Here is a 57,671-nt window from a genome sequence, read left to right as displayed (position 1 = left end):
GACGCAATGGGTTCTGGGGCATGGGCATGACACTAGGCAGTTGAGAAAGGGAGAGGCCGGAGGCGCTGTACGGAAAGTGCCGGAGCCGGGCGGCTTTTCGTACAGACCCCTGGTCCTCTCAATCCCACCGGAGTGGGAAGCTCCATCCCTGGATATGGAAATGTTTTCTCTCGCGCACGGTTCCTCGGGAGCCTGCTTGCGCAGGCCACACCGGGCCGGGCGTCGGGGATGGGGGCATGCTAAGGGGTGAAAAAATAGAAGACTAATGAATGTTATTGCTTGTGTAGTGCAAAAAAAGTGCACTAAAGCACTGGGACCTGGAGATGAATTCCTGATTCTTTCTTCCCTTCCCAGGTGTTGCTCCAGCAACACCTGAGCAGCAAGTTGCCTGCTTAATTCAGGCTTGGCTGTTTGCTGAAATTACTAACTCGTTGATTTATAAATAAAAACAAAACTGGCACGGGTGCTGCTTTATCCCTCTGCAAGCAAGGTCGCGACTGTTCGCGGCGAAACAGCAGTGCAGAGAGCCCCATGTCGCAATCCCCGATTTCCGCCCAGTACCTCATTGGTATCCCCGACGCCCAGATCATTCGCAGCGATGCGCAAGCCATCGAAGTGGCCCATCGCGTTGCAGCCTTCCTGCTCGAGGGCGATGCCGAGCGCGATCGCACTCGCCAGGTTCCGTCAGAAGTCGTGGACGTGTTCTCCAACAGCGGCCTCTGGGGCATTACCGTGCCCAAGGTGTTCGGCGGCGCCGAGGTGAGCTACGCCACGCTGGCCGAGGTGATCGCCATCATCTCGGCCGCCGATGCGTCTCTCGGGCAGATCCCGCAGAACCACTACTGCCTGCTGGAAGACATTCGCCTGCAGGGCACCTATGAACAGAAGCGCCTCTTCTTCGGCCTGGCGTTGAAGGGCAACCGCTTCGCCAATGCCCTGTCGGAAACCGGCGGCAAGAACGTCCAGGACATCCAGACCCGCATCCGCCGTGACGGTGATGCCCATGTCATCAACGGTCGCAAGGGCTACTGCACCGGCTCGCTCTACGCCCACTGGCTGGCGGTGCTGGCCGTGGACGAAGACGACAAGGGCCAGCTGGCTTTCGTCCCGCGTGGCAGCGACGGGCTGGTGATAGTCGACGACTGGTCCAGCATCGGTCAGCGCAACACCTCCAGCGGCACGGTGCTGGCCCAGGACCTGCGGGTGCCGGCGACTAACCTGTTCCCCACCTACCGTTCCTACGAGAGCCCGACGCTGGCCGGCCCGTTCGCCCAGATCACCACCGCTGCCATCGATGCCGGGATCGCCCGTGCGGCCCTGCGCGACACCATCGCCTTCGTCCGTGAGCATGCGCGCCCGTGGATCGATGCCGGTGTGGAGAAGGCCAGCGATGACCCGCTGACCATCATCCAGGTGGGCAACCTGGGGATTCGCCTGGAAGCCGCCGAAGCGCTGCTGGAGCGTGCCGGCAAGGTAATGGATGCCGCTCGCCCGGCACCGGACGAGGACAATGTGGCCGCCGCCTCGGTAGCCGTGGCCAAGGCCAAGGTGCTGACCACCGAAGTCGCCATCGAAGCCTCCAACAAGCTGTTCGAGTTGGGTGGCACTCGATCCACCCTGGCGCGCCACAACCATGATCGCCACTGGCGAAATGCCCGCGTGCATACCCTGCACGACCCGGTGCGCTGGAAGTACCACGTAGTGGGTAACTGGCTGCTCAACGGCGTGAAGCCTCCGCGTCACGACTGGTCCTGAGGCGCGCGACATGAGCAAGCAGATCTGCCTCAACGCCTTTGCCATGAACGCCGTGGGCCACCTTTCCCCCGGCCTCTGGCGCCACCCGCGCGATCAGGCACGGCGCTACACCGATATCCACTACTGGATCGAGCTGGCGCAAACCCTGGAGCGCGGCAAGATCGACGGCCTGTTCCTCGCCGATGTGCTGGGCGTCTACGACGTCTACCAGGGTGGACCGGAGCAGGCGCTGCGCACCGCCGCCCAGGTGCCGGTGAACGACCCGCTGCTGCTGGTGCCGGCAATGGCCGCCGCTACCCGGCACCTGGGTTTCGGCGTGACCGCGTCGGTGTCCTTCGAACACCCGTACCCGTTCGCCCGGCGCATGAGCACGCTGGATCACCTCACCGGCGGTCGTGCCGGCTGGAATATCGTCACCTCCTACCTGGAGAGCGGCGCACGCAACATCGGTCTCAAGCAGCAGCTCAATCATGAGCAGCGTTATGCCCTGGCAGGGGAATACCTGGAGGTCTGCTACAAGCTCTGGGAAGCCAGCTGGGACGAGGACGCAGTGGTCGCCGACGTCGAGCACGGTGTCTATGCCGACCCGACGAAGGTGCATCCGATTGCCCATGAGGGGGCGCACTTCCAGGTGCCCGGCTTCCACCTCAGCGAGCCGTCGCCGCAGCGCACTCCGGTGCTCTACCAGGCCGGCGCTTCCAGTCGGGGCAAGGCCTTCGCCGCCGGTAATGCCGAGTGCGTGTTCGTCGCCGCGCCCACCCGCCACATCCTGCGCAACCAGGTGGCAGACCTGCGCCGCCAGGCCGAAGACGCCGGGCGCAAGGGCAGCGACATCAAGGTGTTCAACCAGCTCACGGTGATCGTCGCGCGGACCGATGCCGAGGCCCAGGCGAAGTGGCGCGAGTACCGCGAGTTCGCCAGCCATGACGGTGCCCTGACGCTGATGTCCGGCTGGACCGGCATCGACTTTGGCCCGTACGCGCCGGACCAGGTGCTGCGCCAGGTCCAGAGCAACGCCATCCAGTCGGCGGTGGATGCCTTCACGGCCGCTGACCCGAGCCGCACCTGGACCACCGCCGAGATCGCCGACTACTGCGCCCTGGGCGGTGACGGCCCGTTGCTGGTGGGTTCGCCGCAGTCCGTGGCCGATGAGCTGCAGGGCTGGGTGGAAGAGACCGACGTGGACGGCTTCAACCTGTCCAGCATCGTCGCGCCGGAAACCTTTGTGGATATCGTCGACCTGCTGGTGCCGGAGCTTCAGGCCCGTGGCCTGTTCAAGCGCGAGTACGAAGACGGCAGCCTGCGCCACAAGCTGTTCGGCCAGGGTGACCGTCTTGTCGAGCCGCATCCGGCCGCGCGATTGCGCAGGAAGGTGGGGCAATGAACGAACTGCTCGCCAACCTCGATTGGGTTGAGATCGGCCAGGCCTGCATCGACACCCTGACCATGCTCGCCCTGGCGCTTGGTTTTACCGTGCTGCTCGGCCTGCCGCTGGGCGTACTGCTCTACCTCACCGGCAAGAAGCAGATGCATGAGAAGCCTGGTTTCTATCGCTTCGCTTCGGCGGTGGTGAACATGCTGCGCTCGCTGCCTTTCATCATCCTGCTGATCGTGATGATCCCGCTGACCACGCTGCTCACCGGCACCTCCCTCGGCGTCGCCGGGGCCATTCCGCCGCTGGTGGCCGGCTGCACGCCGTTCTTCGCGCGGCTGGTGGAAACCGCCCTGCGCGAAGTGGACCGCGGACTGGTGGAGGCTACCCAGGCCATGGGTGCCAGCACCTGGCAGATCATCTGGCACACCTTGCTACCGGAAGCCCGCACCGGGTTGATCGCCGCCGTGACCGTCACCGCCATCGTGCTGGTGGACTACACCGCCATGGCCGGTGTGATCGGTGGCGGTGGGTTGGGCGACCTGGCCATCCGCTTCGGCTACCAGCGATTCCAGACCGACGTAATGGTGGTCACCGTGGCCCTGTTGGTCCTGCTGGTGCAGGCGCTGCAGACGAGCGGCGACCGTCTCGTGATCCGCTACAGCCGCCGTTGAAATCCCGCCGCAGGGCAGCCGGCTTTCGCTGCCCACCCAAGGCCCCACGTTGACCCCACGACGGCCAATCCAAATCTGCCCAGGAGCACTTGCAATGAAAAAGGCTATCGCCATTCTCGCCGCCGTCGTCGCCTTCTCTGCCCAAGCCGGCGAGAAGCTGGTGGTCGGCGCCACCCCGGTCCCCCACGCGGAAATCCTCGAGTTCATCAAACCCACCCTGGCCAAGGAAGGCGTGGACCTGGACATCAAGGTCTTCACCGACTTCATCCAGCCCAACGTGCAATTGGCCGAGAAGAATCTCGACGCCAACTATTACCAGTACCGACCCTTCCTCGATGAGTTCAACAAGAGCCGTCACACCAACCTGGTACCGGTGGTGGGCATTCACATCGAACCCTTCGGCGCGTACTCCACCAGGATCAAGAAACTCGACGAGCTGAAGGACGGCGCGTCAGTGGCCATTCCCAACGACCCCGTGAACACCGGACGCGCACTGGTGCTGCTGCACGAGGCCGGGTTGATCAAGCTCAAGGACCCGAGCAACACCCTGGCCACCCAGCGCGACATCGCCGAAAACCCCAAGAAGCTGAAGATCCGTGAACTGGAAGGCGCACTGCTGGCCCGTTCCGTCAGCCAGGTGGACCTGGCCTTCGTCTTCGCCAACTACGCCCTGGAAGCCGGCATCGACACCAACAGCGCGCTGATCGTCGAGAAGGGCAAGGACCTCTACGCCGAATTCCTCGTCGCCCGTCCGGACAACCTCCAGGACCCCGGCCTGCAGAAGCTGGCCAAGGCCCTGAACTCGCCGGAAGTCCGCCAGTTCATCGTCACCCGCTACAAGGGCCAGATCGCCCCGGCGTTCTGACTCGCGCATTGCCTCCCCTGGCGCAGATACGACCCCCTCTCCCTTTGGGAGAGGGCTGGGGTGAGGGAAACCCGACTCGCTCCATTGCTGAAGGCCATACCGCATGACAAACGAAACCGCCCACAACGCATTTCGTGATGAAGCCCCGTCACTACTCCCGGCGGCGCTGATCGAAAACGATGCACAGGCCCTGCAAGCCGCTCACGAGGTGGCGAGGCAGGCCAGGGAAAATGCCGCACAACGCGACCGCGACCGCCTGCTGCCCTGGCGCGAGCTGGAACTCTTCACCCGCCTGGGACTGGGGGGCATTCGCATTCCACGCCAATACGGCGGGCCCGAGGTGTCCCACGTCACCCTGGCCGAAGTGTTCCGCATCATCTGCGCCGCCGACCCGGCCCTGGGGCAGATTCCGCAGAACCAGTTCGGCCTGCTCAACGTAGTCGAGAACGTCGGCAGCGAAGCGCAAAAGCGCAAGGTCTTCGGCGGCATCCTCGCGGGGCGCCGGCTGGCCAATGCCGGCCCCGAGCGCAATACGAAACACACCCTGGAGATCAAGGCTCGCGTCACCCGTACCGGCGAGGGCCTGAAGGTCAGCGGCGAGAAGTTCTATTCCACTGGCGCGCTGTTCGCCCATTGGGTGGCAGTCAAGGCCATCGACGACAACGGCGTCGGCGTGCTCGGCCTCGTGGAGCGCGGTGTGCCGGGATTGCGCATAGTCGATGACTGGTCCGGATTCGGCCAGCGCACCACTGCCAGCGGCACCGTGTTGCTGGACCAGGCGCCCGTCGCTGACGACCTGGTTTTCCACAACAGCCGACTGGCCGAAGTGCCGAGCATCCAGGGTGCAGTTTCGCAACTGATCCAGGCCGCCATCGACGCCGGCATCGCCGAGGCGGCCATCGACGACACCATCGCCTTCATCCGCGAACGCTCGCGGCCCTGGGTGGATGCCGGCGTCGAACGCGCCAGCGAGGAGCTCTACACCATCGCCGAGGTCGGCCGCCTGAAGACCGAGCTGAATGCTGCCAACGCCCTGCTGGAACGCGCCGGCCAGGTACTCGACGAAGTGGCCGCCGGGCCGATCGATGACGAGGCCGCCGCCCGCGCCTCCATCGCCGTGGCCGAGGCCAAGGTGCTGACGACGGAGATCAGCCTGCTCGCCAGCGAAAAGCTCTTCGAACTGGCCGGCAGCCGCGCCAGCCTCGCCGAGTTCAACCTCGACCGCCATTGGCGCAACGCCCGCGTCCACACACTGCACGACCCGGTGCGCTGGAAGGTCCAGGCCGTCGGAGCCTGGCATCTCAACGGTGCCCGGCCGGCCCGTCATTCCTGGATTTGAGGAGTTCTCCATGACATTGCCGCAACCCGCCCCGGCCTTCAGCGTCGCCATCATTCGCGACGATGCCGAGGCCATCGACGTGGCCCGCCGCATCGCCGCCGAATTCAAGCCCGGCGCCGCCGAGCGTGACCGTGACCGTCGCCTGCCCCATGAGGAACTCGACGCCTTCAGCCGCTCCGGCCTCTGGGGCATCAGCGTACCGCGCGAATTCGGTGGCGCTGGTGTATCGCGGGTGACCCTGGCCCGGGTCATCGCCATCATCAGCGCCGCCGACGCCTCCCTCGGGCAGATCCCGCAGAACCATTTCTACGCCCTGGAAGTCCTCCGCGTGAATGGCAGCAAGGCGCAGCAACGGCGCCTGTTCGCCGCAGCCCTGGCAGGCCAGCGCTTCGGTAACGCTCTGGCGGAAATCGGCACGCGCACCGCCAATGACCGCAATACCCGGCTGATCCGCGAAGGCGCGGGATACCGCATCAATGGCCGCAAGTTCTATTGCACCGGCGCCCTCTATGCCGACCGGGTGCCCACCCTGGTGGTGGCCGAGGACGGGCACCAGTACCTCGCCTTCGTGCCGCGCAACGCGCCCGGCCTGACGGTCATCGATGACTGGTCCGGCTTCGGCCAGCGCACTACCGGCAGTGGTTCGGTGGTGTTCGAGAACGTGCCGGTGCGCACCGAGGACCTGGTGTCCTTCCAGGATGCCTTCGAGCGTCCTACCACCGTCGGCCCCTTCGCGCAGATCCTGCACGCCGCCATCGACGCCGGCATCGCCCGCGCTGCCTATGAGGATGCACTGGAGTTCGTGCGTACCCGCTCGCGACCTTGGATCGACTCGGGGGTGGACAAGGCCAGCGACGATCCGCTGACCATCCAGGAATTCGGCCGCCTGGCGATCCGCCTGCATGCTGCCGAAGCGATCCTCGACCGCGCCGGCCGCCTGCTGGATGCCGCCACCACCCAACCTGACGCCGACAGCGTGGCGGCTGCGTCCATTGGCGTGGCCGAGGCCCGTGCCCTGACTACCGAGGTGTCGCTGGCTGCCGGCAGCAAGTTGTTCGAGCTGTCCGGCACGCGCGCCAGCCTGGCCGAACACAACCTCGACCGCCACTGGCGCAACGCCCGCGTGCACACGCTGCACGACCCGGTGCGCTGGAAGTACCACGCGGTGGGCAACTTCTATCTCAACGAGAAACTGCCACCGCGCCGGGGGACGATCTGATGGCGCGCAAGCAGATTCTCCTCAATGCCTTCAACATGAATTGCGTAGGGCATATCAATCACGGGCTCTGGACACACCCGCGCGACCGTTCGGCCGACTATCGCAAGCTGTCCTACTGGACCGAACTGGCGCAGTTGCTGGAGCGAGGATTGTTCGACGGCCTGTTCCTGGCGGACATCGTCGGCGTCTACGACGTCTACCAGGGCAACGTCGACCTGACCCTCAAGGAAAGCATCCAGCTTCCGGTCAACGATCCGCTGCTGCTGGTCTCGGCCATGGCGGGCGTGACCCGCCACCTCGGCTTCGGCCTGACCGCGAACCTCAGCTACGACGCGCCGTACCTGTTCGCCCGGCGCATGTCGACGCTGGACCACCTCACGGATGGCCGGGTGGGCTGGAACATCGTCACCGGCTACCTGGAGAGCGCCGCCCGAGCCATGGGACTGACGCAGCAGGTGGAGCACGACCGCCGCTATGACCAGGCCGACGAGTACCTGGAGGTCCTCTACAAGCTCTGGCAAGGCAGCTGGGAAGAGGGCGCCGTGCTGAATGACCGGCAGCGGCGCATCTACGCCCAGGCGGACAAGGTGCACAAGGTTCGTCACGAAGGTGAGTTTTTCAACGTCGAGGGCTATCACCTCTGCGAACCCTCGCCGCAACGCACGCCGGTGCTGTTCCAGGCGGGTGCCTCGACTCGCGGGCTGCGTTTTGCCGGTGAGCATGCCGAGTGCGTGTTCATCAGCGGCAACAGCAAGGCCGCCACCCGTGCCCAGGTGGACAAGGTACGCGCCGCGGCCCAGGCCGCCGGCCGTGATCCGCAGTCGGTGAAGGTGTTCATGGGCATCAGCGTGATAGTCGCCGCGACGGAAGCCGAGGCACGCGCCAAGCATGCCGAGTACCTGACCCATGCCAGTGCCGAGGCGGGTGTGGCGCACTTCGCCAGCTCCACGGGCATCGACTTCTCCCGCTTCGGGCTGGATGAGCCGATCCCCTACGTGAAGACCAACGCCATCGAGTCGGCCGCCAGCAAGCTCAAGGACAACAGCCTGACGCGCCGCCAGTTGCTGGAGCAGCACGCCTTGGGTGGGCGCTACATCCTGCTGGTGGGCTCGCCCACACAAGTGGCCGATGAACTGCTCAGTTGGGTGGACGAGACCGGCCTCGACGGTTTCAACCTCACCCGCATCGTCACCCCGGAAAGCTATGCCGACTTCATCGATCTTGTTGTGCCGGAGCTTCAGGCGCGCGGCGCCTACAAGACGGAGTATGCCGAAGGCACGTTGCGCCAGAAGTTGTTTGGTGCGGGTGACCGGCTGCCGGCTGACCACCGCGGCACCGCCTTTTCTGTGGGAGCGAACTCATTCGCGAATCGGTCCCTAGGGCTGACCCCGGATTCCCAGGGAAAGGCTGCGCCTTCCTTCGCGAATGAATTCGCTCCTACACACTGAATTCCACTGTCCAAGGACTACAGACATGCCCAAACACCTCCTCAAGACCCTCACCCTCGGCCTGCTGCTGGCCTCCGGTATCGCCCATGCCGCCGACTCCAAGACACTCAAGGTCGGCACCACCGCCGCCTTCGCCCCGCCGCTGGAAGTGGCGGTGGAAGAGGCCGCGAAGAAAGGCCTGAAAGTGGAGCTGGTGGAGTTCACCGACTGGAACTCGCCGAACATCACCCTCGCCGCGGGCGACATCGACGTGAACTACTTCCAACACACGCCGTTCCTGGAAAACGCCAGGAAGGAGGGCGGCTTCCAGCTCAAGACCTTCGCGCCCGGCGTGATCAACAACGTCGGCCTCTACTCGAAGAAGTACGCGGGCCTAGCTGACCTGCCGGAAGGAGCCAAGGTGGCCATCGCCAACGACCCCATCAACGGCGGTCGTGGCCTGCAACTGCTGCAGAAGGCCGGGCTGCTGAAACTCAAGGAAGGCGTGGGCTACAAGGCGACGCTGGACGACATTGTCGAGAACCCGAAGAAGATCGACATCATCGAACTGGAAGCCGTGCAGTTGGTGCGAGCCCTGGATGACGTCGACCTGGCCCAGGGCTACCCGCACTACATCCGACTTGCCGGCACCATCGATCCCAACAGTGCGCTGCTGTTCGACGGCATCGAAAACAAGGAATACATCATCCAGTTCGTCACCCGGGCCGACTACCAGGACGACGGCCGCCTGGGCGAGTTCGTGGACATCTACCAGCACTCGCCCCAGGTGCGCGCTGCACTGGATAAGGCACACGGCAAGCTCTACCAACCGGGCTGGGAATGAGGCACGGGAACGTCCCCGGAGGCGCCATGCGGCGTTGCGAGAACCGCGAAATCCAATCACATGGATGAACCATGCTCATGAATTTCGCGAACCTCGCGCCTTGCCTGGCACCACCGGGATCGCTCCTGGAGTCCGAGGATGAATCCTTGTAGGGGCGAACTCATTCGCGAATGGAGCGCGAAGCGCTACCGGGCAAGCCCTGATCGCGAATGAATTCGCTCCTACGGAAAGACAGCAGCATCACGAGAGGCCCTATATGGTCAGTTTCAATCTCAACATCAGCCTGGACCTGCCGCATATCCGCCTGCAGGGGTTGGGCAAGGCCTATCAGGGCAGCAAGGGGCCGGTGCAGGCGTTGCAGGGCATCGACCTGGAGATCCGTCGGGGTGAAGTGTTCGGCATCATCGGCCGCAGCGGCGCGGGCAAGTCGTCGTTGATCCGCACCCTCAACCGCCTGGAAAAGCCCACCAGCGGCCAGGTGGTGATCGACCAGGAAGACATCGGCCAGTTCGACGAGAAGCAGCTCGTGCTGCTGCGCCGTCGGGTCGGCATGATCTTCCAGCACTTCAACCTGATGTCGGCCAAGACTGTCTGGCAGAACGTCGCGCTGCCGCTGAAAGTTGCCGGCGTGCCCAAGGCCGATATCGAGCGCAAGGTCAGCGAACTGCTGGAGCTGGTAGGGCTCGCGGACAAGCGCGATGCCTATCCGGCGCAACTCTCCGGGGGGCAGAAGCAGCGCGTTGGCATCGCCCGTGCCCTGGTGCATCAGCCGGAGATCCTGCTTTGCGACGAAGCCACTTCGGCGCTGGACCCGGAAAGCACCCAGGCCATCCTGGCCCTGCTGCGAGATATCAACCAGCGGCTGGGGCTGACCATCGTACTGATCACCCACGAGATGGCGGTGATCCGCGAGATCTGTGACCGCGTGGTGGTGCTGGAGCGCGGCCAGGTGGTGGAGCAGGGCGAGGTCTGGCGGGTGTTCGGTGACCCGCAGCACGATGTCACTCGCACCCTGCTGGGCACCCTGCGTCACGATTTGCCGGACGACTTGCTGGCGCGGCTGGTCAACCAGCCTGGTGATGGCGCGAACGCGCTGCTGCTGGACCTGCACTACACCGGCGCCAGTGGCCGTGAGCCGGACCTGCTGGCCATCGCCCAGGCCCTCGGCACGCGTGTGAGCCTGGTGCACGGCGGTATCGACCGCATCCAGGGGCGCGCCCAGGGCCATCTGCTGCTCAGTGCGGCGCTGGCGGGGCAGGGTGGGCTGGATCTGCTGGAGCGGGCGCGGCCCCTGGCGGACAAGGCGGAGGTGCTCGGCTATGTCGCCCATGCTTGACCGGCTGCTACAGGGCTTCCTCGACACCCTGCTGATGATCGGTGCTTCGTCGCTGGTCGTGTTCCTGGTGGGAATACCGCTAGCCCTGGTGCTGGTCACCACAGGTCCCGGCGGTATCTTCGAAGCCCGCACGCTGAACCGTGCGCTGGGCAGTGTGGTGAACGTGCTGCGTTCGATCCCGTTCCTGATCCTGATGGTGGCGCTGATTCCCTTCACCCGCCTGATCGTCGGCACCAGCTATGGCGTCTGGGCTGCCGTGGTGCCGCTGACCATCGCCGCTACGCCGTTCTTCGCACGCATTGCCGAAGTCAGCTTGCGGGAAGTGGATTTCGGCTTGGTTGAGGCGGCCCAGGCGATGGGTTGCCAACGGCGCCACATCATCTGGAATGTGCTGCTGCCGGAAGCGCGGCCGGGCATCGTAGGTGGCTTCACCATCACCCTGGTGACCATGATCAACTCATCCGCCATGGCGGGTGCCATCGGCGCGGGCGGTCTCGGCGACCTGGCCTACCGCTACGGCTACCAGCGTTTCGATACGCAGATCATGTTGACCGTGATCATTCTGCTGGTGGTGCTGGTGACGATGATCCAGTTCGGCGGGGACCGCCTGGCGCGGTTGCTGAACAAGCGTACTTAGCGCGCCGCAGCCGACTGTTCGCGAATGAACTCGCTCCCAAAGGGAAGTGCCCGGATTGGCCTGGGCGCGGGCGGCTCCCTCTCCCTCTGGGAGAGGGTAGGGGTGAGGGATGGTGGATACCCACAAATGAAAAGCCCGGCATTTGCCGGGCTTTTTGTACGCAGGTAGGTGCGATCAGCTGATGCGCTGGGCCTGAGGCACGCGGTCGGCGCCACCTTCGGCAACGCGCAGGGCGTTGGTGCGGTCGGAGCCGCCTTCAGCTACGCGGAAGCCATGGGTGCGATCCGAACCACCTTCAGCGATGCGGTTGGCGCCGGTGCGGTCGGAACCCCCCTCGGCCACCGGTTCGATGATCTGGATGCTGGAGCTGTCCTTCGATTCACCCAGTACCGGCTGGTAAGCGGCCGGCAGGGCGAAAGCGCTGGTGCTCAGGGCGGCGATGAACAGGACGGCGAAGGCTTGGGTTTTCATGATCGTGGGCTCCTCAACGGGGCTGGAAACCGGGTACGGAGCCAATTTTACGGATGGGGCATTGATTAAAAAGTGATCACTCTCGATAGGGGCCATCGACACTGTTGATAGTGTGTGAGGGGCTTTTTAATCAGAGGGGTAAACAAGCTAGCGGGAATTTTGCGAATGAATTCGCTCCGGGGGGGGCGAATTACCCCTCTCCCTTTCAGGAAGAGGGGCTTGTGGGGGTCAATCCATCACGTCCTGCAGCACTTCATAGATGATCCCTGTGGCCACTGCGACCAGGATCAGGTCGGTGCCGGCGCGGACCCAGTCGTAGCCCTCGTAGTGCGGTAGACGGCTCACCAGTCGGCCGTCGAGTTTCTTGGCGATCCCCGGAGGTAGCGGCTTGCCGCGCGCCAGGTTCTTCTGGATGCCCGGAGGCAAGGCTTGGGTTGGGCCCCAGTAGTCGCGGTTGTCGTCGAGGATGATGCGGATGCCGCCGATATCCACCTGCGGGCCGCCGGACCAGTTGTTGCCTTGGGAACTGGACTGGCCCTTGTCGTGCCCCTTGCCTTTACCCGGGTCCGCGAGCAGGGCCGGTGAGCTGGTGATTAGGGCGATACTGGCAAGGGTGGCGATCAGGGTGCGGGTTCTGGTCATTTCCGTGGCCTCCATGAAGGGCTTTTCCCTTTGCTGATTGACTGCGAATGCAGGGATGAGTGCCGCAACTATTGCAGAAATTCCGCTGCTGCGAGCAGGCCGAAACATGAACCGGTTCAAAGCCCGGAAACCTGGCTGTGAAGGGGACCTCCACTCGTCGTCCGGAGTTGAACCGGCGCATGGTCCCGGAGTCTCACCACATATCGTGAAGAAGCCTGTGGAGGCTCCAAATTGATCAATAAGAAGACCCTGTTGGCCGCGGCCACCTGTGCGATGGTCCTTGCGGCGAGTACCGTGCTGCCAAGCGGCGTATCCCTGGTCGACTCCGCCTATGCCCGCGGCAATGGTGGCGGGAACGGCGGCGGCAATGGTGGTGGTAACGGTGGCGGTCATGGCGGTGGCCATGGCGGCGGCTTCGGTGGCGGCGTTGGTGGCGGTCATGCCGGTAGCCACGACGGCAAGGGCCACGGCTACGGCAAGAGCGCCGATCATGCAGGCAAGGCGACCCGCAATGGCGAGGACAAGGGCAACCGCTACGGCAGCCTGCGCAACGATGACAATGGCCATGGCTATGCAACGTCCGCTGTTGCCCGCGACAAGGACAGCCGCGGCCTGGCCAACGCCCGCGCCGTGTCCGAGACCACGCCGGGCGACCACAACGCCCGCGGCCGTGATCGGGCTGAAGCGTCTTCGAGCAAGAACGACGGCAAGAGCCATCGCTAAACATGAAAGGGGCAACCAATCGGTTGCCCCTTTTTCATCTCAACGTGCCGCCAGCAATACCCCACGGCATTCGCCGAAGCCGATACTGGGGTAGCCCTCCCGCTGGCAACGGGCACGCAGAATCACTTCATCCCCGTCTTCCAGGAAGGTGCGCTGTTCGCCGTTGGGCAGGCTGATGGCCTGTTTGCCGCCGAAGGTGCTCTCCAGCAGGCTGCCGAAGGCCTCGGGTTGCGGACCGGAGAGCGTGCCGGAGCCGAACAGATCGCCGGCTTGCAGCTTGCAGCCGCCTACGCTGTGGTGGGCGACCATCTGCGCCACGGTCCAGTACATGTTCTGGGTGTTGCTCAGCGCCAGTCGGTGAGGCGCCAGGCCCTGCTCGCGCATGGCTGCGGTGAGGATCAGCACTTCCAGCTCGATATCGAACGCGCCCTTGGCCTGGTCCGCTTCGTCCAGCAGGTAGGGCAACGGTTGCGGATCACCTTCCGGCCGCCCCGGCTGGGCTGTGCGGAAGGGCTCCAGGGCTTCAGCTGTGACTACCCACGGCGACACTGTGGTGCCGAAGTTCTTCGCCAGGAAGGGGCCGAGCGGCTGGTATTCCCAGGCCTGCACGTCACGGGCAGACCAGTCGTTGAGCAGGCAGTAGCCGGCGATGTGCTGCTGGGCATCGGCGATGGCGATGGACTCGCCCATCTCGTTGCCCTGGCCGATCCAGATGCCCAGTTCCAGTTCGTAGTCCAGGCGCTTGCTGGGGCCAAAGCTCGGTACTTCCTGGCCCGGCGGCATGGTCTGGCCGACAGGGCGGCGCACCGGGGTACCGGAGACGCACACCGTGGATGCACGGCCGTGGTAGCCGATGGGCACGTACTTGTAGTTGGGCAGCAGCGGGTTGTCCGGGCGGAACAGGCGGCCGACGTTGTTGGCGTGGTGGATGCCCACGTAGAAGTCGGTGTAGTCGCCAACCCTGGCCGGCAGGTGCAGCTGGCACGTGGCGGCGGACGGCAGCAACGCCTGGCCCATGGCTTCCAGGCGCTCGCGGGCACTGCTGCCTTCGGCCAGCAGGTCTTGCAGCTGGGTGCGCAGGGCGCGGCGGGCGGAGGCCCCGAGGGCGAAGAAGGCATTGAGGCTGTCACCGCTGGCGGAGAGCGCGGCTTCAGCCGCTTCACCACTGAACAGGCCGGCATCAGCGGCGACCTTGAGGTCGAAGATGGCGTCGCCGATGGCCACGCCAGCGCGCGGCGAGGCGCCAGCCGGGCTGAAGATACCGAGCGGCAGGTTCTGCAGCGGGAAGTCCGGGTGGCCGTTGGCGGAGGCGATCCAGCTACGGCGGTTGTCTGCTTGGGTCATATCAAATCCTGCCCTTGTCGAAAGTCTTGGCCATGCCGGCCCAGCATGCATCGTAGTCGCTCTGCAATTGCGGGCATTCCAGCGCGTACTGGCTGGGGCGCAGCACGCGGCTGGTCTCGAACATGAAGGCCATGGTGTTGTCGATCTTGTGCGGTTTCAGATCCGCGGCGATGGCACCGGTGGTAGTGGCGTTGTCCGGGCCGTGGGCGCTCATGCAGTTGTGCAGGGAGGCACCGCCTGGGGAGAAGCCTTCGGCTTTCGCGTCGTAGGCGCCCTGGATCAGGCCCATGAATTCGTTCATCAGGTTGCGGTGGAACCACGGCGGACGGAAGGTCTTCTCGGCCACCATCCAGCGCGGCGGGAAGATCACGAAGTCGATGTTGGCCTGGCCGTGGGTGTCACTGGGCGAGGTGAGCACGGTGAAAATCGATGGGTCCGGATGGTCGTAACTCACGGTACCGATGGTGTTGAAGCGGCGCAGGTCGTACTTGTAGGGCACGTTGTTGCCGTGCCAGGCGACCACATCCAGGGGCGAGTGGTCGAGCTCGGTGGCCCAGAGTTCGCCGAGGAACTTCTGCACCAGGGTGACCGGCGTGTCGCTGTCTTCGTAGTGGGCCACCGGGGCGAGGAAGTCGCGCGGGTTGGCCAGGCCGTTGCTGCCGATAGGGCCGAGATCCGGCAAGCGCAGCGCAGCGCCGTGGTTCTCGCTGATATAGCCACGGGCGGTGGCATCCAGCAGTTCGACACGGAACTTCATGCCACGCGGGATTACCGCGATTTCCAGCGGCTCCACGTCCAGCAGGCCCAGCTCGGTGGCGATGCGCAGTCGGCCTTGTTCCGGAACGATCAGCAGCTCGCCATCGGCATTGAAGAACACCCGTTGCATCGAGATGTTGGCGCAGTACAGGTGCACGCTGATGCCCGATGCCTGTTCGGCATCGGCGGTGGCTGCAATGGTCAGCAGGCCGTCGATGAAGTCGGTGGGAACGGCGGGGATGTCCTGCGGATTCCAGCGCAGGCGATTGGGCGTCACCGGACCCAGGCGGTTGCCAGCGATCTGGCGCTCCAGGCGCTGGTACTTCGGATGATTGGCCGAGGGCTTGATGCGGTACATCCAGGTCCGCCGGGCTTCGCTGCGCGGAACGGTAAAGGCGGTTCCGGAAAGCAGTTCGGCATAAAGGCCGTAGGGCACTTTCTGCGGGGAGTTCTGGCCAACGGGCAGGGCGCCAGGCAGCGCTTCGCTGCTGAATTCGTTATCGAAACCGGATTGGTAAGTGAGCTGCGTGGGGGAGACCATGGCGACCTCGACGTTTTTTGTAATGTGATTACGCATAACGTAATTTGAAAGGCAAAAGGGGTCAAGCTATAACAGCGCCCTCCACTCCGACCAAGGCCAGGACATGACGAACGACAACGACAGCGCAGGCGCACCGCGCCGGCAGAAGGTGCAGGCTGCGGAAGTGGGCACCGACATCCTCAAGGGGCTGGCGGAGCTGGCGCCGGCCACCTCGCTGTCGAAACTGGCCGAACACGTCGGGATGCCGGCGAGCAAGGTCCATCGTTACCTGCAAGCGCTGATCGCCAGCGGTTTCGCCGAGCAGGACGCCACCACCAACCACTATGGCCTTGGCCGCGAAGCGCTGCTGGTTGGGCTGGCCGCCATCGGACGGCTGGATGTGGTGAAAGTCTCGATGCCACATCTGGTGGAGTTGCGCGATGCGCTCAACGAAACCTGCTTCCTCGCCGTGTGGGGCAACAAGGGGCCGACCGTGGTCCACGTCGAACAGGCTTTGCGCGCGGTGACCCTGGTCACCCAGGTGGGCTCGGTGCTGCCATTGCTGGGCTCGTCCACCGGCATGGTGTTCAACACCTATCTGCCGGAAGGTGAAACAGCCTTCCTGCGTGACGAGGAAATGTCCCAGCCGGGCGCGCCCGGCAGCGCTGAATTGCAGGAGCAGATGGCACAGATCCGCGCCACCGGGATGCATCCGGTGCACGGTCTGCTGATGCCAGGGGTCAACGCGCTGTCGGCGCCGCTGTTCGCCACTGGCAACAAGCTGGCGGGCGTGATCACCGTGGTCGGCGCCGCCAGCGTGTTCCGTGCCGACACCCAGGGCTCGGCCGCCGAACGACTGCACCAGGCGGCAGAGGCCATCAGCCGGCGCATGGGTGGCCAGCAACCAGAGTAGGGAGGTTCATTGGAGCGGCTGTAGGAGCGAGCTTGCTCGCAAGAACCAGGCGTCCCCCTCGCTCCTACGCGTTCTGTGACGCTTGGCTCAGCAGACCTTGGCGATGGCTGCGGCCAGGTCGGCGATGCGGCTGAAGTCCAGCCCGGCGACGTTGGCCCGTCCGGTGCTCACCATGTACACGCTGAACTCCGCACGCAGACGTGCCACCTGCTCAGGCGAAAGACCGGTGTAGGAGAACATGCCGCGTTGCTCGCCGATGTGCGCGAAGCGTTCTGCGAGGCCATAAGGCTGCAGGGCTTCCACCAGCCCGCGACGCAGGTCGGCAACGCGCGAGCGCATGGCTTCCAGTTCCGTCACCCACTGTGCCTTTAGGGCAGCGTCACCAAGGATGGTGGCGACCACCGCGGCGCCATGGGCGGGCGGGGTGGACCAGAGGTTGCGGGCGAGGAAGGCCAGCTGGCTGCGTACGTCGGTCAGCTTTTCTGCATCGGTGGCGCAGACGATCAGCGCACCGGTGCGTTCGCGGTAGAGACCGAAGTTCTTCGAGCAGGAACTGGTGACCAGCAGTTCCGGCAGCGCCTCGGCGAACAGGCGCACGGCCCAGGCGTCCTGCTCCAGGCCATCACCGAAGCCCTGGTAGGCGAAGTCGATCAGCGGCAGCAATTCACGCGCCTTGACCACTTCCAGCACCTTGCGCCAATCGTCCTGGGCAAGGTCGAAACCGGTGGGGTTGTGGCAGCAGGCGTGCAGCAACACCACATCGCCCTTGGGCACTTGCTCCAGGGCCGCGAGCATGGCGCTCACATCGAGGCGATTGGCCGCATCCACGTAGGGATAGTGACGGACCGCGATACCGGCACCGGCAAAGATGGTTTCGTGGATCGGCCAGGTTGGATCGCTCAGCCATACGCCGCGACCAGGCAGGTTGCTGGCGATGAACTCCGCCGCCAGGCGCAGGGCGCCAGTGCCGCCCGGCGTCTGGGTGGCGCCGGCGCGGCCAGCGGATTCCAGCGGGTTGCCGGTGCCCAGCACCAGGTCCAGCAGCAGGCGACCGAAGGCCGCGTCACCGTGGCCACCGACGTAGGTCTTGGTGGTTTCGATATCCACCAGGCGCTGCTCAGCGAGCTTCACCGCATGGGGAATGGGCGTCAGGCCACGGGCGTCCTTGTAAACGCCCACGCCAAGGTCGAGCTTGGCCGGGTTGGGGTCCAGGCGGTAGGCATCCATCAGACCGAGGATGGGATCGCCGGGCACCCGGCCGACCTTGGCGAAGTGGCTCATTTACGGCCCTCTGCGCTCGCCGCCACCTGATCGGTACGGGCGGACATGATGAAGTCGTTGCGGTGCAGGCCCTTGGCCTCGTGGCTCCACCAGGTCACGGTGACCTTGCCCCACTCGGTCAGCAGCCCCGGGTGGTGACCTTCTTCCTCGGCAATGGCGCCGACGGCATTGGTGAAGGCCAGGGCATAGCGGAAGTTCTTGAAGCGGAATTCCTTCTCCAGCTGCATGACGCCGTCACGCACTTCGATGTTCCAGTCGGGGATCTGCTTGATCAGCTCGGCCAGTTCTTCGTCGGACACCAGCGGGGCATCGGCGCGGCAGGCTTCGCAATGGGCTTGGGACAGGGCGGTCATAGTCGTTCTCCAGCATTCGTTTGTAGGTTGGCGCAGAGCGCAGCGAAGCCCAGCGAGTGGACTTCCAGACGATGAATGTTGGGCCTTGTGGCCCAACCTACGAATAGATCAGGCGGCTTTCGGCTTCGGCGGGAACTTCGGTGCGTGCAGGCCCATGCCCATTGCCTTGTGCACCAGCGCCATGATGTCTTCGTGTGCCAGGTCGAACAGGCGCTTGAGATCCGGCAGCACGAAGTACAACGGTTGCAGGATGTCGATGCGGTAAGGGGTACGCATGCATTCCAGCGGGTCGAAAGCCTGGTGCTCGGGCTCACCCGACAGAGCGTAGACCGTCTCCTTCGGTGAGGAGAGGATGCCGCCGCCATAGATGCGTCGGCCCTGCGGGGTGTCCATCAGGCCGAACTCGATGGTCATCCAGTACAGGCGGGCGAGGTAGACGCGTTCTTCCTTGGTGGCCTTGAGGCCGAGCTTGCCGTAGGTGTGGGTGAATTCGGCGAACCAGGGGTTGGTCAGCAGCGGGCAGTGGCCAAAGATCTCGTGGAAGATGTCCGGCTCTTGCAGGTAGTCCAGTTCTTCCGGCGTGCGGATGAAGGTGGCCACCGGGAATTGCTGGCTGGCCAGCAGCTCGAAGAAGGTCTGGAAGGGGATCAGCGCCGGGACGCGGGCAACCCTCCAACCGGTGGTCGCCTGGAGCACCTTGTTGATCTCGCCCAGTTGCGGGATGCGGTCATGGGGCAGGCCGAGCTGCTCGATGCCGTCGAAATATTCCTGACATGCGCGGCCTTCGATCACTTTCAACTGGCGGGTGATCAGGGTGTTCCATACCTGATGCTCGGTTTCCGGATAGTGGATGAAACCGTTGGCATCGGGTTCGCGGGCCACGTACTGCGTCGTCTTCATTCGGCCTCCTGGGGATGGGGCTTCGTTGTTGTGTTGCCATATCGATAGCGCAGATGGGCCCGCAACGCAGCAGGCGCGCGGCCTGCATAGCCCCAGGTAGTGCGGTCAAAGCGTAAGGAAATTTTTACGGTTGCGGCGGGAACGCCAGGAATCGCCTTGTCGGAGCGACGATATGTCACATATTCTTGACGGAAAAATAGGGTCGAGAACGGATTCTTTCGTCGACTAACCAAGGAAATGCCCGACCCAGGGGTGCCTGATGCGTATCAAAGTCCATTGCCAGAACCGCGTGGGAATCCTGCGTGACATCCTCAACCTGCTCGTCGATTACGGCATCAACGTCAATCGCGGCGAAGTCGGTGGCGACCAGGGAAACGCGATCTACCTGCTCTGCCCGAACATGATCAACCTGCAGCTGCAATCGCTGCGACCTAAGCTGGAAGCCATTCCCGGCGTATTCGGCGTCAAGCGCGTGGGCCTGATGCCCAGCGAGCGACGTCACCTGGAGCTGAACGCGCTGCTGGGCGCGCTGGATTTCCCGGTGCTGTCCATCGACATGGGCGGCTCCATCGTCGCGGCCAATCGCGCGGCCGCCCAGTTGCTCGGCGTGCGCGTGGACGAGGTGCCGGGAATCCCGCTGGCGCGTTATGTCGAGGATTTCGACCTGCCGGAACTGGTACGCGCCAACAAGGCGCGGATCAACGGGCTGCGCATCAAGGTCAAGGGCGACACCTACCTTGCCGATATTGCGCCGCTACAGTCCGAGCATGACGAAAGCGAAGCCTTGGCCGGCGCGGTGCTGACCCTGCATCGCGCTGACCGCGTGGGTGAGCGCATCTACAACGTCCGCAAGCACGAGCTGCGTGGCTTCGACAGTATTTTCCAGAGTTCGAGAGTGATGGCTGCGGTGGTGCGTGAGGCCCGGCGCATGGCTCCGCTGGATGCGCCGCTGCTGATCGAGGGCGAGACCGGCACCGGCAAGGAACTGCTGGCGCGCGCCTGCCACCTGGCCAGCCCCCGCGGGCAGTCGCCGTTCATGGCCCTGAACTGCGCCGGTCTGCCCGAATCCATGGCTGAGACCGAGTTGTTCGGTTACGGCCCCGGTGCCTTCGAGGGTGCGCGGCCGGAGGGCAAGCTGGGCCTGCTGGAACTCACCGCCGGCGGCACGCTGTTCCTCGATGGAGTCGGCGAGATGAGCCCGCGCCTTCAGGCCAAGCTCCTGCGTTTCCTGCAGGACGGCTGCTTCCGCCGGGTGGGCAGCGATGAGGAGGTTTATCTGGATGTGCGGGTGATCTGCGCCACCCAGGTGGACCTGTCCGAGCTCTGCGCCAAGGGCGAATTCCGCCAGGACCTCTACCACCGCCTCAACGTGCTGTCGCTGCACATACCTCCGCTGCGCGAGTGCCTGGATGGCCTGCCGCCGCTGGTGGAGCACTTCCTCGATTCGGCCAGCCGGCAGATCGGCTGCAGTCTGCCGAAACTGGCGCCGCAGGTGCTGGACAAACTCGGCCACTACCACTGGCCGGGCAACGTGAGGCAGTTGGAGAACGTGCTGTTCCAGGCGGTCTCCCTGTGCGACGGCGGCACCGTTCGTCCCGAACATATTCGCCTGCCGGACTATGGCGCGCCGCAGCCGTTGGGTGATTTCTCCCTGGACGGCGGGCTGGACGTGATCATTGGCCGCTTCGAGAAGGCGGTGCTTGAACGGCTCTACGCAGAGCATCCGAGCAGCCGCCTGCTGGGCAAACGGCTCGGGGTGTCCCATACCACCATTGCCAACAAACTGAAGTTGCACGGATTGGGCAAGGAAGAGAGTTAGACCATCGTTGAATGGTCCGGGGAGATATCGGAGCGTAAAAAGGGTCCTGTCTGAATCTTGCGTGATGCGGACACAAGCGTTTCTGACATTCCTCTCCCGGAATGATTGGGCGGGCGACCAGATGGTCGCCCATTTTTTTGCCCGGAATTTCTGGGAGGTGCGACGGTTGGGTGTTGTCGCAGGTTGGGTAGAGGAACGAAACCCAACGACGGTGCTGCGGATCAGGCCTGGCCCCGTAAGGTGGATCTGTGACGCGTGATTTACCTGACGGGGCCAGTCTTCCGGACATTCCAGTCTTCACGCCAGTTTCAGCAACGCCATCCCCACCAGCAGCAACCCCAATCCCAGCCAGCCACGGCCGGCCAGGCGCTGGCCGAACAGCGTCCAGCCCACCGCAACGGTGGCGAGAATGCCGAAGCCGCCCCAGATGGCATAGGCCAGTGACAAGTCGATGCCGCGTACGGCCTGCGCCAGGGCCGTGAAGGCCAGCAGGATGCAGAGAATCGCTGCGGCCCCCAGCAACCGACGACGAAAACCGTCGGAATACTTCAGCAGTACGTTGGCCAGCACCTCCAGGGCGATGGCGGCGCCGAGCCAGGCGAAATGAATCCAGGTCACGCCGTTCATGCCAGCACCTCCTGGCTGCGAGCCACGGGTGCGGCGCGGGTGCCGCATTTGATCAGCAGGATGCCGACAATCATCACGGTCAGGCCGAGCGCCTTGTACAGGCCGATGCTCTCGCCCAGCCAGGTAACGCTGATGAGAGTGATCAGCACGATGCCGATGCCTTCCCAGAGGGCGTAGGCCACGCCGACCGGCACGCGCTTGATTGCCAGCGAGAGGAAGAAGTACGACAGGCCGATCAGGCCGTACATCAACAGGTGGCCGAGCACTGGGGCGTGTTCGGCGGAAAATTTCATTGAAGTGGTGCCGACGACTTCAAAAAGGATCGCGGCCAACAGATAGAACCAGGAACGCATGGTGCCCTCCCTTGGGCATGCAGAGCCCTTCGCCCGGAGGCGAATGACGCGTTTGCAGGAAATCCTGGCCATGGCATTGCGGGGCGTACCCGACGCTTCCACGGCATGAGGAGAGGGGAGGGGCTACAGGTCGCCGGTCCAGTGGCGCTCGCGGGAAGCGAGGCGGGCGAAGTGGAAGGGGTGAAGTGATGTGTTCAACATAATGAACGCAATATTAGCCGTTCAGGTCGATAGAAGGCAAATTCAAAGGTGTGGCGGCGTGCCGCGGGGAAGGGTAGGGAGAAGTTGTGTTCATTATTTTGTTCGGTTGGCGTTGGGCACCAATCTTGTAGGGGCGAATAAGTTCGCCCCTACAAGGTGTGCCAGTCGGCCGGATCATCCCACCTCCCGACTCAGCCAGTCGAAAAAGGCCTTCACCGGCGGGTGGCGTTCGCGGCCTGGCACGCAAAGGGTGGAGTAACCCGCGCCGGTCACGCTGACTTCTGGTCGGAATGGCACCAGCAGGCCACTGGCGAGGCTCTCCGAAACCAGGATGGAGCTGGCCAGCACCAGACCCTGGCCTGCGATAGCTGCCTGCAAGGCGTAGTGTTCCTCGTCGTACTCCCGCTGCGGTGCGCTTGCCAGCAGGTGTTCCTCGCCAGCGGCCTGGCACCAGGCCTTCCAGCCCAGTTCGTAGAGTAGGGCGTTGCGCCAGCGCACAGTGATCAGTGTTGGCAGGCCGCTGCCGAGCCCGTTCACCAGCGCAGGTGATCCATAAACGCCGAAGCATTCGTCCAGCAGGCACTGGCTGTGCAGGTTGGGGTGTTCACCCACGCCGTAGCGGATCACGAAATCGACGCTGGCGTCCTGGTGCAGGTCGATCAGGCTGTTGCTGGTGTCCAGGCGCACGCTTATTTCCGGGTATTCGGCGTAGAAGCGGCCGAGCCGCGGGATCAGCCAGAGCGCGGCGAAGGCCGGTGTGGTGGATAGGGTCAGGTTGCCGCTGCTGCGTTGTGGACGTAGCTGGTCGAGGGTCTGGGTGACCTCCAGCAGGGCGCCGTGAAGGCTGCCGAACAGGCGTTGTCCACATTCGGTAAGGCGCACGCTGCGCGGCAGGCGCTGGAACAGCGGTACCCCCAGCCAGCTTTCCAGGCCGCGAATCTGGTGGGACACCGCAGTGGGCGTCACTGCCAGCTCCTCGGCAGCGGCCTTGAAGCTGGAAAGCCGTGCGGCGGATTCGAAGGTACGCAGGGCGGTCAGGGGCAGGTTGGAAAACATGAAAACTCCACGGATGAATCCAATTCATTCAAATGAATTAATCCTCATTTGTCCGAAGTGGTTGGTGTAACTAGCTTAGAGCCTGAGTTTCCGCCAATTAACGTGCTTCTGGAAGCACAGTCATCAAGGAGATTGAGATGAGTACGATTCTTTCTGTGCAGGGTAGCCCTCGTGGTGAGCGTTCCCATTCCCGTCGTCTGCAGGAGTCTTTCCTCAAGGCTTGGCAGGCGCGCCAGGGGAGCGGCCAGGTGTTACGCCGTGAAGTGGGACGAGTGGCCATTCCCGCCGTCACCGAGGGCTGGATCGCCGCTGCTTTCCATCCGGAGCCGGAGGCACGCACCGAAGTTATGAAGGCTGACCTGGCAGTGAGCGACCTGCTGGTGGATGAGCTGTTCTCCGCTGACCGCCTGGTGATCTCCGCACCCATGTACAACTTCGGCGTGCCAAGCGGGGTCAAGGCCTGGATCGACCAGATCGTGCGGATTCGGCGCACCTTCGACTTCGACCCGAACAAGCAGGGCAATCCCTATACCCCGCTGGTGCTGGGGCGCAAGGCGCTGATCATCACTACCCGTGGCGACCACGGCTACAGTCCGGGCGGCGCCAATGCCCACATGAACCATGCCGACGCCTACCTGCGCACAGTGTTGGGTTACATCGGCATCACTGACGTGACAGTGGTGGCGGTGGAAAACGACGAGTTCGGCGGCGAGGCGTTCGAGCAGTCCTACCAGCGGGCGGAGCGGGCCCTGGCGGACCTCGCGGAAACCTTCTGAGGACGCAGTCATGGCCTGGATATACCTGCTGGTGGCGGCGTTCTTCGAGGTTCTCTTCGCCATGGGCATGAAGTACGCCGAAGGTTTCACCCGGCCCTGGCCCAGCGTGCTGGTGGTGGTGGCCGCGGTGGCCGGGATCTGGTTCCTGACCCTGTCCATGCGCGTGCTGCCGGTGAGCATCGCCTATCCAATCTGGACCGCGATCGGCACCCTGGGAACGGTGCTGCTGGGTTTCCTCCTGCTGGGAGAAGCACTCACACCGACGAAGCTGGTGTCGGTGGTGCTGATCGTCGCGGGAGTGTCGGGGCTTCGGTAGGTTGGTGCCAAGCGAAGCGCGGCCCAACATCGGCGTTCGACCGGAGCCACGATGCGTTGGGCTTCGCTGCGCTCTGCGCCAACCTACGGCGGGACTGCGTCCCGCGTGGCGAATGAATTCAGCACGAAGGGTGGATGTCGCTTTTCACATCCACCAGCTTGGCCAGGTCTGACACCGATGGTGGATCGATAAGTACGAAAGGCCGTGGGAGCGAATCCATTCGCAAGGGGCTTACCGCCTGCTCACCTGCACTGCCGGCGCCAGGTCCTGGCACTGGGTGTTCAGGCCGGGGGCGAGGTAGGGCTGGAGGATGGGCGCCATGCCCTTGAGCACCTGCACGGGCAGAGCCGAGGTGAAGCTGAACTTGTCAGCCTGGCTGCCTTCGACGAAGGCGGTGAGGGTGCCGAAGTGGCGCGGGCCCAGATAGAAGACGAAGGTGGCGGTGCGGTTCATCGCCTTTGAGCTCTTCACCGTGCCCCAGCGGGTGACGGTCTGGATGCGGTTGTCGCCGGTACCGGTCTTGCCGCCCAGGACCAGCGGTTTGCCGTCGGGCAGGGTGAAGCTGCCTTGCAGGCGTCGAGCGGTGCCGCCCTCCACTACCTTCGAGAGTGCGTCGCGCAGGGTGGCCGCTACCTCCGAGGTCATGACTCGCTTGCCCTCGCTGGTCTGCTGGCCCACCAGGGTTTCGTAGGGGGTGTTGGCGGCGAAGTGCAGCTGCTCGATGCGCAGGGTGGACTGGCGCACGCCGTCGTTGAGGATGATGCCCATCAGCTCGGCGAGGGCTGCCGGACGGTCGCCAGAGCTGCCCAGGGCGGTGGCCAGGGACGGTACCAGGTGGTCGAACGGATAGCCCAGGGATTTCCAGTGCTCGTGGATATCGAGGAAGGCTTCCACCTCCATCATGATGCGGATGCGCTTGTCGCGAGCGTACTTGCGCTTGGATTTGAACAGCCAGCCATAGACCTCGCGGCGTTCGTCGCCGCTGGCCTCCACGGCCTCGCGGTAGGTCGCTTGCGGATGCGCCTGCAGGTAGCCGAGCAGCCAGAGCTCCAGCGGGTGCACCCGGGCCACATAGCCCTGGTCGTTGAGATCGAAGGCGCCCGGCCCGTAGCGGGTGTAGAGATCTTCCACGCGCTTGTCGGTCAGCGGCGGGTTGGCCTTGGGCACCCGCTCGCGCATGAACGCGGCGAAGGTGGCCAGGTCAGCCTGCGGTTGCAGGTAGCGGTGGATGGCGGCCATCCGCGCGCCCCAGGGGTTGAGGCCGTCGAGGAAGGTCGACATGCGCTGCTCCGCGTCCTTGCCCTGGTACTTGTTCCAGAAGCGGCGCAGATAGGTCTGGCTCTCACGGGACACGAACAGGTCCAGATAGCCCTGGCGGCGCGGGTCCTTGTCGTCGGACAGGAGCTGCATCTTGCCACCGTCGGGACGGTACATGTCATGCCGCACCACATCGCGCAGCAGGCGCACGAACGGCAGGTTGATGGACTCGCGCAGGGCATCGCGCAGGCTGGGGCGACGGCCGTTGTCTTCCTTGCGGAAGTTATTGAAGGCGTGTAGCCCACCACCGGTGAAGAAGGCTTCGTAGGGGCTGGCGGAGTAGGTGCGGTCCAGGGCTGCCTGGAGCATGGCGCTGAGGTTGCGATCCTTGGTCTGGATCAGGTAGTCGATGGCCCACTTGGTGATGAAGTCCAGTGGGTCGACCGGAACCTTGCGCAGTTCCGCCACCGGCAGGCCGGCGTAGCGTTCGTGCAGGGTCGCTACGTTTTCCAGGTAGGTGGCGAGCACCCGCAGCTTGGCGGTGGAGCCCAGCTCCAGCTTGCTGCCTTCATTGATGTCGAAGGGCTGGTCGGTGTTGTCGGTCTGCACGCGCACGCGGTTGCCGGACGGGGTGCGCTCGAAGAGGGTGAAGCTGTAGCGCACTTCACGGGTTTTCTCCGGGGATAGCAGGCGTTCGCCATACAGCCCCACCTGCTCGGCAAAGGCCGGATCGGCCAGCTGGCGCAGGTAGTCGGTCACAGCGTTCTGCAGCTCGCTCTGCAGGGTGCTGCTGGCGGTGAGATCGAGGCGGTCGAGATCGTACAGCGGCATCTTCAGCATGCTCGAGAGGCGACTCCGGGCCACGCTGATGCCCTTGTTCGCTTCCACTGCCTGAAGCGCCGGTTCTTCCACCCAGTTGCGGAAGCGAAGCTTGGCACCCAGGGCGGCGTCGCGCAGTGGCGTGTCGATGATCCCCGCGCCAGCCAGCACGCGGATATGGCTGTCGGTGAGGGCGTTCAGCTCTTCATGGGCGCTGGACAGGTAATAGGAAGGGCGGCGCTGGGCGATGAACAGCGAGAGCACCTGGCGCATTGCCAGGCCGCGTTCGTCCAGATCGCTGTCCTTGCTCCCCAGTATCCGGTTGACCCGATTGAAATCGGCGCCGTACCAGACCCGCAATCCGTCGGCGATGCCGTGCACTTCACCATGTCCCGGCGCGGCCGAGAGCGGCACGCTGTTGAGGTAGTCCAGGACGATGCGTTCGCGCGCGGCCAGGGTTTCCGGGCCGCCCTGGTAGGCGCGCACGCTGGCCGAAACCATCTGGCGAATCTTCTCCGAGGCCGAGGCGGTACGACCGAACGGCGAATGGCGGTATTTCTCCAACTGGGTCGCCAGGGTGCTGCCACCGGCCGACTGGCCGTCCAGGTCGATGGCCTTGCCCACCTGGGTCAGGGCGGCCTTGGAGAAGCGCGGCCAGTCCACCGCCGGGTTGGCCAGTGGCGTTTCCTGGTCCAGCAGTTTGCGGTTTTCGATGAACAGCAGGCTGTTGACCAGCAGTGGTGGAATGCTCGCGAACTCCGGGTAGCGCTGCTGCGGGTAGCTGAACTGATAGAAGGGCAGGCCACGACAGTCGCAGATGCTGATGCCGGCCTGGCTCTTTTCCCGGTAGGGCGGGAACAGCCCGCGGTCGGCGTAGTTGATCAGCGCGGGGGAGAAGCGTGTCTGCTGTTCGATTGCATAGCCGCGTTTTTCCAGGCGTTCGAGCATTTCCGGCAGGGAGGCGTAGCCCAGCCGGCGGTCGAACGGGCCGTCGCCGGGGTAGCGGATGGCCTTGCTCGGGCCATCTTCGAGCTTGTAGCTGAGGGTCGCCGCGTAACGGCTAAGCTCTCGTGCCTGGAAGCGCGACGTCTGCATTTCATGAGTGGCGGCGGCAACGACGATGCCGCAGGTCACCAGGAAAATGCTCCAGAACAGGAGGCGGTGCCTGCGGCGTGGTGGCTTTTCCGGCGGAACGCCGGATTCATTGAGACTACCTGGGGGTACCTCGTTCCTGGTTTCGTCGGATTGCCATATTGCGCCCATAGTCCACCGGCCTGGCCTGTTACCGCTCTTGCTTGCAATCTTAGTAGGTAGTCGGCTGGCTGCATGGTGGAGTGGCGGCAAAAACAGGAGCGAATCAATGACAGGCGACAATCGGAAGCAACTCGACCACAGCTGGCGCGCCAACGCTTCTGGTTGGACACGTGCAGTACGAGAAAGTCGCATCGAAAGCAGGCAGTTGGCCACTGACCAGGCCATTGTCGACGCCGTCCTGGCCCATCGGCCGTTGAGGGTGCTGGACCTCGGTTGCGGCGAAGGTTGGCTGAGTCGTGCGCTGGTTGCACACGGGCTGGCGGTGCTGGGGATCGATGCATCTCCGCCACTGGTGGCGGCGGCGCAGGCGGCCGGTGGTGAGTTCCGCTGTCTGGACTACACCACTTTTCAGGCCGATCCGGGCCAACTGGGCTGCTTCGATGCCGTGGTGTGCAACTTCTCGCTGTTCGAGGAACATTTGCAGCCGTTGCTGGTGGCATTGCGCGAGCAGCTCACCAGCGATGGGCTGTTGCTGATCCAGACTGTCCATCCCTGGCAGGCCCGCGGTGACCAGGGATACAGAGATGGCTGGCGCCGCGAGGATTTCGCCGCCTTCGAAGGCGAGTTCCCCGAGCCCATGCCCTGGTACTTCCGCACCCTGGAATCCTGGTGCGCGCTTCTGCTCGTCAGCGGCTACCGCATCGAGGCCTTGCGCGAGCCAGTCCATCCGCATACCGGCGAGCCGCTGTCCCTATTGCTTGAGGCCAGGAAGTAGGAAAGGAGGCGCTTGCGATACCCATCGTTCGGTCGCGCTGGGTTTCGTTCCTAACGGAGCACCGCCCGACCCATCCTGCGAACTTCGCTCCACTCCCCCTTATCGGCACTTTCGTGCACCAAAAGTAGGCATGACGTTGCCTTGTCTTTGTGCAAGACTCGCCGCCGATCTCGGACGCGTCTGCGCCCGCCGGACTGTTCAGCCCCACAAGGACGGGACTTCCAGGCGGCCAAGGGTCTTACCACGACCCGGCTTTTCGGCTACGCGGCTGACTCCTCGACAACTACAAAATGAGGTACCACTGCATGTCCGTTGCTGATCATCAGCCACAACATGAATCGCTGCACCGAGACCTCGGTGAGCGTCACATCCGCCTGATGGCCCTGGGCGCCTGCATTGGCGTCGGCCTTTTCCTGGGTTCGGCCAAGGCCATCCAGATGGCTGGTCCGGCCATCATGCTGTCCTACATCATTGGTGGTCTTGCCATCCTGGTGATCATGCGCGCCCTCGGCGAGATGGCTGTGCATAACCCCGTGGCAGGCTCCTTCAGTCGCTACGCCCAGGATTACCTCGGGCCACTGGCCGGTTTCCTCACCGGCTGGAACTACTGGTTCCTCTGGCTGGTGACCTGCGTGGCGGAAATCACCGCCGTGGCCATCTATATGGGCGTCTGGTTCCCTGAGGTGCCGCGCTGGATATGGGCCCTCGCGGCGCTGATCAGCATGGGCGGCATCAACCTGATCGCCGTGCGCGCCTTCGGTGAGTTCGAGTTCTGGTTCGCCCTGATCAAGATCGTCACCATCATCGCCATGGTGGTCGCCGGTACCGGAATGATCGTCTTTGGCCTCGGCAACGACGGTATCGCCACCGGCATTTCCAACCTCTGGGAACACGGTGGCTTCATGCCCAACGGCGTGCAGGGCGTGCTGATGTCGCTGCAGATGGTCATGTTCGCCTACCTCGGTGTGGAAATGATCGGCCTGACCGCCGGCGAAGCGAAGAACCCGCAGAAGACCATTCCCCAGGCCATTGGCTCAGTGTTCTGGCGCATCCTGCTGTTCTATGTGGGCGCACTGTTCGTGATCCTCTCCATCTATCCGTGGAACGAGATCGGTACTCAGGGCAGCCCCTTCGTGATGACCTTCGAGAGCCTGGGCATCAAGACCGCCGCCGGTATCATCAATTTCGTGGTGATCACCGCCGCGCTGTCCTCCTGCAACGGCGGCATCTTCAGCACCGGCCGCATGCTCTACAGCCTGGCCCAGCAAGGCCAGGCGCCGCGGGCCTTCGCCGTCACGTCCAACGGCGTGCCGCGTCGCGCACTGCTGGTGTCCGGTGCCGCGCTGCTGCTGGGTGTGCTGGCCAACTACCTGGTGCCGGAGAAAGTGTTCGTCTGGGTAACCTCCATCGCCACCTTCGGCGCCATCTGGACCTGGGCGATGATCCTGCTGGCGCAGTTGAAGTTCCGTCGCAGCCTCACCCCCGCCGAACAAGGCAAGCTGCAATACCGCATGTGGCTGTTCCCGCTCAGCTCCTACCTGGCCATGGCCTTCCTGGTGCTGGTGGTGGGCCTGATGGCCTACTTCCCCGACACCCGCGTCGCGCTCTACGTGGGCCCGGCCTTCCTGGTGCTGCTGGTGGTGCTGTACAAGGCGCTCAACCTGGCTCCGACCAGGGCCTCGGAGCCCGTTGGCGACGCCGCCTGACAAAGACCTTCGCGATGACCATCGGGCCCGCCATGTGCGGGCCCGGTGCTTTCTCGGGGTGCTTGAAGCGACCGGCCGATCAGCGGACTATCCTTCGCCAACTGGCCATGCGCCGGTATCCCCAGGAGGTGTTCATGCTGTGTATTGCTTCCCGGCTTCTGACCGTCGGCAACTCTTTGCTTGCGAGCATCCTGATCGTTTGCCTGCTGCTGACCGGGTGCGCGGGCTTTCGTTCGGGCGTGGAGAGTGCGGCCTTCGTCGAAGACCAGGCGGCCGACGAGCGTGGCCGTATTCAACTGACTGATGTCGCGCTGACCCTGGATCTGCACAACCAGATCCAGCAGAACGATTTCCAGGTGATCCTGTTCGTGGTGCCGGTGATGTATGACCCCATCGACAAGCCACGCTATGACGAGAAGGACGGGATTCGCCTGCTGCTGGAAATCCAGCCGGCTACTGCCGACTTCCACTTTCGTCCCGAGCATGTGGTGCTAAGGGTCGACGGCCGTGTCCTTGAGCCGGCGGCGGTATCCCTGATCATGGTTCGCGATGTGGGTCAGTTCCCTCTGGACGGTTTGCAGGCGATCAACCAGTCCCCCGCCGGGCTGGACTACCGACTGGCGGTGCCACAGCGGAGCTGGCAGTTCATCCTGAAGTTCGCCGGGCCGGTACCCAAACCGTCCAGCGACATCCAGTTGGACCTTTCCCGTGCCCTCGAACGTCCCGGAAAACCGCCACTTCCGACGATTCGCTTCCGCTCCCGACCTTGGAGTCAGGGGTACACCTGATAGTGTGACCGCCGGTCCCGCGCGACGCGATTGGGCAGCTAGGCTGAAGCCAATCACTGTTTCTGGAGATCATCGCCATGGCCGGTTCCACTGCCGTTCCTTGCCTGCGTTACCGCGACGCACCCGCCGCCGTCGCCTGGCTCTGCCACACCTTCGGTTTCGTCGAGCATCTGGTGGTGCCCGAGCAGGACGGCAGCATCTCTCACGCCCAACTGAGCCTTGGCGAGGGCATGATCATGCTCGGTTCCGTGCGCGACACCGACTACGGTCGACTGATGCGCCAGCCCGACGAAACCGGCGGCCTGGGTACGCAGAGCATCTATCTGGTGGTGGCCGACGTCGATGGCGTGCATGCCCGCGCGGTGACAGCCGGCGCCACCATCGTGCTGCCCCTTAAGGATGAGGACTACGGCGGGCGAGGTTTCACCTGCCGCGACCCGGAAGGCCACTTGTGGAGCATTGGTTCGTACGATCCCTGGGCTTGAGCCGCTCGGTCCATTGCCGGAAGATCGCGCCCCAGCTGCCGGCAATCCCGACTGAACGGAATTCCGAGGAATACGCCATGCAAAGCATCACCTTCCCCGACGGCACCCAGGTGCCCGCCATCGGCCAGGGCACCTGGCACATGGGCGAGAATCGCAGTGAACGCAAGCGCGAGGTCGCGGCACTGCGCCAGGGGCTGGAACTGGGCCTGCGCCTGATCGATACCGCGGAGATGTACGCCGAAGGCGGAGCCGAACAAGTGGTGGGCGAAGCCATCGCCGGCCTGCGGGAGCAGGTCTTCCTGGTCAGCAAGGTTTATCCGTGGAACGCCAGCCGCCGGGGCACGGCCCTGGCGTGCGAGCAGAGTCTCAAGCGCCTGGGTACCGACCATCTCGACCTCTATTTGCTCCACTGGCGCGGCGAGCACCCGCTGGAGGAGACGGTGGAAGCCTTCGAGCGCCTGCGCGAGCAGGGCAAGATTGCGCGCTGGGGTGTGTCCAACCTTGACCTTGATGACCTTCACGAACTGCCCGCCGGTTGTGCCGCCAACCAGGTGCTCTACAACCCCGAAGCGCGCGGGATCGAGTTCGACCTGCTGCCTTTCCAGCGGCAACAGGGTATGCCGCTCATGGCCTACTGTCCGGTGGGGCAGGGCGGCAAGCTGCTGCGTAACGCCAGCGTCCAGGAAATCGCCCGTCGCCATGACGCCAGCCCCGCCCAGGTCGCCCTGGCCTGGGCTTTGCGCCAACAGGGCGTGATGGTCATTCCCAAGGCTGTCGACCCGCTGCACCTCAAGCAGAACGCCGAGGCCCACAGGCTCCAACTCAGCGACGACGATCTCGCCCTGATCGACCACAGCTTCCCGCCGCCACGGCGCAAGCGTCCGTTGGAAATGCTCTGAGGCCTGCTGCTTCTTGTGGGAGCGAATTTATTCGCGAATGAGTTCGCCCACAGGAAGGGGCTCCCAACTGCAGGAGCCAGCTTGCTGGCGAAATGGTCAGGATTCGCTAGCAAGCTAGCTCCTACATGGCGCCACTCGGCGGCGAATCCGGACTGGTGGCAAGATAATTCCTCGTCCCAGATTCCTATTGTCCTACAGCTCTCATAGACTCTTGCCCACTTCTATCCAGGGATGGCCTTGATGAAACGTACGTTGTGGACGCTGTTTGGGGTGATGGGGCTGGTCGCGGTTTCCTGGGCCGAGGAACCGCCCGTGCAGGACCCGTTGCTCGATGCGCCCGCCACGGCCACGGCCACGTCCCCCGGCGGCGAAGCCCGTGGCGTCCTGCGGGCCCGCAACCAGGCAGTCCTGGCCAGTGAACTGGCCGGGCGCATCGTCGAGATGCCTTACGCCGAAGGCCAGGCATTCAAGAAGGGAGAGGTACTGGTGCGCTTCGACTGCAGCGCGTACCAGGCCCAACTGAATGCCGCCAATTCCGCCGTGCGCGCCGCCCGCGAGGAGCTGAAGAACAAACAGCAGTTGGCCGCCCTCAACTCGGTGGGCCGCTTCGAGGTCGCCCTGGCCGAAGCACGCCAGGCTCAGTCCCAGGCCGAGGCGCAGGTCTACCAGGTGCAGGTGCAGCGCTGCCAGGTCAAGGCACCGTTCGACGGCCAGGTGGTGGCGCGCAAGGTCCAACCCCATGAAAGCGTCGCCAGTGGCGCGCCGCTGCTGGACGTAGTGGACAACCGCACCCTGGAGATCCATCTGCTGGTGCCTTCCCGCTGGCTGAACAAGCTCAAGCCTGATCAGGCCTTCGAATTCGTGCCCGACGAAACCGGCCAGCCGCTGCACGCGGTGGTCAAGCGCCTTGGCGCACGCATCGACGAAGGCAGCCAGACCCTTCTGCTGATCGGTGGTCTGCCAGCCGACGCACCGGGCCTGCTGGCTGGCATGAGCGGCACCGCGCGCTTCCCGGAGAATCCATGAACGCAGCCGCGCCGGGTGCGGCCGAGCGCGTGTTCGCGCTCTTTCTCGGGCTGCAGCAACAGGCCCGTCAGAAGGCCACTACCGAGCAGTTGGCCTTCGCCATGGTCAACGATGGCCAGGCCCTGTTCGGATTCCGTCATGCCGCTTTGCTGATTGCCGGCAAGGTGCGGGCACTGACCGGTATCAGCCTGGTGGAACCCAACGCGCCTTTCGTGGCATTCGTCGAACGTGCCGCCGCGCAGTTACTCCGTCAGGAACGGCTCGATGAAACCGCCGCCATCGATGCCGAAGCCCTCGACCAACAGTCTCGCGTCGACTGGCAGGCGCTGTCCGCCGCCCATGCTGGTTGGGTTCCACTGAAAGATCGTCAGGGTGAGGTTTTCGGTGGACTCTGGCTGGCTCGCGAGCATCCATTCAATGAAGCCGAACTGGCCCTCCTGACCCAGCTCGGCGACACCTACGCCCATGCCTGGCTGGCCCTGCAACCGCGCAAACCCTGGCGCCTGCGCTGGCCGAAGAAGAAGCTGATGGCCATCGCCGGCGGGCTCTGCCTGCTGCTCCTGGTGCCGGTACGTCAGTCAGTGCTGGCGCCCGCCGAAGTGGTGCCCCAGGGGGGGCGGGTGGTGGCGGCACCGCTGGATGGCGTGATCGCCGAGTTCCTGGTCAAGCCCAACCAGAGCGTGGCCGCGGGCGACCTGCTGGTGCGCTTCGATGCCACCAGCCTCAAGGCCCAGGCGGACGTTGCCGAGCGCGCCCTTGGTGTCGCCGAAGCCGAGCTCAAGGCCAACACGCAGCGTGCCTTTGCCGATGCGGAGTCCAGCGCACGCATCGACCTGCTGGCGGCGCGGGTGGAGCAGAAGAGAGCCGAGCGCGACTATGCCCGTCAGTTGCTGGCACGTAGTGAAGTACGCGCCGAGCGCGGCGGAATTGCGGTTTTCGCTGATGCCGAGCGCCTCACCGGCAAGCCGGTGCAGACCGGTGAACGGTTGATGCAGATTGCCGATCCGGCCCAGGCCGAACTGCGCATCGAGCTGCCAGTGGGCGACGCCATCGCCCTGCAACCGGGGGCCGAAGTGGCGCTGTTCCTCGACAGCGATCCGCTCAACCGCCACAGCGCTCGTCTGGAACGTGCCGCCTACGAGGCCCAGACCACCGCCGCCGGCCAACTGGCCTACCGCCTCGATGCTGCCTTCATTGACGCCCCGCCGCGCATCGGCCTGCGCGGCACGGCCAAACTCTTCGGTGATCGCGCGCCGCTTGCCTATTACCTGTTGCGTCGGCCCCTGGCCGCGGCTCGACAGAGCCTGGGCTTCTGATGCTGCCCGCACTGCGCTCCGACCTGCAGTTGTCGCCGGCCGCCCCCGGGCTGGATGGCGCGCCGCAGTGGACCCTGGCCGACCCCCTGCGCGGTCGCTACTTCAAGCTCGGTGCGGCCGCCGTGCGCCTGCTGCGTCACTGGGCCCTGGGCGACCCGCAACGGGTGCTGGACGCGGCCAACGCCGAACCCGGTCTGCCCCTGGGTTCGCCGGAGGTGGAGGAGTTGTTGCGGTTCTTGCGAGGCCACGATCTGATCGCGGCCCTGGACGAGGAGCAGCGCGCCAGCTATGGGATGAAGGCTGTTGCCGCAAAGCAGAGCCTGTGGAACCGCGTGCTGCACCAGTATCTGTTCTTCCGTATTCCGCTATGGCGGCCCGACGCCTTCCTCAACCGCGCCTGGCCCGTACTCGAGCGTAACGGCCATTGGCTGATGCGTTGGGGCCTGCCGCTGGTGTTCGCCCTCGGCCTGTTCCTGGTGGCGCGGGACTGGCAGCGCTTCATCGCGACCTTCCCCCATCTATTCAGCCTTGGCGGCGCCCTGGCCTTTGGCGTCGCCTTGACCTTCGCCAAGCTCTGTCACGAGTTCGGCCATGCCTTCATGGCCAAGCGCGCCGGCTGCCGGGTGCAGAGCATGGGCCTGGCGTTCATGGTTCTGCTGCCGATGTTCTACACCGACGTCAGTGACGCCTGGCGGGTGAATGACCGCCGCTCGCGGTTGCTGATCGGTGCCGGCGGCGTGCTCGCCGAACTGGTGCTGGCGGTGCTCGCGCTGTTGGCCTGGTCGCTACTGCCGGACGGACCGGCGCGCACCTCGGCATTCATGCTCGCCAGCGCCACCTGGATCACTACGGTGATCATCAACCTCAATCCGTTCATGCGCTTCGACGGCTATTTCCTGCTCAGCGATCTCTGGGGAGTGGAAAACCTCCAGGCGCGAGCTTTTGCCCTGTGCCGCTGGCGCCTGCGCGAGGCCCTGTTCGGTTATGGCGAGCCGGCGCCCGAACCCTGGCAGCCGGCCATGGCGCGACGCCTGATCGTGTGGGGCTATGGCTCCTGGCTGTGGCGCGCGGTGCTGTTCTTCGGTATCGCCTTGGCGGTCTATCACCTGTTCTTCAAGGTGCTGGGCATTTTCCTGATGCTGGTGGAACTGGTCTGGTTCATCGGTCTGCCAATCTGGCGCGAGTGGACCGAGTGGTGGCAGCGCCGCGATCAGGCCGAGCCTCGCAAGGCCTTGCTGACCGCTGCCAGCCTGTTGCTGGTACTGATCCTGCTGGCGTTGCCTTGGCGCAGTTCGGTGGAGGTTCCGGCGTTGCTGGAGGCCTCGCGGGCAACCGCCCTGCACGCCCCCGTGGCGGCGCGGCTGAAGGCGCTGCATGTGGAGGATGGTCAGGCGGTGGAGCAGGGCGACCTCCTGCTTGAACTGGAGTCCCCAGACCTGGACTCCCGCCAGGCGATCGTCCGCCGCGAGATCGAGATTCTCCAGTTGCAACTGCGCCGCCAGGCGGGACGCAGCGAGACGGCCGCGGATGCCGGCATTCTTGAGCAGCGCTTGGCTGAAGCGGTGGCCGAATACCGCGGGCTGGCCGCGCAGCGCGAACGCCTGCAATTGCGTGCGCCCCAGACTGGCGTGGTGCGCGACCTGCTGCCGGACCTCACGCCAGGTCGCTGGCTCAGCCCACGTGAACCCATGGCGCGCGTGGTTGAAGCGGGCCTGCGTCTGCGCGGATATCTGGCCGAAGAAGAACTCTGGCGGGTACAGGTCGGTGCCGAAGGCCGCTTCATCGCCGACGATCCGGCGCGGCCGGCGTTGTCGGTGCGCCTGGACGAGGTGGATGCCACGGGCGTGGCCTATCTGGAACTGGAGGCCCTGAGTTCCGATCACCACGGCCCCATTGCCGTGCGCCGCGACGCCCAGCACCGGGCGGAGCCAGTGCAGGCCCAGTACGGTGTGCGCCTCAGCCTGCTGGACGATTCCATCCATCCGGCACAACCCCTGCGTGGCGTCGTGGTGCTGGATGGGGAGGGCCAGTCCCTGCTGGGCTTCGCCTGGAGAAGGCTGGCGGCGCTGGGTGTGAGGGAAAGCGGTTTCTGATTTCCAAGGAGCAAGGACGGTTCCATGCCAATCCCCCCATTGCCAATTTGCTCGCGCCTGCCGCTGAGGTTCGAACTGGCCCCGCTGCTGGAAGCCCTGGCGCGCATCGAGTCTGACGCGTGGCAGAGCCACTTCAATACCGGTTACTACGAAGGCGACTGGAGTGGCGTCGCACTGATTACCCCCGAGGATTCGCCCCTGCCGTTGGCGCCAGGTCTGGGCTCACCCGTCCGCAGCACCTGGTGGCAGCGCGAGGTGGCCTGGAATGAACTGCTCGGCACCTTCCACACCACAGTGCGCAGCGCGCGCCTGCTTCGCCTGGGACCGGGGTCGCGCATCCATGAGCATCGCGACCTGGATCTGGGCCAGCCAGGCAGTGACGTGCGTCTGCACGTCCCTCTGCTGAGCCCGGCTGGCGTGGAGTTCCTCGTCGATGGCCTGCAGGTGCCCATGCAGCCTGGCGAGTGCTGGTTTCTTGACCTGTCACGCCCGCATCGGGTGGATAACCCGGGGCCAGGGGAGCGCATCCATATGGTGCTGGACTGCCAGCCCAATGACTGGATGGTTGCTGCCATCGACCAGGGGCTGCCCACCACTCCCACGCTGCAACAGGGTAGGGCGGGGCAGGACTTTGCACGATTCCGCCAGTTGGTGGAGCAGGACGCGAGCCTTGCCCAGCGACTGCGGTCGTTGACCGAGGTTCGCGACTTCTTGCGGGAAACCGTCGAACTGGCCGCCGCGTGCGGCCTGCATTTTTCCGAGGCGGACGTCCGTGCCGCCATGCGCCTGGGCAAGCAGGCGTGGAGTGAGCAATGGAAAGCATGAATTCACACGGTGATCTTCACGGCTGGCTGCCGGTCCGCGCCTGGCAACGCGACGGCGAGTGGCGCCTGGACTGGTGCTGGTTCGGCGAGCAGCGGCTTACTCGGCCTTTCTTTCGTGACGACGTTGACCTGGCTTTGCGGTTGCCTTTCAACCAGGCATTCCGCCGCGAAACAGGACTGGATGTGCTGCTGGACTGGCAAATCTCCAGTCCGGGATTTGCGCCGAGTGCCCTGATCTTTCATGCCTCCCGCTGCGGCTCGACCCTGATGGCCCAGATGCTGGCGAGCCTTGAGCGGCATGTCGTGCTGTCCGAACCGCCGCCGCTGGATAGCCTGTTGCGCGCGCATTTCCACGATCCTGCGGCTTCGTCGCAGCAGCCAGCATGGATCGCAGCGCTGATGTCGGCCTATGGCCAGCGGCGTTGCGGGGGCGAGCAGCGTCTGATGGTCAAGCTGGATGCCTGGAACGTGTTCGAAGCGCCGCTGCTACGAGACCTTTACCCGAATACGCCGCGCATCTTTCTGTACCGCGATCCGCTGGAAATCGTCGTTTCCCAACTGCGCCAGCCCGGCATGCATCGGGTGCCGGGGCTGCTCGGGCCGTCAGCTCTGGATTTCGCCGGGGAGGACATCGCGGCCATGTCGCCCCTGGAATACACCAGCCGCACGATCGGACGCATTCTCGAGCAAGGGCTCGAGCTGTGCCGAGCCCAGGGAGGCATTCCGGTGAACTACAACGAGCTGCCTGACGCGCTCTGGGACCGCCTGGCTCCCGTGTTTTGCCTCGGCGAAGCCGATACGCCGAAGCTGCGGGATATCGCGGCCTTCGATGCCAAGCAGCCGGCCATGTGGTTCACCGCTGACAGTCAGCGCAAGCGTGAAGAGGCCAGCGACGACGTGCGCGCGGCTGTAGAGCGATGGTCGGGGGATTCATACGAAGGATTGGAGCGTATTCGGTGTATAGAGCAGACACTTCATACAGAGGTTAGAAATTAGTCCTATTGATTATTAACTAAACGGTGGCTAGTGGCCTGCACCTTGAGATACTCTTCCGACGTTGATCTCGCGTGATAGCAAAATAACAGGATGCCGGCTTGCCCTGCTGGGGGCAGTCAGCAAGGACGCACGGTCTCATGCCAACTCTGGAGTTGAATCTTCGCCCCATAGCGAATGCCGACATGGCGTTCCTGCGGGAGCTTTACTCGACGACCCGTGCCGATGAAATGGCCTCCACTGGATGGAGCCAGCCCGCCATCGATGCCTTCCTCGCCCAGCAATTCGACGCCCAGCACCGTTATTACCAGGAGCACTACCACGATGCGCAGTTCTCGCTGATCTGCCATCGGAGTCAGGCCATCGGCCGGCTGTACGTCTTCCGTGGACCGAACACTCTCAATCTGATCGATATCGCCCTTTTGCCCGACTGGCGCGGGCAAGGTATCGGCACGCGCTATCTACAGGCCCTGACCAACGAGGCGGATGAGACCGGCAAGGCGATCCGCCTTTTCGTTGAGCCTGGTAACCCGGCCACGCGTCTGTACAGCCGTTTCGGCTTCGTCGTCACGGGCAATAACCGCGTGTATCTGCAGATGCAGCGCAGCGCCAGGACCTCACTCGCACAGGAAGCTTCCGCATGAGCCTGATCCCGACTCGCCAGGATTTCGAACAGCAGCTTCATCAGCCATGGCAGCTGAGCTGGGAGAGCGGCGAAGGCGTCGCCGTGACGCTGATCGAGGTCAGCGAGGGCCAGGCGATGAACTCGCGCCATGAATGCTACAGCGCCATCTTCGCGCAGCCGGTGGGCATCCAGATGCCACAACACAGCTATCGGTTGCGTAGCCCCAGCAATGCCGAATGGACGGTGATGCTGAGTCCCATCGGGCCGGACGAGGACGGTGAACACCATTTGTTGCAGGCAGTGTTCCACTGCCGCAAGGCCCTGTAGGGCAGTCCGGATCAAAGAGTTGTCCGCGCATCGATGCGCACCCTGCCGCCTGGGCGGCATCAACAAGGAGCAACAGCAATGAGTGATCCCTTCCTCGGCGAAATCCGTATGGTCGGCTTCAACTTCGCCCCCCGTGGGTGGGCCTTATGCCAGGGCCAAGTGATGTCCATCGCGCAGAACTCCGCCCTGTTCTCGCTGCTCGGCACCCTGTACGGCGGCAATGGCCAGGTCACCTTCGGCCTGCCGGACTATCGCGGCCGCAGCCCGGTGGGGCAGGGGCAGGGCCCAGGCTTGAGCCCGATCGACATCGGTGAAGTGAGCGGGACGGAGAACGTGACCATTCTCTCCAACCAGATGCCGGCCCACACCCACACCGCGACGCCCGTCAGCAACTCGATCAGTGCGTCCGGTCAGGCCTCCATTCCTGCTGCGACCACCGGCACCACCCAGGCCAATCCAGGGCCGACCACTGTCCTGGGCCCGATCGCGGCTGCCGGCCGTGCTGGCAGCCTGTACGCCACCGGTACCCCGGATACCACCCTGGCACCGTTCAATGTCAGCGTGCTGGGCGACATGCCGGGCATCAACATCGGCATCAGCGGCGGCAGCCAGCCCTTGGCGATCCGCAACCCGTTCCTGGGCACCAATTTCGTAATCGCGCTCGAGGGCATCTTCCCGTCGCGCAACTGACCCCGGCCCGCCCAGGCGGCTTGCTGGAGTTGTAACAGTACAGGGGGGGAAGGCGAGGCTCGTCTTCCCCCCTAGTTGAATGGCAGTAGGAGGTGTTCCATGTGGCGGAAGAAGACTGCTCGCGAGCAAGTGGCCGCTCAGCCGGCTCGCTCGGCGCTTGCCTTGGCGCTCGAAGCCCGAATGATGTTCGACGGCGCAGTCGCTGCTACCGCGGTGGAAGCGGCGGATGCTGCACCTGCTGCCGATGCCTCCAGTGACCAGGGTTCCCAGGCGGATGCCACCCAGCACGACAGCGCTGGCGAGAACCTGGCCGCGACGCCGTCGGGCACCTCCGACAATCGCCAGGAAGTGGTCTTCGTCGACAGCAATGTCAGGAATTACCAGCAGCTCGTCAGCGGCCTGAAACCGGGCACCGAAGCCGTGGTGCTGGATGCGAACAAGGACGGGCTGCAGCAGATTGCTGACTACCTCGACGGTCGCAGCGGCATCGATGCCATTCACATCCTAAGTCACGGTGATGTGGGCAAGATCCAGCTGGGTAACGACTGGCTGGACAGTGGCGATCTGGCCGCTCGTAGCGAGTTGCTCGATGCCATTGGCCAATCCCTCGACCAGGATGGCGACATCCTGGTCTATGGCTGCCGAGTGGGAGATGGCGGCGCGGGCATCGATTTTGTCCAGACCCTGGCCAGCTCAACTGGCGCGGATGTCGCCGCCTCGGACAATATGACGGGCGCGGCCGGATTGGGCGGTGATTGGACCCTGGAGCGAAGCCAGGGCACTGTCGAAGCCGGCGCGCTGCTTGGTCTGGAGACCTACAACGGGTTGCTGGCGACGCCCGCGGACCAGAATTTCGACGCGCTTCCTCTCGCGGGCCAGGGGAGCAACAGCGTCACGATCGGCGGGGTCACCTACTTCAATAACGACAGCATTCACATTTCGATCGTCAATAACGGTTTCATCGCGGGCGGCGCAGACCATGTCCTCGCATACAGGAGCACGGGCCCCAACACCTCTACGGAAGTCGGATTCAAGACCCAGGATGGGTCGGAATTCAAACTGAACGGTTTTGTCGTGGACCGAGGTTTTGGCACGGACAACTCGTTCACCATCAGCGCCTATCGCAATGGTCTGCTGATCGATACCAAAGTCGTCGATGTATCGTCGGGCACCGCGACCTTCAATGTCAGCGGCGACAGCAATTGGGAGTACATCGACGAAGTCAGGATCACCGGAGCTGACCTCGACGTCGACATCGACGACATCGATTTCAGCGACGCTGTTATCCCCGATACCACGCCGCCAACGGTGACGTCCGTCAGTTCCAGTACGGCCAATGGTACTTACAAAGCGGGAGACGTGATCTCTATCACCGTGACCTTCAGCGAGGTGGTCACGGTCTCCGGTACGCCCCGGCTCACCCTGGAAACTGGCGCCATCGATCGGGTCATCAACTACAGCAGCGGCTCCGGGTCCAACACCCTGACCTTCAACTACACGGTACAGGCGGGCGATACCAACACCGACCTGGACTATCTCAGCACCGGCGCCCTGGCCCTCAATGGCGGCACCATTCGTGATGCCGCCGCCAACAATGCCACCCTGACCCTGGCGTCACCGGGCGCTGCCGGCTCGCTGGGCGCCAACAAGAACATCGTGATCGACTCGGCTCCTGGCATCAGCAACGTCAACGGTGACAGTGTCGCCTGGGCAGGAGTCGGCAGCACGGTCACGCTGGATTCGGGCAGCGACGCTGCATTCAGCGATATCGAGAAGGGCGCGCTCAATAGCGGCAACGGCAACTGGGCGGGCGGGAGCCTGACTGTGCAGCGCTCGGGTACAGCCGTTACTACGGATACCTTCGACTTCAACACTGCGGGTGCGTTGTTCACGGTCAGCGGCAGCAACTTGCAGTCGGGTGGCCAGACCTTCGCCACCTTCACCTCCGCTGGCGGCGTGCTGACGATCACCTTCACCAGCAGCGGCACCACTGCCACGACCGCCCTGATCAATAATGTGGCCCAGCGCGTCACCTACCGAAGCGATACGCCGGCCGGCGACGCGACCGTCCAGTTCGCCCTGAGCGATGGCGCCTCCACCGCCACGGCGAACGTCACGGTCACCAGCGACACTATCTACGTCACCAACACCAGTGATACCGCCACCATCGGCGCCAGCGATGGCGTGGGCCTGCGTGAGGCGGTAGCCATTGCGGCAGCTGATGCAACGGGTACGCAGACCATCATTCTCGGTAGCGGCGTGGCGGGCCAGACCATCACGCTTGGCAGTGGCCTGAGCCTGGGCGAGAGCCTGAGCTTCAATGGCGATTCGGCCACCGGCCTGATCATCACTGGCAGCACCATCACCCTGGGCGGCGGCACCACCACAGGTTTCACCAACGCCAGTGGCAGCGTCACTCTCAACAGCACCCTGGCAGGCACTGGCGCGTTGGCCAAGGCCGGCGCGGGCACGCTGGTGCTTGGCTCCACCAGCAATAACGGTGGTTGGTCCGGTGCCATGTCGGTAACCGGCGGTACCCTCAATGCCGATACCGGCTCGCGCTTGTCGAGTGGGAGCCTGACCCTGGACGGCGGCACCCTGGCCATGACTGTGACGGGCGCGGCAGGGACGACCACCACGGTCGCCAACGCGGTCACCTTGGGGGCGGGCGGCGGCACGATCAGCGTCGGCGGTGGCGGCGGCGCCAATATTGCCGACTTCAGCGGCGTGATTTCCGGTTCCGGCAGCTTGACCAAAACCGCGGCGGCCATCCTGCGGCTCAGCGGTAGCAACAACTACGCCGGGACGACCACGGTCAATGGGGGCACTCTGTCTATCAGTGGCGATGGCAATCTGGGAAGCGGCGGCGTCGTCCTGAACAACATCGCCACGCTAGCGGTCACGGCCCCCACTACCATCGACAACGCCATCACGCTCAATGGCTTCGCCACCATCAACAACAGCGGAGCGGCAACGCTGTCTGGCGCCATCAGTGGTGGCGGCGACTTGAACAAATCAGGCGCCGGTACGCTGACTCTGTCGGGAACCAACAGCTACCTGGGCTCCACAACGGTGAGTTTGGGCACCCTGAGTGTTGCCGGTGATGCCAACCTGGGCAGTGGTGTGGTGAACCTGAACAGCGGCGGGGCGCTGACGGTGACCGGTGCGACCACCATCGATAACAACATTGTCCTGGGGGACAATATCTCGTTCACCAACACCAGCGCGGTCACCCTGTCGGGTGTGATCAGCGGCGGTGACAATTTCAGCAAGTTCGGGGCGGGCACCCTGACGCTCAGTGGCACAAACACTTACACCGGCACTACCGAAGTGAGAGCCGGCACCCTGAGCATTACCGGTGACCAGAACCTGGGCAGCGGCGCCGTGAGCCTGCTCGGCGGGACCACGCTGAGCATCACGGGCAACACCACGATCGACAACGCCATCGGCCTGGCCGGTACGGCCAGCCTGGCGTCCAGCGCGGCGGCCACCCTCTCCGGCGCCATCAGCGGCTCGGGCGGCCTGACCAAAACGGGCACCGGCACACTGACCCTGTCGGGAACCAATAACTACACCGGTGCCACGACGGTGTCGGCGGGCACGCTTGCCGTGAATGGCAGCACCACCAGCGCCACCACCGTAGCCAGCGGTGGAACCCTGGCCGGCAGCGGCACCCTGGGCGGCGCCGTGACCATCCAGAGCGGCGGCATTCTGTCTCCCGGCAATTCCGGCACAGGCGCGCTGACCATCAACGGCAACCTGGGCATGGCCACCGGCAGCACCCTGGCAGTGGATATCAACGGCACCACTGCCGGTACCGGCTTCGATCAACTGGTGGTCACTGGCGCAGTGGACGTTTCCGGCGCGACCTTGGCTGTCAATCACGGCTATGCACCTGGCAACGGCGACACCTACACCATCATCGCCAACGATGCCGCCGATGCCGTCACCGGTACCTTCAGCGGCTTGGCCGAGGGCGCTACCACCACCGCGGGTGGCAATAGCACGGTACTGACCGCCAGCTACATCGGCGGCACCGGGAACGACTTCACCTTGACGGCGCCGATCAACGCAGCGCCTGTTGTCGGCAGCCTCAACGGCGACAGCGTCACCTTCACCCAGGGCAGTGGCACTGTCGTGCTCGACGGCGGCAGCAACGCCACCGTCACTGACTCCGATTCGCCCGATTTCGATGGCGGCAACGTCACCGTGTCCATCGTCACCAACGGCGTAGCCGGCGAGGATGTGCTCGGCATTCGCAACCAGGGCACGGGCGCGGGGCAGATCGGCGTCTCCGGCAGCAACGTGACGTACCAGGGGACCATCATCGGCAGCTTCACCGGCGGCAGCGCCGGGGCCGATCTGGTCATCAGCCTGAACAGCTCGGCCGATGCAGCGGCCGTCCAGGCGTTGATTCAAAACCTCAACTACAACAACACCAACGCCACCAACGGCATCGGCCAGGCCGACCGTACGATCCGCGTCACCGTCAATGACGGCGATGGCGCCACGTCCAGCAGTGCCGATGTAACGGTCGCGGTGGTCGAGACCGTCGCGCCGGCTACCGTCAGCATCGTGGTTACCGACACAGCACTGAGGGCTGGCGAAACCAGCACCGTCACCATCATCTTCAGTGAGGAGGTGACGGGCCTCACGACCGCCGACTTCACCGTGGCCAACGGCGCACTCAGCAACCTCAGCACCTCGGACGGCGGCATCACCTGGACCGCCACCTTGACGCCGGATAGCAATGTCCAGGACGCCGGCAACGTGATCACCCTGAACAACACCGGTTACACCGATCAGGCTGGCAACGCCGGTGCCGGCACCACAGATTCCAACAACTACGCCATCGACACTCAGCGCCCAACAGCCACCATCGTGGTGGCCGACACCGCACTGAAGGCAGGCGAAACCAGCACCGTCACCATTACCTTCAGCGAGGCGGTGACGGGCCTCACCACCGCCGACTTCACTGTCGCCAATGGCACGCTCAGCAGCCTGAGTTCGTCCAATGGCGGCGTCACCTGGACCGCCACCCTGACGCCGACGGCCGATGTCGAAGACGCTGGCAACCTGGTCAACTTGGACAACACCGGCTACACCGACCAGGCCGGCAACACGGGTTCCGGCACCACCGATTCCAACAACTACGCCATTGATACCCTGCGTCCTACCGCGACCATCGTGGTGGCCGATACCTCGCTGATTGTGGGCGAAACCACTACCGTCACTATCACCTTCAACGAAGCGGTGACGGGGCTGGATCTGGCCGATTTCACCGTCGCCAATGGCAGCCTGAGCAACCTGAGTTCGGCGGATGGCGGCACCACCTGGACTGCCACCCTGACCCCGAGCGCCAACGTCGAAGACAGCGGCAATCTCATCAGCCTGGACAACACCGGTGTGATCGACGCCGCTGGCAATATCGGCACCGGCAGCACCGACTCCAACAACTATGCCGTCGATACCCAGGCTCCGTTGAACGCAGTGCCGGGCGCGCAGGTCACCAACACCGTGACTCCGATCGTGTTCAGCAGCGGTAACGGCAATGCCCTGACCGTGACCGAGGGTGGCAACCTGACCACCGTCGTTTCGGTGGCCAGCGGCACCCTCAGTGCCACCACCGGTGGCGGCGCGATCATCAGCAACAATGGCACCGGCGCCGTGACCATCAGTGGCACGGCAGCAGAGATCAACACAGCGCTGGAGGGACTGGTCTACACCCCGGCAGCGGCCGGTGCTACCAGCATCAGCATCCAGTCCACCGATGCCGCCGGCAACATCGACAGCGACAGCGTCGCCGTGACCGTGAACAACAGCACCCTGCTGGTGACGTCCAACCTGGATTCCGGTGACGACCAGACCGCGTCCAGCAACATGGCGGCCGATCAGGCTGACGGCGGTGGCCTGAGCATTCGCGAAGCGCTGTTCTGGGCGCGCGCGGGCGACACCATTACCTTCGACCTGAATGGCGCGCTGGCCGGCAACCAAGGCGGCACTATCGTCCTTGGCGGCAGCCAGCTCGACATCAACTACAGCAACCTGCGCCTGGACGGTGACCTGAACGATGACGGCGTCGCCGACGTGACCCTCTCCGCCAACGGCGCCAGTCGGGTGATGCAAGTCGGTAACAGCCTCGCCGGCGTCGAGATTTCCGGCCTGGTGCTGACACAGGGCAATACGGGCGGGGGCGGCGCTGGTCTCAATATCGGCTTCGGCTCCAGCGTGACCCTTCGTGATTCGGTAGTCAGCAACAGCGCGGATAGTGGCCTCGGCGGTGGCGGCATCTTTGGGAGTAGCGCGAACCTGACGATGGTCAACAGCACCGTCAGTGGCAATACCAGCAATACGTTCGGCGGCGGTATTCGTGTAGTGGGGGCTGGCGGCACGCTGACGATGCTCAACAGCACCGTCACCGGCAACACCACCACCGGCGCTGGCGCCCACGGCGGCGGCCTCCAGTTCGGGGGTACTGGCGGTTTGACGATCATCAACAGCACCTTCAGCGGCAACGCCGCCCTTGGCGCCGGCTCGCTGGGGGGCGGTATCCGTGTCACCAGCGGTACGTCCTTCATTTACAACACCACAGTGGTCGGCAACGCCGCGTCCGGCAGCGGTGGCGGTATTCATGCCAATGGCACCGACACGCTGGTCAACACCGTGGTCGCCGGCAACACCTCCGGTGCCGGTGCCGCCGCGGCAATTGGCGGTTCGCCGCTGGCTACGGGCGGTATCGCAGACGACGTGGCCTCGACAGTCGAGACCGCCACCAACAGCTACTTCGGCAGCAACGTCAGCATCACCACTGCCAGCGGTGTACTGAACAACCAGGGCACCGCCAACCTGCTGCTGGGTAACCTGGCCAATAACGGCGGATCGGTGCAGACCCACAAGCCCCAGGCGGGCAGTGCATTGCTCGACGCTGGCAGCAATGCCGGCCTGCCGCTCGACACCTACGACCTGGATGACGATGGCAATACCACCGAGGTGCTGCCGATCGACGCCATAGGCAACGTGCGGGCCACTGGCAGCGCAGTCGATATCGGTGCAGTGGAAGCCAATGCACCGCCGGTGCTGGGCAACGTCAATGGTGGCGGCAGCTACACCGAGGGTGGTGCGGCCATCGTGATCGATGCCGATGCCAGCGTGTCCGATGCGGACCTGGACCTGCTCAACGGTGGCAGCGGCAACTACGACGGTGCCTCCCTGGTCGTGGTGCGCAATGGCGGCGCCAATGCCAGCGACCTGTTCGGCTTCCTCGATGGCAACGGCATCACCCTGGTGGGAAGCAACCTGGTCAAGAACGGCCAGGTGATCGGCAGCTTCGACACCAGCACGAGCGGCCAACTGACCCTGACCTTCACCGACGCCAACGGCCAGATTCCGACCACGGCGGACGTGAACCACATCCTCCAGCAACTGACCTATGCCAACAGCTCCAACGACCCGGTCGCCAGCGTCGCCCTGAGCTGGACCTTCGCCGATGAACTGGGCGCCACTGCTGTCGGCAGTACGCTGGTCAACCTGGTGGCGGTCAACAACGCACCAACCGCCACCGCCACCGGTGGCAACCCCATCTATACCGAGAATGGCGCCGCCGTCGATCTGTTCAGCGGCATCAGCATCGGCACGGTCGAAGCGGGCCAGAGCATCACCGGCGTTACCCTGACCGTCAGCAACCTCGCCAATGGCGCCAGCGAGATCCTGAGCATCGACGGTACCGACGTCCTACTGGTCAACGGCGCCAGTGGCACGACCGCCAGTAATGGCATCGGCTACAGCGTCAGTCTGGTGGGCGGCACCGTTACCATCACCCTGACCCATGCCGGTCTGAGCACTGCAAGTGCCCAAGGCGTGATCGATGGCATGACCTATCGCAATAGCAGCGAAGCGCCTGCTGCCGGCAGCCGCGTGGTCACCCTGACCAGCATTCGCGACGACGGCGGCACCAGCAATGGCGGGGTGGATACCAGCAGCCTCGCGATTGCGGCCACCGTGAACGTGGTGGCGGTCAACGATGCGCCGGTCATCACTGCACCGGGCTCCATCGGCGTCACCGAAGATGTTGCCCAGGCCCTGACCGGCATCTCCTTCAGCGACGTGGATGCCAGCACTGGCAGCGTCACCGTGACCTTCAGCGTGGCCAGCGGCAGCCTGGGCGCCATCAGCGGCAGCGGTGTGACCGTGGCCGGTTCCGGCACCGGTACCCTGACCCTCGTGGGCAGCATCAGCGATATCAATGCCTTCATCGCAGCCAATGGCGTGAGCTTCACCGCCGCAGCCAATGCCACGGCCAACGTGACCCTGACCATTGGCATCGACGATGGCGGCAATACGGGTACCGATCCAGGCAACTCCGGCACCGGCACCTCGGAAGCCAGCAGCACCACCGTCACCCTGGCGGTAAGTGCGGTTAACGATGCACCGGTCAACAGCCTGCCGGTGGGGCAGGGCGTCAACCAGGATGCGAACCTGGTGTTCAGCGCGGGTAATGGCAACCTGATCAGCATCAGCGATGTGGACGTCGGAGGTAGCACCCTGCAGGTCACCCTGACTGCGACCAACGGCCTGATTTCCTTGAGCGGTATCAGTGGTCTCAGCTTCAGCAACGGCGACGGTACCGCCGACGGCAGCATGACCTTTACCGGCACATTGGCGGATATCAACAACGCCCTGAACGGCCTGACCTTCAGCCCAACCACCGGCTACAACGGGCCGGCCAGTATCCAGATCAGCACCAGCGACCTGGGGGGCACAGGCAGCGGCGGGGCCCAGACCGACACCGACACCCTCGCCATCACCGTCAACCCGATCAACCCGGTGATCACCGACATCGGCGTCAGCAACCCGGATGGCGGCTACAAGGTAGGCGACGTCATTACCGTCACCATCAGCTTCGACCAGACGGTGATCGTCGATACGTCCGGCGGCGTGCCCTCGCTGCTGTTGGAAACCGGCCTGCTGGACCGCGCCGCCACTTACGTTTCCGGCTCGGGCAGCAACACCCTGACCTTCAGCTACACCGTGCAGGCGGGTGACCTCAGCGCTGACCTGGACTACCAGTCCACCGGCGCCCTGGCGCTGAACGGTGGCAGCATCCGCAATGCCGGCAACGCCAGCGCCATCCTGACGCTGCCGACCACTGGCGGCGCCGACTCCATCGCCGGGCAGCACGGCATCGTCATCGACGGTGTGGCGCCGCAAGTCACCAGCGTCAGCGTGCCGGTCAACGGCACCTATGTGGCGGGGCAGAACCTCGACTTCACCGTCAACCTCAGCGAAGCGGTGATCGTTGACACCATTGGCGGCACGCCGCGCATCGCCATCACCCTGGACGGCGGGGGTACGGTCTTCGCCAACTACCTCAGCGGTTCCGGCACCTCCGCCCTGGTGTTCCGCCTGACCGTCAGCAGCGGCCAGCTGGATACCAATGGCATCAGCGTCGGCGGCGCCATCCAGGCCAACGGCGGCACCCTGCGCGATGGCGTGGGCAATGACGCCAACACCACCCTCAACAATGTCGCCAGCACCACGGGTGTGCGGGTGGATGCCGTAGTGCCGGTGGTGGGCAGCGTCAGCGTGCCGGTGGGCATTCCCTACAACGCTGGCGATACCCTGACCTTCGTGGTCAACGCCAGCGAAGCGGTGATCGTCAATGGCGTTCCGCGCCTGGCCATCGACATGGGCGGTACCACGGTCTTCGCCAACTACGTGGCCGGTTCCGGTACCAGCACCCTGGTGTTCCAGTACACCATCCAGGCGGGCGACAACGACGCCAACGGCATCGCCGTGACCGGTCTGGCCAGCAATGGCGGCAGCCTGCTGGACGCCGCTGGCAACGCCATGACGCTGACGCTGAACAGCGTTGGCGACACCAGTGGCGTGATCGTCGACACCGTTGCACCCAACCCGAGCGGCATCGTCAGCGTCGATCCGTCGCCGACCAATGCCGGCAGCGTGCGCTACACCGTGACCTTCAGCGAAGACGTCAGCGGTGTGGACCTCGGCGACTTCACCCTGGTGACCACCGGCAGCGCAGGCGGCAGCCTGACCGGCCTGGTGCAGATCGACGCCCGCACCTATCAGCTCACTGTCAGCGGCGTGAGTGGCACCGGTACCCTGGGGCTCAACCTCAACGGTTCCGGTACCGGCATCGTCGACGTTGCCGGCAACGCCGTCGGCGGCGGCCTGGTTGGCGCTGTGTACAGCGTCGACCGCGATGTGCCCACCGTCACCGGCGTCAGCGTGCCGGTCGGCGTGTCCTACAACGCCGGTGACACCCTGACTTTCGTGGTCAACGCCAGCGAAGCGGTGATCGTCAACGGCGTTCCGCGCCTGGCCATCGACATGGGCGGCACTACCGTCTTCGCCGACTACGTGGCGGGCTCGGGTAGCAACACGCTGGTGTTCCAGTACACGGTTCGCGCCGGCGACAACGATGCCAACGGCATTGCCGTCACTGGCCTGGTGGCCAACGGTGCGACCCTGCGCGATGCCATCGGCAACTCGATGAACCTGACGCTGAACGGCGTCGGCAACACCAGCGGTGTGATCGTCGATACCACGGCGCCGAATGCCAGCGCGACAGTCACGCCGCTGCCCACACCCGGCAGCGTGCAGTACACCGTGACCTTCGACGAGAACGTTAGCGGCATCGACATCGGCGACTTCAACCTGGTGACCACCGGCAATGTCACCGGCACCCTGCAATCGCTGGTGCAGGTGGATAGCCGTACTTTCCTGGTCACGGTCAGCAACGTCGCAGGTGCTGGCACTCTCAGCCTCGGCCTGAACACCACCGGCACGCTGATCACCGATACCGCAGGCAACGCCATGCTCAGCGGGCTGACGGCGCAGACCTACAGCGTTCCGCAGAGCGATGGCGATCCGGAGTTCCGTCACAACCCGCCGGTCATCGTGCCGCCGGAACCGACGGTACCGTTCGACCCGGTGCAGCCCAACGTGCCACCGCCGCCGTTCACGTCGCCGCTCATTCCGCCGCCGCTGTTCGATCAGCCGACGCTGGGCAGTGGCATTCCGACCCTGGGCAATATCTTCATCAACCAGGGAGCCCTGGCGCCCAGCTTCATCGCCCAGGTCTTCGGCAGCAGCGACGGTTTCGGCGATGGCTCCGGCTCGGGCTTCCTCGGCTTCGGCGGGGGCGATGGCGGTGTGTTCGGCACCAGCAGCCTGTCGAGTTTCTTCGACAAGGACGTGCCGCAGGATTCCGAAGAAATGAAGCTGTTTGATGGCAAGCAATGGAAGGGCGGCTCCGGGGGGAGCGGCCAGGGCATCTTCGGGGCGCCCACGCTTGGCCAGCAGTTGCAGGACATCAAGGACAACGAGCAGCGTCAGGTCAGGGAACTGGCCATGGCACTGGGACAGATCCAGGTGGATCGCCCGCAGGCTTAAGAACAACGAATTAGAAATCTGTAAGTGCCGTGTCTAGGGGGCGGCCCAAGGATGAGCAAAGCAGCGAAGCTTTTCACCGTAAGCGTACTGGCGCTGGCGGTCACCGGTTGTGCGGTGACCAGCCAGCCCATCGACCGTAGCGTCAGCGAGCAGCGTGCGCGCCAGGACCTGGCGACCATGTTCAAGGACCAGGAACCCCTCAGCGGACCCCTGACCCTGCACGAGGCCATGGCCCGCGCGGTGAAGTACAACCTGGAGGCACGCCTCAAGGTGATGGAAGAAGCCCTGGCCAAGCGCCAGGTGGATCTGGCCAGCTTCGACATGCTGCCGCGCATGGCCATGGAAGCCGGCTACGCTGGGCGCAGCAACGTCAGCGCCTCCAGCAGCCAGAGTGTGCTGACCAACACCCAGTCATTGGAACCGTCCACCTCCCAGGACCGCGACCGTGGCGTGGCCGACCTGACCATGGTGTGGAACGTGCTCGACTTCGGCGTCAGCTACGTCAGCGCCAAGCAGCAGGCCGACCAGCGCCTGATCGTCCAGGAGCGCCGCCGCAAGGTGGTCCACACCATCATCCAGGACGTGCGTTCGGCCTATTGGCGCGCCGTGGCGGCCGACCGCCTGCTGAAGCAGATCGACAGCCTGATGGCACGCGTCGATGAGGCTCGCGCCAGCAGCCAACGCATGAGCTCGGAGCGCATCGGCGACCCGGTGCAGGCCATGAGCTACCAGCGGGCACTGATCGAAGCCACCCGACAGCTGGAAGAGCAGCGCCGCGCGCTGTCCCTGGCCAAGACCGAGCTGGCCGCGCTGATCAACCTGCCGCTGAACACCGACTTCACTCTGGCCGCCACTGACGACTACCAGGTGCCGGAGCTCAAGGTGGATATGAACCGCCTGGAAGAAGAAGCCCTGGCCAGCCGCCCGGAACTGCGCGAGCAGGACTACCAGGCGCGCATCAGCGCTGCCGAAACCCGCAAGGCCATGTTGCGTCTGCTGCCGGGCCTGGAGTTCTCCGCTGGCGGCCATTACGACAGCAACTCCTTCCTGGTGAACCAGAGCTGGGCCGACTACGGCGTGAAGGTCACCTGGAACCTGTTCAACGTCCTCTCCGGCCCGGCCGCTATCGACGTTGCCAAGGCAGGCGAGTCCGTCGCAGCCGCCCGACGCCAGGCGATGTCCATGGCGGTGCTAGCGCAGCTTTATGTGGCCAACGCCAACTTCCACGAGGCCCAGCGACAGTTCCAGACCAGCGAAGAATTGGCCAGGCTGGACGGGCAGATCGCCGAACAGCTGCGCAATCGCTACAAGACCCAGAGCATCGGCGAGCTGGACCTGATTCAGGGAGAACTGAACACCCTTCAGGCTCAGCTCAATCGCGACCTGTCCTATGCCGAACTGCGCAACGCCTATGCGCAGCTGTTCGTCAGCGCAGGCGTCGACCCGCTGCCCGAATCCCTGCCGGACGACAAGCTCGCCACCATCGCCAACGCGCTGGAGACCGGCGAATCGCGATGGGAGAGCGGGAATATCGGCGTGAAGTAAGAGGGTGGGCGCGAGTTCATTCGCGAAAAGCGTCGGCACCAAGCAGGCCGGTAACTTCCCTCACCCCCGGCCCCCGCCCTGCGCCCCAGCCTGTTCGCGTCGCGTCGCGTCGCGTCGCGTTCAGGCGTTCATCGGCAACGGACGCGGTGCTTAAGCAAGCATGCCTCTTCACCCCTGAATTGGAGAGGGATGACTCTGGGCTCACCGCAGGCGCAGTCCTGCCCCGTAGGAGCGAACTTGTTTGCGAACCCGGGGTGCCGCTACCACTAATGGGTATGTCCCTCTGCATGCCCATGCCCTTCGTCTTTAGCCACTTCCACCGCCCGTCGCTGCTGGCTACCAATTGGCGATAGCTGTCGGCATCGAGCTGCGGCAATGGCTGGAGGAAGGCCACCATCCCCCAGATGTGCTCGTCGCCCATGCTCTTGCCCCACGGGGCATGCCGTCCGGCGCGATGCCGGCGAAACTGAAACCCGGCACGCCGTATTGCCACATCGGAAAACGGCGGGTGATTACATTTCTGTCAGCTTCTCCGGCCTGCCGACCGTGGCTGGTCTATCGTTTCCAAACGGCAGCGGTAGGGCGCATGCCTTTGCCGGGTTCAAGGACAATCACTCCGTTTGCGGGAGACGCAACATGCCCAACCGCACCCGTTTCAGTGCCGTTCTGCTGGCCCTGCTGGCTTTCCCCCCAGCCTTCGCCGCCACGGACGCCGGCATCTCCGCCGCTGAAGATGGCGATGGCCCAAGCGCGGGTGTTTCCGCCGCGCCCGAATCCACGCCCGAAGCCGCACCTGCCCAAGCTGCCGCACCGGCCGCCCAACCAGCCGCGCCCCAGGCGGTGTTCAAGACCGAAGAGCTTGACCAGATGATGGCGCCGATCGCCCTCTACCCGGATTCGTTGCTGGCTCAGGTGCTGATGGCTGCCACCTATCCGGGCAATGTGGCCGATGCGGTCGCCTGGTCCAAGGCGCACCCGGACGCGAAGGGTGATGACGCCGTGAAACAGGTGGCCAACCAGCCATGGGACCCTAGCGTCCAGTCGCTCGTGGCCTTTCCTCAGGTGCTTGCCACCCTCGGCCAGGACCCTGCCTGGGTGCAACGGGTGGGGGATGCCTTCCTCGCCCAACCCAACGACGTGATGGATTCCGTCCAGCGCCTGCGTCGCCAGGCCCAGGCTGCCGGCAACCTGGAGTCCAACGAGCAGCAGAAGGTCACCGTCCAGGAGGCGCCAGCGCCGAGCACCTCCACCACCACCGTGGTGCAGCCTGCCTCGAGCAACCAGACAATCGTCATCGAGCCCAGCAATCCGCAGGTAGTCTACGTTCCCAGCTACAACCCCACTGTGGTCTATGGCACCTGGTCCTATCCGTCCTATCCACCTCCCTACTATCCGCCGCCGCCCAGTTACGGCTATCCAATCGCCACCGGCCTGGCGACTGGCCTGGCCTTCGGCGTCGGCGTCGGCATTGTCAACTCACTCTGGGGCGACTGTGACTGGGGGGGCGGCGATGTCGACATCGACGTCAACCGCTACAACAACATCAACTCCAATCGGCAGATCAACCGTAACCAGAACAAGTTCGTCCACAACCCCATCAACCGTCAGGGCGTGCCTTATCGCGACAACATCAATCGACAACAGAACGGCCTGCGCCTGAATGGCAGTCAGCAGCGCGAGGCCTTGCGTGGTTATGACGCCAACCGCACCGCCGAACGCCAGAAAGCCCGCCAGAGCCTTCAGCAACGCGGCATCGAGGCTCCGGCCCGTACCAACCAGCAGGCTCGCGAACGCGCCCAGGCTGCTACCCGTGACATACGCAACGATCCGCAGGCTCGCCAGCGCGCAGAAGGTGCCGTGCAGCAGCGTCAGCGCGCCGATGCAAATCGGCAGCAGCAGCGCCCGCGTGCGCAGAACAACCAGCAAGTGCGGCAGCAGGCACGGCAGCAACATGCCTCTGCCCGGCAAGGACCGCGCAATAACGCTTTTGCAGGAGCGCGACAGCCGTCGCAGACGCGCGCAGCGGCAAACCGGGGGCAGGTCAGCCGGGCTTCCGCTTCGCGTCCGCACCAGTCGGCCGCAGGCCGCCAGGTACAACGTCCAGCCCACGCACCGTCCCGTGGCGGTGGTGGCCGTCGGCGCTGAAAGGAGACAGCACATGATTCGTGCAATCCGCATCTTTGCAATGCTGTCGCTGGTCGCCTGCACCTTCGGCGTCAGCGCCAACGAGTACTTCAAGACCCCGGACGCAGCGGCCGAATCCTTCGTCGCTGCCCTTGGCACCGAGAAGGCCGACGCAAACCGCCTGGCCGCGTTGCTGGGCGCCAACTGGCAGGAATACATCCCCACCAAAGGCATCGAACGCAAGGATGTTGATGCTTTCCTCCGCCACTACCGCGAAAAGCACAGTATCGACACCGCCACCAAGGGGCGCGCTCATCTGGTGGTAGGCAACGATCCCTGGACCCTGCCCATTCCCATTGTCCAGGGCAAGGAAGGCTGGAGGTTCGACGCCAAGGCTGGCGGTGAGGAAATCCGCCTGCGCCGCATCGGTCGCAATGAGCTGTCGGCCATAGAGGCTGCGGAGGCTTACCACGACGCGCAGATGGACTATGCCGAAGTCGATCGCAATGGCGACGGTGTGCTCGAGTACGCGCAGCGGTTCATCAGCAGCGACGGCAAGCACGACGGCCTTTACTGGGCCGACGAAGACGGCACCGATGAGAGCCCACTTGGACCACTGTTCGGCGGCCAGACCAAAGGAGATGACTGGCACGGTTATCACTTCCGCATCCTCACTGCGCAAGGGCCCTCGGCACCTGGCGGCGCCTACGGCTACATGCTCGGCAAAGCCATGAGCCGCGGCTTCGCCCTGGTCGCCTGGCCGGCCCAGTACGGCGACAGCGGCGTGATGAGTTTCATGATCAGTCACGAAGGCCAGGTGTTTCAGAAGGACCTGGGCCCCGAGAGCGAAAAACTTGCCAAGGCCATGAAGACCTTCGACCCGGACAGCAGCTGGGATGAAGTCAAGACCGACGATACGCCTTGAAGACATCGGCCGAATCGGCTTGGAAGTGAGGCCATTTTCAGTCGCCAGGATTCAGGCAAGAAAAGAAAAAAGCCGCAGGGGCCTGATTGGCCCCTGCGGCTTTTTCAATAAGGTCGGGCGTCCTTGCCCGCCCACGCTCAGCAGGTAGCGAGCGCGGGGGTCATTCCAGCCGGAGCGCGAGTGGCGGTCCGGTTGGCGGCCCACTTCACCAGCAGGCTCATCGCGACGAAGCCGAGGCAGATGAGTACCGGGTAGGCGACCATGATTTCGGTCAGGGAGTATTTCCAGCTCAGCGGACGGGCGATACCCAGCATCGCGCCATAGAACCAGGACACCCCGGAAACGACACCCGAGAACAGCGCGAGGCTACGGGCATTGATGTCGAGCTTGAGCAGGCTGCCGGCCTTGTCCATCGCAGGCATCACCACGCTGTGCAGTACCCAGCCGTTGAGGGTCAGCAGCGCGACGACCAGGATCTTGGCCTGCAGTTTCGGGTTGAGGAAGTACATCGCGCCCTTCTGCGAGTAATCCAGCGCCAGGATGCCGATACCGGTGACCCAGAGCGCCGCCAGTGCGAGCAGCACGGTCTTCTTCAGCGCATGCAAATGTTCTTTGTCGGCAGCAGTTGAGTCGCGGCCCTGGAACAGTTGCTTGATCATGGCGATATCGCTGGTCAGCACCATGCCGATGGCCACGCAGCAAGCGATGAGGTGGGCGTAGACCACGCCCATGCGAGTCAGCTCCATGGTTGCCGGCTGTTGGAACAGGGAAGCAACAAGATGAAAAAGCTCCATGGTTTACCTCTTTCTAACGATTTGAGCGGCTGTACTGATGCAACAGCGGCATTGGAATTATGGATTCGAGTGTTCGCCGTTAACCGCGAACGAGGGCCTACCATTGGCCTTTTTCAGGGACGAAAAATCCCCCGTACATGAACTCTCATGCACTGTGGAGTCGTTCCGAATTTATGTAGAAGTCAGGCGCGCCATCAGTGGTGTTGATGGCAAGTCGTGTCCTGATCGCCGGGGCATAATAATCGCAACATCCGGTTTTTGTTCAAAAAACGATCAAAACCCCGACCGGCGGCAGCGCGGGCGACGGTTATAACAGCCCTACGAAAAGTGAGGGATCGCCTCTAAACCGGTGTTTTCCGATGCACCCGAAACCCCTCTGGACACCGGCGAAATTTCCAATGTGGATGGATGTCAAATTGGTCACAAGGTGGCTTATTTGTCACTTACGTGCGCCGGCAGGATGTGGTGGCGC

45 protein-coding genes and 1 pseudogene (1 of these 46 running past the window's edge) are annotated in these 57,671 nt (G+C 64.3%); 32 read left to right on the top strand and 14 right to left on the bottom strand.

Annotated elements, in window-relative coordinates:
- Nucleotides 1-22, bottom strand: the 5' end (the start) of a protein-coding gene (locus E8E75_RS21965) for a CBS domain-containing protein (protein WP_120652319.1). Its footprint begins 1,145 nt before the window's first position; the window shows 22 of its 1,167 coding nt (coding positions 1-22); the start codon lies at nucleotides 20-22; its stop codon lies beyond the left edge, outside the window.
- A 509-nt stretch (nucleotides 23-531) separates the two neighbouring features.
- Here E8E75_RS21965 and E8E75_RS21960 point away from each other — a divergent pair.
- From E8E75_RS21960 to E8E75_RS21915, 10 genes are all read left to right on the top strand, one after another.
- On the top strand, nucleotides 532-1,755 hold the full coding sequence (locus E8E75_RS21960) for an SfnB family sulfur acquisition oxidoreductase (RefSeq protein ID WP_153917729.1): 1,224 nt from the start codon (nucleotides 532-534) through the stop codon (nucleotides 1,753-1,755).
- A gap of 10 nt (nucleotides 1,756-1,765) precedes the next feature.
- Nucleotides 1,766-3,139, top strand: a complete 1,374-nt coding sequence (locus E8E75_RS21955) for an LLM class flavin-dependent oxidoreductase (RefSeq protein ID WP_153917731.1) — start codon at nucleotides 1,766-1,768, stop codon at nucleotides 3,137-3,139.
- Nucleotides 3,136-3,801, top strand: a complete 666-nt coding sequence (locus E8E75_RS21950) for a methionine ABC transporter permease (protein WP_153917733.1) — start codon at nucleotides 3,136-3,138, stop codon at nucleotides 3,799-3,801. The genes E8E75_RS21955 and E8E75_RS21950 overlap by 4 nt, the downstream gene beginning before the upstream one ends.
- A 94-nt stretch (nucleotides 3,802-3,895) precedes the next feature.
- Nucleotides 3,896-4,666, top strand: a complete 771-nt coding sequence (locus E8E75_RS21945) for a MetQ/NlpA family ABC transporter substrate-binding protein (protein ID WP_120652312.1) — start codon at nucleotides 3,896-3,898, stop codon at nucleotides 4,664-4,666.
- Nucleotides 4,667-4,769: 103 nt separating this feature from the next.
- A complete protein-coding gene (locus tag E8E75_RS21940) occupies nucleotides 4,770-6,005 on the top strand; it encodes an SfnB family sulfur acquisition oxidoreductase (protein ID WP_120652311.1) in 1,236 nt (411 codons plus the stop codon).
- Between the two features lie 10 nt (nucleotides 6,006-6,015).
- Nucleotides 6,016-7,224, top strand: coding sequence for an SfnB family sulfur acquisition oxidoreductase (locus E8E75_RS21935; RefSeq protein ID WP_153917735.1), 1,209 nt, complete (start codon nucleotides 6,016-6,018; stop codon nucleotides 7,222-7,224).
- Nucleotides 7,224-8,672, top strand: a complete 1,449-nt coding sequence (locus tag E8E75_RS21930; RefSeq protein ID WP_153917737.1) for an LLM class flavin-dependent oxidoreductase — start codon at nucleotides 7,224-7,226, stop codon at nucleotides 8,670-8,672. Before E8E75_RS21935 ends, E8E75_RS21930 begins: the two co-directional genes overlap by 1 nt.
- A 25-nt stretch (nucleotides 8,673-8,697) precedes the next feature.
- Nucleotides 8,698-9,495 (top strand): MetQ/NlpA family ABC transporter substrate-binding protein, encoded by a 798-nt coding sequence (locus tag E8E75_RS21925; RefSeq protein WP_153917740.1) that lies wholly within the window; start codon nucleotides 8,698-8,700, stop codon nucleotides 9,493-9,495.
- A gap of 256 nt (nucleotides 9,496-9,751) precedes the next feature.
- Nucleotides 9,752-10,831, top strand: a complete 1,080-nt coding sequence (locus tag E8E75_RS21920) for an ATP-binding cassette domain-containing protein (protein ID WP_120652303.1) — start codon at nucleotides 9,752-9,754, stop codon at nucleotides 10,829-10,831.
- Nucleotides 10,815-11,468, top strand: a complete 654-nt coding sequence (locus E8E75_RS21915) for a methionine ABC transporter permease (RefSeq protein WP_153917742.1) — start codon at nucleotides 10,815-10,817, stop codon at nucleotides 11,466-11,468. Before E8E75_RS21920 ends, E8E75_RS21915 begins: the two co-directional genes overlap by 17 nt.
- Nucleotides 11,469-11,642: 174 nt before the next feature.
- On the opposite strand, the gene E8E75_RS21910 is transcribed toward E8E75_RS21915, so the two are convergent.
- Both E8E75_RS21910 and E8E75_RS21905 read right to left on the bottom strand, forming a co-directional pair.
- Nucleotides 11,643-11,939 carry a hypothetical protein gene (locus E8E75_RS21910; protein WP_120652298.1) on the bottom strand — a complete coding sequence of 99 codons (297 nt, stop codon included), beginning with the start codon at nucleotides 11,937-11,939 and terminating at the stop codon, nucleotides 11,643-11,645.
- Nucleotides 11,940-12,167: 228 nt separating this feature from the next.
- A complete protein-coding gene (locus E8E75_RS21905) occupies nucleotides 12,168-12,581 on the bottom strand; it encodes an anti-virulence regulator CigR family protein (RefSeq protein WP_120652297.1) in 414 nt (137 codons plus the stop codon).
- 231 nt (nucleotides 12,582-12,812) lie between these two features.
- On the opposite strand from E8E75_RS21905, the gene E8E75_RS21900 reads away from it, so the two are divergent.
- Complete coding sequence (locus tag E8E75_RS21900; RefSeq protein WP_256660996.1) at nucleotides 12,813-13,304, top strand: hypothetical protein; 492 nt, start codon at nucleotides 12,813-12,815, stop codon at nucleotides 13,302-13,304.
- Between the two features lie 39 nt (nucleotides 13,305-13,343).
- Here the strand turns inward: E8E75_RS21900 and fahA are convergent, their stop codons facing one another.
- The gene (fahA, locus tag E8E75_RS21895) at nucleotides 13,344-14,648 is read right to left on the bottom strand and encodes a fumarylacetoacetase (protein WP_120652295.1); all 1,305 of its coding nucleotides are present in this window, start codon (nucleotides 14,646-14,648) and stop codon (nucleotides 13,344-13,346) included.
- 1 nt (nucleotide 14,649) lies between these two features.
- Entirely contained in the window at nucleotides 14,650-15,945 is a 1,296-nt protein-coding gene (gene hmgA / locus E8E75_RS21890; protein ID WP_153917746.1) for a homogentisate 1,2-dioxygenase, read from the bottom strand.
- Between the two features lie 103 nt (nucleotides 15,946-16,048).
- On the opposite strand from hmgA, the gene E8E75_RS21885 reads away from it, so the two are divergent.
- A complete protein-coding gene (locus tag E8E75_RS21885; RefSeq protein ID WP_120652291.1) occupies nucleotides 16,049-16,837 on the top strand; it encodes an IclR family transcriptional regulator in 789 nt (262 codons plus the stop codon).
- Between the two features lie 87 nt (nucleotides 16,838-16,924).
- Here the strand turns inward: E8E75_RS21885 and E8E75_RS21880 are convergent, their stop codons facing one another.
- From E8E75_RS21880 to phhA, 3 genes are all read right to left on the bottom strand, one after another.
- On the bottom strand, nucleotides 16,925-18,118 hold the full coding sequence (locus E8E75_RS21880; RefSeq protein WP_153917748.1) for an amino acid aminotransferase: 1,194 nt from the start codon (nucleotides 18,116-18,118) through the stop codon (nucleotides 16,925-16,927).
- On the bottom strand, nucleotides 18,115-18,471 hold the full coding sequence (locus E8E75_RS21875) for a 4a-hydroxytetrahydrobiopterin dehydratase (protein ID WP_120652287.1): 357 nt from the start codon (nucleotides 18,469-18,471) through the stop codon (nucleotides 18,115-18,117). The genes E8E75_RS21880 and E8E75_RS21875 overlap by 4 nt, the downstream gene beginning before the upstream one ends.
- Nucleotides 18,472-18,579: 108 nt before the next feature.
- Nucleotides 18,580-19,371, bottom strand: coding sequence for a phenylalanine 4-monooxygenase (gene phhA, locus E8E75_RS21870; protein WP_153917750.1), 792 nt, complete (start codon nucleotides 19,369-19,371; stop codon nucleotides 18,580-18,582).
- A gap of 259 nt (nucleotides 19,372-19,630) precedes the next feature.
- Between phhA and E8E75_RS21865 the strand changes: the two genes are divergently transcribed.
- Nucleotides 19,631-21,190: a sigma-54-dependent transcriptional regulator gene (locus E8E75_RS21865; RefSeq protein ID WP_120652283.1), complete on the top strand. Its 1,560-nt coding sequence runs from the start codon at nucleotides 19,631-19,633 to the stop codon at nucleotides 21,188-21,190.
- Nucleotides 21,191-21,487: 297 nt separating this feature from the next.
- Here E8E75_RS21865 and mdtI read toward each other — a convergent pair whose 3' ends face one another.
- The 3 genes from mdtI to E8E75_RS21850 form a co-directional block, all read right to left on the bottom strand.
- Nucleotides 21,488-21,817, bottom strand: coding sequence for a multidrug/spermidine efflux SMR transporter subunit MdtI (gene mdtI, locus E8E75_RS21860; protein ID WP_120652282.1), 330 nt, complete (start codon nucleotides 21,815-21,817; stop codon nucleotides 21,488-21,490).
- A complete protein-coding gene (locus E8E75_RS21855; RefSeq protein ID WP_153917752.1) occupies nucleotides 21,814-22,170 on the bottom strand; it encodes an SMR family transporter in 357 nt (118 codons plus the stop codon). The genes mdtI and E8E75_RS21855 overlap by 4 nt, the downstream gene beginning before the upstream one ends.
- A 375-nt stretch (nucleotides 22,171-22,545) precedes the next feature.
- Complete coding sequence (locus E8E75_RS21850) at nucleotides 22,546-23,427, bottom strand: LysR substrate-binding domain-containing protein (protein WP_120652278.1); 882 nt, start codon at nucleotides 23,425-23,427, stop codon at nucleotides 22,546-22,548.
- Between the two features lie 137 nt (nucleotides 23,428-23,564).
- On the opposite strand from E8E75_RS21850, the gene E8E75_RS21845 reads away from it, so the two are divergent.
- Nucleotides 23,565-24,203 (top strand): NAD(P)H-dependent oxidoreductase, encoded by a 639-nt coding sequence (locus tag E8E75_RS21845; protein WP_120652276.1) that lies wholly within the window; start codon nucleotides 23,565-23,567, stop codon nucleotides 24,201-24,203.
- Nucleotides 24,204-24,213: 10 nt separating this feature from the next.
- Nucleotides 24,214-24,519 carry a multidrug efflux SMR transporter gene (locus E8E75_RS21840; RefSeq protein WP_120652274.1) on the top strand — a complete coding sequence of 102 codons (306 nt, stop codon included), beginning with the start codon at nucleotides 24,214-24,216 and terminating at the stop codon, nucleotides 24,517-24,519.
- Between the two features lie 231 nt (nucleotides 24,520-24,750).
- On the opposite strand, the gene E8E75_RS21835 is transcribed toward E8E75_RS21840, so the two are convergent.
- Complete coding sequence (locus E8E75_RS21835) at nucleotides 24,751-27,858, bottom strand: transglycosylase domain-containing protein (RefSeq protein ID WP_120652272.1); 3,108 nt, start codon at nucleotides 27,856-27,858, stop codon at nucleotides 24,751-24,753.
- Between the two features lie 97 nt (nucleotides 27,859-27,955).
- Here E8E75_RS21835 and E8E75_RS21830 point away from each other — a divergent pair, with 97 nt between their 5' ends.
- The 15 genes from E8E75_RS21830 to E8E75_RS21760 all read left to right on the top strand — a co-directional run bounded on the left by E8E75_RS21830 (nucleotide 27,956) and on the right by E8E75_RS21760 (nucleotide 53,356).
- Nucleotides 27,956-28,624, top strand: a complete 669-nt coding sequence (locus E8E75_RS21830) for a methyltransferase domain-containing protein (protein ID WP_153917754.1) — start codon at nucleotides 27,956-27,958, stop codon at nucleotides 28,622-28,624.
- A gap of 305 nt (nucleotides 28,625-28,929) precedes the next feature.
- Nucleotides 28,930-30,330, top strand: coding sequence for an amino acid permease (locus E8E75_RS21825; protein WP_153917756.1), 1,401 nt, complete (start codon nucleotides 28,930-28,932; stop codon nucleotides 30,328-30,330).
- Between the two features lie 134 nt (nucleotides 30,331-30,464).
- Entirely contained in the window at nucleotides 30,465-31,118 is a 654-nt protein-coding gene (locus tag E8E75_RS21820) for a hypothetical protein (RefSeq protein ID WP_153917758.1), read from the top strand.
- A 77-nt stretch (nucleotides 31,119-31,195) separates the two neighbouring features.
- Entirely contained in the window at nucleotides 31,196-31,603 is a 408-nt protein-coding gene (locus tag E8E75_RS21815; RefSeq protein ID WP_120652266.1) for a VOC family protein, read from the top strand.
- 77 nt (nucleotides 31,604-31,680) lie between these two features.
- Entirely contained in the window at nucleotides 31,681-32,502 is an 822-nt protein-coding gene (locus E8E75_RS21810) for an aldo/keto reductase (RefSeq protein ID WP_153917760.1), read from the top strand.
- Between the two features lie 240 nt (nucleotides 32,503-32,742).
- Nucleotides 32,743-33,528, top strand: coding sequence for an efflux RND transporter periplasmic adaptor subunit (locus E8E75_RS21805; protein ID WP_120652264.1), 786 nt, complete (start codon nucleotides 32,743-32,745; stop codon nucleotides 33,526-33,528).
- Nucleotides 33,525-34,844: an HlyD family efflux transporter periplasmic adaptor subunit gene (locus E8E75_RS21800; RefSeq protein ID WP_153917762.1), complete on the top strand. Its 1,320-nt coding sequence runs from the start codon at nucleotides 33,525-33,527 to the stop codon at nucleotides 34,842-34,844. The genes E8E75_RS21805 and E8E75_RS21800 overlap by 4 nt, the downstream gene beginning before the upstream one ends.
- Complete coding sequence (locus E8E75_RS21795) at nucleotides 34,841-36,937, top strand: efflux RND transporter periplasmic adaptor subunit (protein ID WP_174235603.1); 2,097 nt, start codon at nucleotides 34,841-34,843, stop codon at nucleotides 36,935-36,937. The genes E8E75_RS21800 and E8E75_RS21795 overlap by 4 nt, the downstream gene beginning before the upstream one ends.
- Before the next feature lie 24 nt (nucleotides 36,938-36,961).
- Nucleotides 36,962-37,762 (top strand): aspartyl/asparaginyl beta-hydroxylase domain-containing protein, encoded by an 801-nt coding sequence (locus E8E75_RS21790; protein WP_120652261.1) that lies wholly within the window; start codon nucleotides 36,962-36,964, stop codon nucleotides 37,760-37,762.
- Entirely contained in the window at nucleotides 37,750-38,757 is a 1,008-nt protein-coding gene (locus E8E75_RS21785; RefSeq protein WP_153917764.1) for a sulfotransferase family protein, read from the top strand. Before E8E75_RS21790 ends, E8E75_RS21785 begins: the two co-directional genes overlap by 13 nt.
- Before the next feature lie 137 nt (nucleotides 38,758-38,894).
- Nucleotides 38,895-39,398 (top strand): GNAT family N-acetyltransferase, encoded by a 504-nt coding sequence (locus tag E8E75_RS21780; RefSeq protein WP_120652257.1) that lies wholly within the window; start codon nucleotides 38,895-38,897, stop codon nucleotides 39,396-39,398.
- Nucleotides 39,395-39,706 carry a hypothetical protein gene (locus tag E8E75_RS21775; RefSeq protein ID WP_153917766.1) on the top strand — a complete coding sequence of 104 codons (312 nt, stop codon included), beginning with the start codon at nucleotides 39,395-39,397 and terminating at the stop codon, nucleotides 39,704-39,706. The genes E8E75_RS21780 and E8E75_RS21775 overlap by 4 nt, the downstream gene beginning before the upstream one ends.
- A gap of 78 nt (nucleotides 39,707-39,784) precedes the next feature.
- Nucleotides 39,785-40,396 carry a tail fiber protein gene (locus E8E75_RS21770; RefSeq protein WP_153917768.1) on the top strand — a complete coding sequence of 204 codons (612 nt, stop codon included), beginning with the start codon at nucleotides 39,785-39,787 and terminating at the stop codon, nucleotides 40,394-40,396.
- Between the two features lie 99 nt (nucleotides 40,397-40,495).
- Nucleotides 40,496-51,811 carry an Ig-like domain-containing protein gene (locus tag E8E75_RS21765; RefSeq protein ID WP_280359776.1) on the top strand — a complete coding sequence of 3,772 codons (11,316 nt, stop codon included), beginning with the start codon at nucleotides 40,496-40,498 and terminating at the stop codon, nucleotides 51,809-51,811.
- A gap of 51 nt (nucleotides 51,812-51,862) precedes the next feature.
- Nucleotides 51,863-53,356 carry a TolC family protein gene (locus E8E75_RS21760; protein ID WP_153917771.1) on the top strand — a complete coding sequence of 498 codons (1,494 nt, stop codon included), beginning with the start codon at nucleotides 51,863-51,865 and terminating at the stop codon, nucleotides 53,354-53,356.
- Between the two features lie 322 nt (nucleotides 53,357-53,678).
- Here E8E75_RS21760 and E8E75_RS21755 read toward each other — a convergent pair.
- A pseudogene (locus tag E8E75_RS21755) lies at nucleotides 53,679-53,800 on the bottom strand (cytochrome c); the annotation flags it as partial.
- A 192-nt stretch (nucleotides 53,801-53,992) separates the two neighbouring features.
- Here E8E75_RS21755 and E8E75_RS21750 point away from each other — a divergent pair.
- On the top strand, nucleotides 53,993-55,501 hold the full coding sequence (locus E8E75_RS21750) for a DUF3300 domain-containing protein (protein WP_120652249.1): 1,509 nt from the start codon (nucleotides 53,993-53,995) through the stop codon (nucleotides 55,499-55,501).
- Nucleotides 55,502-55,514: 13 nt separating this feature from the next.
- Complete coding sequence (locus tag E8E75_RS21745) at nucleotides 55,515-56,405, top strand: DUF2950 domain-containing protein (protein ID WP_120652247.1); 891 nt, start codon at nucleotides 55,515-55,517, stop codon at nucleotides 56,403-56,405.
- Nucleotides 56,406-56,542: 137 nt separating this feature from the next.
- On the opposite strand, the gene E8E75_RS21740 is transcribed toward E8E75_RS21745, so the two are convergent.
- Nucleotides 56,543-57,199: a hypothetical protein gene (locus E8E75_RS21740; protein WP_120652245.1), complete on the bottom strand. Its 657-nt coding sequence runs from the start codon at nucleotides 57,197-57,199 to the stop codon at nucleotides 56,543-56,545.
- Nucleotides 57,200-57,671 lie beyond the last annotated feature (472 nt).

Source organism: Pseudomonas sp. BN606, from assembly GCF_029873115.1.
In the GTDB taxonomy this organism is placed as follows: Bacteria; Pseudomonadota; Gammaproteobacteria; order Pseudomonadales; family Pseudomonadaceae; genus Metapseudomonas.
The sequence above is the reverse complement of the archived record's forward strand: the minus strand, read 5'-3'. Positions and strand labels throughout refer to the sequence as shown.

Bases quoted from the DNA above. Each gene is read 5' to 3' on its own strand.
- E8E75_RS21960 (WP_153917729.1), top strand. From the start codon at position 532: ATGTCGCAATCCCCGATTTCCGCCCAGTACCTCATTGGTATCCCCGAC.
- E8E75_RS21955 (WP_153917731.1), top strand. From the start codon at position 1,766: ATGAGCAAGCAGATCTGCCTCAACGCCTTTGCCATGAACGCCGTGGGC.
- E8E75_RS21950 (WP_153917733.1), top strand. From the start codon at position 3,136: ATGAACGAACTGCTCGCCAACCTCGATTGGGTTGAGATCGGCCAGGCC.
- E8E75_RS21945 (WP_120652312.1), top strand. From the start codon at position 3,896: ATGAAAAAGGCTATCGCCATTCTCGCCGCCGTCGTCGCCTTCTCTGCC.
- E8E75_RS21940 (WP_120652311.1), top strand. From the start codon at position 4,770: ATGACAAACGAAACCGCCCACAACGCATTTCGTGATGAAGCCCCGTCA.
- E8E75_RS21935 (WP_153917735.1), top strand. From the start codon at position 6,016: ATGACATTGCCGCAACCCGCCCCGGCCTTCAGCGTCGCCATCATTCGC.
- E8E75_RS21930 (WP_153917737.1), top strand. From the start codon at position 7,224: ATGGCGCGCAAGCAGATTCTCCTCAATGCCTTCAACATGAATTGCGTA.
- E8E75_RS21925 (WP_153917740.1), top strand. From the start codon at position 8,698: ATGCCCAAACACCTCCTCAAGACCCTCACCCTCGGCCTGCTGCTGGCC.
- E8E75_RS21920 (WP_120652303.1), top strand. From the start codon at position 9,752: ATGGTCAGTTTCAATCTCAACATCAGCCTGGACCTGCCGCATATCCGC.
- E8E75_RS21915 (WP_153917742.1), top strand. From the start codon at position 10,815: ATGTCGCCCATGCTTGACCGGCTGCTACAGGGCTTCCTCGACACCCTG.
- E8E75_RS21910 (WP_120652298.1), bottom strand. From the start codon at position 11,939: ATGAAAACCCAAGCCTTCGCCGTCCTGTTCATCGCCGCCCTGAGCACC.
- E8E75_RS21905 (WP_120652297.1), bottom strand. From the start codon at position 12,581: ATGACCAGAACCCGCACCCTGATCGCCACCCTTGCCAGTATCGCCCTA.
- fahA (WP_120652295.1), bottom strand. From the start codon at position 14,648: ATGACCCAAGCAGACAACCGCCGTAGCTGGATCGCCTCCGCCAACGGC.
- hmgA (WP_153917746.1), bottom strand. From the start codon at position 15,945: ATGGTCTCCCCCACGCAGCTCACTTACCAATCCGGTTTCGATAACGAA.
- E8E75_RS21885 (WP_120652291.1), top strand. From the start codon at position 16,049: ATGACGAACGACAACGACAGCGCAGGCGCACCGCGCCGGCAGAAGGTG.
- E8E75_RS21880 (WP_153917748.1), bottom strand. From the start codon at position 18,118: ATGAGCCACTTCGCCAAGGTCGGCCGGGTGCCCGGCGATCCCATCCTC.
- E8E75_RS21875 (WP_120652287.1), bottom strand. From the start codon at position 18,471: ATGACCGCCCTGTCCCAAGCCCATTGCGAAGCCTGCCGCGCCGATGCC.
- phhA (WP_153917750.1), bottom strand. From the start codon at position 19,371: ATGAAGACGACGCAGTACGTGGCCCGCGAACCCGATGCCAACGGTTTC.
- E8E75_RS21865 (WP_120652283.1), top strand. From the start codon at position 19,631: ATGCGTATCAAAGTCCATTGCCAGAACCGCGTGGGAATCCTGCGTGAC.
- mdtI (WP_120652282.1), bottom strand. From the start codon at position 21,817: ATGAACGGCGTGACCTGGATTCATTTCGCCTGGCTCGGCGCCGCCATC.
- E8E75_RS21855 (WP_153917752.1), bottom strand. From the start codon at position 22,170: ATGCGTTCCTGGTTCTATCTGTTGGCCGCGATCCTTTTTGAAGTCGTC.
- E8E75_RS21850 (WP_120652278.1), bottom strand. From the start codon at position 23,427: ATGTTTTCCAACCTGCCCCTGACCGCCCTGCGTACCTTCGAATCCGCC.
- E8E75_RS21845 (WP_120652276.1), top strand. From the start codon at position 23,565: ATGAGTACGATTCTTTCTGTGCAGGGTAGCCCTCGTGGTGAGCGTTCC.
- E8E75_RS21840 (WP_120652274.1), top strand. From the start codon at position 24,214: ATGGCCTGGATATACCTGCTGGTGGCGGCGTTCTTCGAGGTTCTCTTC.
- E8E75_RS21835 (WP_120652272.1), bottom strand. From the start codon at position 27,858: ATGGGCGCAATATGGCAATCCGACGAAACCAGGAACGAGGTACCCCCA.
- E8E75_RS21830 (WP_153917754.1), top strand. From the start codon at position 27,956: ATGACAGGCGACAATCGGAAGCAACTCGACCACAGCTGGCGCGCCAAC.
- E8E75_RS21825 (WP_153917756.1), top strand. From the start codon at position 28,930: ATGTCCGTTGCTGATCATCAGCCACAACATGAATCGCTGCACCGAGAC.
- E8E75_RS21820 (WP_153917758.1), top strand. From the start codon at position 30,465: ATGCTGTGTATTGCTTCCCGGCTTCTGACCGTCGGCAACTCTTTGCTT.
- E8E75_RS21815 (WP_120652266.1), top strand. From the start codon at position 31,196: ATGGCCGGTTCCACTGCCGTTCCTTGCCTGCGTTACCGCGACGCACCC.
- E8E75_RS21810 (WP_153917760.1), top strand. From the start codon at position 31,681: ATGCAAAGCATCACCTTCCCCGACGGCACCCAGGTGCCCGCCATCGGC.
- E8E75_RS21805 (WP_120652264.1), top strand. From the start codon at position 32,743: ATGAAACGTACGTTGTGGACGCTGTTTGGGGTGATGGGGCTGGTCGCG.
- E8E75_RS21800 (WP_153917762.1), top strand. From the start codon at position 33,525: ATGAACGCAGCCGCGCCGGGTGCGGCCGAGCGCGTGTTCGCGCTCTTT.
- E8E75_RS21790 (WP_120652261.1), top strand. From the start codon at position 36,962: ATGCCAATCCCCCCATTGCCAATTTGCTCGCGCCTGCCGCTGAGGTTC.
- E8E75_RS21785 (WP_153917764.1), top strand. From the start codon at position 37,750: ATGGAAAGCATGAATTCACACGGTGATCTTCACGGCTGGCTGCCGGTC.
- E8E75_RS21780 (WP_120652257.1), top strand. From the start codon at position 38,895: ATGCCAACTCTGGAGTTGAATCTTCGCCCCATAGCGAATGCCGACATG.
- E8E75_RS21775 (WP_153917766.1), top strand. From the start codon at position 39,395: ATGAGCCTGATCCCGACTCGCCAGGATTTCGAACAGCAGCTTCATCAG.
- E8E75_RS21770 (WP_153917768.1), top strand. From the start codon at position 39,785: ATGAGTGATCCCTTCCTCGGCGAAATCCGTATGGTCGGCTTCAACTTC.
- E8E75_RS21765 (WP_280359776.1), top strand. From the start codon at position 40,496: ATGTGGCGGAAGAAGACTGCTCGCGAGCAAGTGGCCGCTCAGCCGGCT.
- E8E75_RS21760 (WP_153917771.1), top strand. From the start codon at position 51,863: ATGAGCAAAGCAGCGAAGCTTTTCACCGTAAGCGTACTGGCGCTGGCG.
- E8E75_RS21750 (WP_120652249.1), top strand. From the start codon at position 53,993: ATGCCCAACCGCACCCGTTTCAGTGCCGTTCTGCTGGCCCTGCTGGCT.
- E8E75_RS21745 (WP_120652247.1), top strand. From the start codon at position 55,515: ATGATTCGTGCAATCCGCATCTTTGCAATGCTGTCGCTGGTCGCCTGC.
- E8E75_RS21740 (WP_120652245.1), bottom strand. From the start codon at position 57,199: ATGGAGCTTTTTCATCTTGTTGCTTCCCTGTTCCAACAGCCGGCAACC.